The 57,671-nt window shown below is 45.9% G+C and carries 52 protein-coding genes and 2 pseudogenes (1 of these 54 running past the window's edge); 29 read left to right on the forward strand and 25 right to left on the reverse strand.

Annotation, left to right across the window (positions count from 1 at the left end):
- Nucleotides 1–125, forward strand: a pseudogene (locus QUA54_RS00005) (IS5/IS1182 family transposase); the annotation flags it as partial.
- 82 nt (nt 126–207) lie between these two features.
- Here QUA54_RS00005 and QUA54_RS00010 read toward each other — a convergent pair.
- From QUA54_RS00010 to hflX, 12 genes are all read right to left on the reverse strand, one after another.
- Entirely contained in the window at nt 208–1,608 is a 1,401-nt protein-coding gene (locus tag QUA54_RS00010) for a tetratricopeptide repeat protein (RefSeq protein WP_333412290.1), read from the reverse strand.
- Between the two features lie 59 nt (nt 1,609–1,667).
- Entirely contained in the window at nt 1,668–2,522 is an 855-nt protein-coding gene (locus QUA54_RS00015; protein ID WP_333412579.1) for a tetratricopeptide repeat protein, read from the reverse strand.
- 87 nt (nt 2,523–2,609) lie between these two features.
- The gene (locus QUA54_RS00020) at nt 2,610–3,398 is read right to left on the reverse strand and encodes an SAM-dependent methyltransferase (RefSeq protein WP_333412292.1); all 789 of its coding nucleotides are present in this window, start codon (nt 3,396–3,398) and stop codon (nt 2,610–2,612) included.
- Nucleotides 3,399–3,538: 140 nt separating this feature from the next.
- Nucleotides 3,539–3,811 (reverse strand): AAA-like domain-containing protein, encoded by a 273-nt coding sequence (locus QUA54_RS00025; RefSeq protein ID WP_333412294.1) that lies wholly within the window; start codon nt 3,809–3,811, stop codon nt 3,539–3,541.
- A gap of 46 nt (nt 3,812–3,857) precedes the next feature.
- On the reverse strand, nt 3,858–6,362 hold the full coding sequence (locus tag QUA54_RS00030) for a glycosyltransferase family 2 protein (RefSeq protein ID WP_333412296.1): 2,505 nt from the start codon (nt 6,360–6,362) through the stop codon (nt 3,858–3,860).
- A gap of 592 nt (nt 6,363–6,954) precedes the next feature.
- Nucleotides 6,955–7,536: a hypothetical protein gene (locus tag QUA54_RS00035; RefSeq protein WP_333412298.1), complete on the reverse strand. Its 582-nt coding sequence runs from the start codon at nt 7,534–7,536 to the stop codon at nt 6,955–6,957.
- 167 nt (nt 7,537–7,703) lie between these two features.
- Nucleotides 7,704–9,539, reverse strand: coding sequence for a CHAT domain-containing protein (locus QUA54_RS00040; RefSeq protein WP_333412300.1), 1,836 nt, complete (start codon nt 9,537–9,539; stop codon nt 7,704–7,706).
- A gap of 108 nt (nt 9,540–9,647) precedes the next feature.
- The gene (locus QUA54_RS00045) at nt 9,648–10,787 is read right to left on the reverse strand and encodes a Gfo/Idh/MocA family oxidoreductase (protein ID WP_333412302.1); all 1,140 of its coding nucleotides are present in this window, start codon (nt 10,785–10,787) and stop codon (nt 9,648–9,650) included.
- Nucleotides 10,788–10,950: 163 nt separating this feature from the next.
- Nucleotides 10,951–11,937, reverse strand: a complete 987-nt coding sequence (gene gshB, locus QUA54_RS00050) for a glutathione synthase (RefSeq protein ID WP_333412304.1) — start codon at nt 11,935–11,937, stop codon at nt 10,951–10,953.
- Between the two features lie 67 nt (nt 11,938–12,004).
- Nucleotides 12,005–12,268, reverse strand: a complete 264-nt coding sequence (gene grxC, locus QUA54_RS00055) for a glutaredoxin 3 (RefSeq protein WP_333412306.1) — start codon at nt 12,266–12,268, stop codon at nt 12,005–12,007.
- A gap of 194 nt (nt 12,269–12,462) precedes the next feature.
- The gene (locus tag QUA54_RS00060; protein WP_333412308.1) at nt 12,463–13,014 is read right to left on the reverse strand and encodes a hypothetical protein; all 552 of its coding nucleotides are present in this window, start codon (nt 13,012–13,014) and stop codon (nt 12,463–12,465) included.
- Nucleotides 13,015–13,492: 478 nt separating this feature from the next.
- Entirely contained in the window at nt 13,493–15,133 is a 1,641-nt protein-coding gene (gene hflX, locus QUA54_RS00065; protein WP_333412582.1) for a GTPase HflX, read from the reverse strand.
- A 534-nt stretch (nt 15,134–15,667) separates the two neighbouring features.
- On the opposite strand from hflX, the gene QUA54_RS00070 reads away from it, so the two are divergent.
- Nucleotides 15,668–15,880: a chlorophyll a/b-binding protein gene (locus QUA54_RS00070; protein WP_006634547.1), complete on the forward strand. Its 213-nt coding sequence runs from the start codon at nt 15,668–15,670 to the stop codon at nt 15,878–15,880.
- Between the two features lie 298 nt (nt 15,881–16,178).
- Nucleotides 16,179–16,457 carry a photosystem I reaction center subunit PsaK gene (locus QUA54_RS00075; protein ID WP_172184248.1) on the forward strand — a complete coding sequence of 93 codons (279 nt, stop codon included), beginning with the start codon at nt 16,179–16,181 and terminating at the stop codon, nt 16,455–16,457.
- 599 nt (nt 16,458–17,056) lie between these two features.
- Here the strand turns inward: QUA54_RS00075 and QUA54_RS00080 are convergent.
- The 5 genes and pseudogenes from QUA54_RS00080 to ycaC form a co-directional block, all read right to left on the reverse strand.
- Complete coding sequence (locus QUA54_RS00080; protein ID WP_333412310.1) at nt 17,057–17,941, reverse strand: NAD(P)H-binding protein; 885 nt, start codon at nt 17,939–17,941, stop codon at nt 17,057–17,059.
- A gap of 35 nt (nt 17,942–17,976) precedes the next feature.
- A complete protein-coding gene (locus QUA54_RS00085) occupies nt 17,977–18,492 on the reverse strand; it encodes a nuclear transport factor 2 family protein (protein ID WP_333412312.1) in 516 nt (171 codons plus the stop codon).
- Between the two features lie 511 nt (nt 18,493–19,003).
- Nucleotides 19,004–19,585 (reverse strand): antibiotic biosynthesis monooxygenase, encoded by a 582-nt coding sequence (locus QUA54_RS00090; RefSeq protein WP_333412314.1) that lies wholly within the window; start codon nt 19,583–19,585, stop codon nt 19,004–19,006.
- Between the two features lie 149 nt (nt 19,586–19,734).
- A pseudogene (locus QUA54_RS34360) lies at nt 19,735–19,896 on the reverse strand (NAD(P)H-dependent oxidoreductase); the annotation flags it as partial.
- A gap of 209 nt (nt 19,897–20,105) precedes the next feature.
- Nucleotides 20,106–20,750, reverse strand: coding sequence for an isochorismate family cysteine hydrolase YcaC (gene ycaC / locus QUA54_RS00095; protein WP_333412316.1), 645 nt, complete (start codon nt 20,748–20,750; stop codon nt 20,106–20,108).
- Nucleotides 20,751–21,061: 311 nt separating this feature from the next.
- Here ycaC and QUA54_RS00100 point away from each other — a divergent pair, with 311 nt between their 5' ends.
- From QUA54_RS00100 to QUA54_RS00110, 3 genes are all read left to right on the forward strand, one after another.
- Nucleotides 21,062–21,274, forward strand: a complete 213-nt coding sequence (locus QUA54_RS00100) for a DUF2281 domain-containing protein (protein ID WP_333412318.1) — start codon at nt 21,062–21,064, stop codon at nt 21,272–21,274.
- 188 nt (nt 21,275–21,462) lie between these two features.
- Nucleotides 21,463–22,707, forward strand: a complete 1,245-nt coding sequence (locus tag QUA54_RS00105; protein ID WP_333412319.1) for an ATP-binding protein — start codon at nt 21,463–21,465, stop codon at nt 22,705–22,707.
- A gap of 27 nt (nt 22,708–22,734) precedes the next feature.
- The gene (locus QUA54_RS00110; RefSeq protein WP_333412321.1) at nt 22,735–23,088 is read left to right on the forward strand and encodes a hypothetical protein; all 354 of its coding nucleotides are present in this window, start codon (nt 22,735–22,737) and stop codon (nt 23,086–23,088) included.
- A 16-nt stretch (nt 23,089–23,104) separates the two neighbouring features.
- On the opposite strand, the gene QUA54_RS00115 is transcribed toward QUA54_RS00110, so the two are convergent.
- Together QUA54_RS00115 and QUA54_RS00120 are read right to left on the reverse strand one after the other, a co-directional pair.
- Nucleotides 23,105–23,704, reverse strand: coding sequence for a class I SAM-dependent methyltransferase (locus QUA54_RS00115; RefSeq protein WP_333412323.1), 600 nt, complete (start codon nt 23,702–23,704; stop codon nt 23,105–23,107).
- Between the two features lie 183 nt (nt 23,705–23,887).
- The gene (locus QUA54_RS00120; protein ID WP_333412325.1) at nt 23,888–24,565 is read right to left on the reverse strand and encodes a DUF2834 domain-containing protein; all 678 of its coding nucleotides are present in this window, start codon (nt 24,563–24,565) and stop codon (nt 23,888–23,890) included.
- A 252-nt stretch (nt 24,566–24,817) separates the two neighbouring features.
- On the opposite strand from QUA54_RS00120, the gene QUA54_RS00125 reads away from it, so the two are divergent.
- Genes QUA54_RS00125 through QUA54_RS00135 form a run of 3 tightly spaced genes read left to right on the forward strand, consistent with a single transcriptional unit; the run spans nt 24,818 to nt 27,122 of the window.
- The gene (locus QUA54_RS00125) at nt 24,818–25,981 is read left to right on the forward strand and encodes a baeRF3 domain-containing protein (RefSeq protein WP_333412327.1); all 1,164 of its coding nucleotides are present in this window, start codon (nt 24,818–24,820) and stop codon (nt 25,979–25,981) included.
- An 18-nt stretch (nt 25,982–25,999) separates the two neighbouring features.
- Nucleotides 26,000–26,692: an SRPBCC family protein gene (locus tag QUA54_RS00130; RefSeq protein WP_333412329.1), complete on the forward strand. Its 693-nt coding sequence runs from the start codon at nt 26,000–26,002 to the stop codon at nt 26,690–26,692.
- Nucleotides 26,693–26,747: 55 nt separating this feature from the next.
- The gene (locus QUA54_RS00135; RefSeq protein WP_333412331.1) at nt 26,748–27,122 is read left to right on the forward strand and encodes a signal peptidase I; all 375 of its coding nucleotides are present in this window, start codon (nt 26,748–26,750) and stop codon (nt 27,120–27,122) included.
- On the opposite strand, the gene galK is transcribed toward QUA54_RS00135, so the two are convergent.
- On the reverse strand, nt 27,112–28,191 hold the full coding sequence (galK, locus tag QUA54_RS00140; RefSeq protein WP_333412333.1) for a galactokinase: 1,080 nt from the start codon (nt 28,189–28,191) through the stop codon (nt 27,112–27,114). The genes QUA54_RS00135 and galK overlap by 11 nt on opposite strands.
- A gap of 270 nt (nt 28,192–28,461) precedes the next feature.
- Between galK and rsmA the strand changes: the two genes are divergently transcribed.
- A complete protein-coding gene (gene rsmA, locus QUA54_RS00145; RefSeq protein ID WP_333193329.1) occupies nt 28,462–29,283 on the forward strand; it encodes a 16S rRNA (adenine(1518)-N(6)/adenine(1519)-N(6))-dimethyltransferase RsmA in 822 nt (273 codons plus the stop codon).
- Between the two features lie 79 nt (nt 29,284–29,362).
- Here the strand turns inward: rsmA and QUA54_RS00150 are convergent, their stop codons facing one another.
- Nucleotides 29,363–30,889 carry an ATP-binding protein gene (locus QUA54_RS00150; RefSeq protein ID WP_333412335.1) on the reverse strand — a complete coding sequence of 509 codons (1,527 nt, stop codon included), beginning with the start codon at nt 30,887–30,889 and terminating at the stop codon, nt 29,363–29,365.
- 90 nt (nt 30,890–30,979) lie between these two features.
- Between QUA54_RS00150 and ispE the strand changes: the two genes are divergently transcribed.
- From ispE to QUA54_RS00170, 4 genes are all read left to right on the forward strand, one after another.
- Complete coding sequence (ispE, locus tag QUA54_RS00155; protein WP_333412336.1) at nt 30,980–31,957, forward strand: 4-(cytidine 5'-diphospho)-2-C-methyl-D-erythritol kinase; 978 nt, start codon at nt 30,980–30,982, stop codon at nt 31,955–31,957.
- A 182-nt stretch (nt 31,958–32,139) separates the two neighbouring features.
- A complete protein-coding gene (locus tag QUA54_RS00160) occupies nt 32,140–32,487 on the forward strand; it encodes a DUF3082 domain-containing protein (RefSeq protein WP_333412337.1) in 348 nt (115 codons plus the stop codon).
- A 75-nt stretch (nt 32,488–32,562) separates the two neighbouring features.
- Nucleotides 32,563–33,189 carry a DUF488 domain-containing protein gene (locus QUA54_RS00165; protein WP_333412584.1) on the forward strand — a complete coding sequence of 209 codons (627 nt, stop codon included), beginning with the start codon at nt 32,563–32,565 and terminating at the stop codon, nt 33,187–33,189.
- Nucleotides 33,190–33,472: 283 nt separating this feature from the next.
- Nucleotides 33,473–34,228 carry a hypothetical protein gene (locus QUA54_RS00170; protein WP_333412338.1) on the forward strand — a complete coding sequence of 252 codons (756 nt, stop codon included), beginning with the start codon at nt 33,473–33,475 and terminating at the stop codon, nt 34,226–34,228.
- Nucleotides 34,229–34,390: 162 nt separating this feature from the next.
- On the opposite strand, the gene QUA54_RS00175 is transcribed toward QUA54_RS00170, so the two are convergent.
- Entirely contained in the window at nt 34,391–34,531 is a 141-nt protein-coding gene (locus QUA54_RS00175) for a hypothetical protein (RefSeq protein WP_333412340.1), read from the reverse strand.
- 92 nt (nt 34,532–34,623) lie between these two features.
- Between QUA54_RS00175 and metH the strand changes: the two genes are divergently transcribed.
- Complete coding sequence (gene metH, locus QUA54_RS00180) at nt 34,624–38,175, forward strand: methionine synthase (RefSeq protein ID WP_333412341.1); 3,552 nt, start codon at nt 34,624–34,626, stop codon at nt 38,173–38,175.
- A gap of 196 nt (nt 38,176–38,371) precedes the next feature.
- On the opposite strand, the gene QUA54_RS00185 is transcribed toward metH, so the two are convergent.
- A complete protein-coding gene (locus QUA54_RS00185; RefSeq protein ID WP_333193308.1) occupies nt 38,372–38,995 on the reverse strand; it encodes a hypothetical protein in 624 nt (207 codons plus the stop codon).
- 243 nt (nt 38,996–39,238) lie between these two features.
- A complete protein-coding gene (locus QUA54_RS00190) occupies nt 39,239–39,565 on the reverse strand; it encodes a YbjQ family protein (protein WP_172184303.1) in 327 nt (108 codons plus the stop codon).
- 150 nt (nt 39,566–39,715) lie between these two features.
- Here QUA54_RS00190 and QUA54_RS00195 point away from each other — a divergent pair, with 150 nt between their 5' ends.
- The 8 genes from QUA54_RS00195 (at nt 39,716) to QUA54_RS00230 (ending at nt 48,003) form a co-directional block, all read left to right on the forward strand.
- Nucleotides 39,716–40,816: a tetratricopeptide repeat protein gene (locus QUA54_RS00195; protein ID WP_333412343.1), complete on the forward strand. Its 1,101-nt coding sequence runs from the start codon at nt 39,716–39,718 to the stop codon at nt 40,814–40,816.
- A gap of 457 nt (nt 40,817–41,273) precedes the next feature.
- Nucleotides 41,274–42,971, forward strand: a complete 1,698-nt coding sequence (gene crtO, locus QUA54_RS00200; protein WP_333412345.1) for a beta-carotene ketolase CrtO — start codon at nt 41,274–41,276, stop codon at nt 42,969–42,971.
- Between the two features lie 112 nt (nt 42,972–43,083).
- On the forward strand, nt 43,084–43,296 hold the full coding sequence (locus tag QUA54_RS00205) for a hypothetical protein (RefSeq protein WP_333412346.1): 213 nt from the start codon (nt 43,084–43,086) through the stop codon (nt 43,294–43,296).
- Nucleotides 43,297–43,460: 164 nt separating this feature from the next.
- Nucleotides 43,461–44,561 carry a saccharopine dehydrogenase NADP-binding domain-containing protein gene (locus QUA54_RS00210; RefSeq protein ID WP_333412348.1) on the forward strand — a complete coding sequence of 367 codons (1,101 nt, stop codon included), beginning with the start codon at nt 43,461–43,463 and terminating at the stop codon, nt 44,559–44,561.
- Between the two features lie 402 nt (nt 44,562–44,963).
- Entirely contained in the window at nt 44,964–45,317 is a 354-nt protein-coding gene (locus QUA54_RS00215) for a hypothetical protein (RefSeq protein WP_172184314.1), read from the forward strand.
- A gap of 283 nt (nt 45,318–45,600) precedes the next feature.
- Nucleotides 45,601–46,122, forward strand: coding sequence for a hypothetical protein (locus tag QUA54_RS00220; RefSeq protein WP_333193290.1), 522 nt, complete (start codon nt 45,601–45,603; stop codon nt 46,120–46,122).
- Between the two features lie 214 nt (nt 46,123–46,336).
- Nucleotides 46,337–46,486, forward strand: coding sequence for a hypothetical protein (locus tag QUA54_RS00225; protein WP_333412351.1), 150 nt, complete (start codon nt 46,337–46,339; stop codon nt 46,484–46,486).
- A 191-nt stretch (nt 46,487–46,677) separates the two neighbouring features.
- Nucleotides 46,678–48,003 (forward strand): hypothetical protein, encoded by a 1,326-nt coding sequence (locus QUA54_RS00230; protein ID WP_333412586.1) that lies wholly within the window; start codon nt 46,678–46,680, stop codon nt 48,001–48,003.
- Between the two features lie 359 nt (nt 48,004–48,362).
- On the opposite strand, the gene QUA54_RS00235 is transcribed toward QUA54_RS00230, so the two are convergent.
- Nucleotides 48,363–48,683, reverse strand: a complete 321-nt coding sequence (locus QUA54_RS00235; RefSeq protein WP_333412352.1) for a hypothetical protein — start codon at nt 48,681–48,683, stop codon at nt 48,363–48,365.
- A gap of 112 nt (nt 48,684–48,795) precedes the next feature.
- On the opposite strand from QUA54_RS00235, the gene QUA54_RS00240 reads away from it, so the two are divergent.
- The 6 genes from QUA54_RS00240 to QUA54_RS00265 all read left to right on the forward strand — a co-directional run.
- Entirely contained in the window at nt 48,796–49,689 is an 894-nt protein-coding gene (locus QUA54_RS00240) for an ion channel (protein ID WP_333412355.1), read from the forward strand.
- A 59-nt stretch (nt 49,690–49,748) separates the two neighbouring features.
- Nucleotides 49,749–50,096 carry a DUF433 domain-containing protein gene (locus tag QUA54_RS00245; protein ID WP_333412357.1) on the forward strand — a complete coding sequence of 116 codons (348 nt, stop codon included), beginning with the start codon at nt 49,749–49,751 and terminating at the stop codon, nt 50,094–50,096.
- 193 nt (nt 50,097–50,289) lie between these two features.
- Nucleotides 50,290–51,465, forward strand: coding sequence for an exonuclease SbcCD subunit D (locus QUA54_RS00250; protein ID WP_333412359.1), 1,176 nt, complete (start codon nt 50,290–50,292; stop codon nt 51,463–51,465).
- A gap of 184 nt (nt 51,466–51,649) precedes the next feature.
- Nucleotides 51,650–54,691: an SMC family ATPase gene (locus QUA54_RS00255; protein ID WP_333412360.1), complete on the forward strand. Its 3,042-nt coding sequence runs from the start codon at nt 51,650–51,652 to the stop codon at nt 54,689–54,691.
- A gap of 85 nt (nt 54,692–54,776) precedes the next feature.
- Nucleotides 54,777–55,949, forward strand: coding sequence for a pyridoxal phosphate-dependent aminotransferase (locus tag QUA54_RS00260; protein ID WP_333412362.1), 1,173 nt, complete (start codon nt 54,777–54,779; stop codon nt 55,947–55,949).
- A 16-nt stretch (nt 55,950–55,965) separates the two neighbouring features.
- Nucleotides 55,966–57,671, forward strand: the 5' portion of a protein-coding gene (locus tag QUA54_RS00265; protein WP_333412364.1) for an aminopeptidase P family protein. The gene runs 184 nt beyond the window's last position; only the first 1,706 of its 1,890 coding nucleotides appear in the window; its start codon is at nt 55,966–55,968; its stop codon lies off the right edge, out of view.

A 57,671-nucleotide genomic window follows, 5' to 3' on the forward strand; every position in this document is an offset into this window, starting at 1 on the left:
AAATTTTTAAAATATTGTCGAGTCGTTATCGGAATCGCCGTCGCCGTTATGGTCTGCGTTGTAATTTGTTGTCAGCACTTTACAATTATGAGTTAGCTTTCAGGTCTAAAATTCAAAACCTTTAATTATAACATAGATTTTTTTTGCAAGAGGTCTACTAATCGTCATTGATTTTTTCAGTTGATTTTCTGGCAATTAAGGGTTTCATTAATTGGGTTCAGAAAAATTTAACACTATTCCATCATCGTGCAACTCTTTAAATATCTCTGTTGTCTCTTTATCTGAAAACACAGGAGTTTGATAAAGCCTTTCTGTAACGTAGTAAGGATTGATGAGAAGTGCAAGCTCTAGATAAGCCGTTTCTGTACCAATATTACTTTTGTTTCCCAGAAGATGGCTTACTTCACAAAGAAAGAAAAGAATATAACTGCACATCTCTTTCAGATCAAAGTTTTTCCATAGCCATAATTGAGGCTCTTTTTCAACACCTGATGTAGGGTCATTTATCACCTCTTCCAAAATAAGCTCCTTTAATTTATTTCCCTTCTCAGCTTTCTTATTTATCGATTCAAACTGCTCTATACTAACTGACGGTTCTGGAACATTAATTAGATATCGCAATATCTTTTTACATTTTTGGCAAAACTCCACTTCTGTATCTTCAAAAAATTGCTCTAATTTTATTTGAATATTTTTAATGTCATCTGGTTTTAATGAGCCCCCGTCTTCCTTCTTTTGGTTAGCCTCAATTATGGTGAGAATTAGCTTAGCCATCAAGTCACCTGGACTAAGTATCAAAGCTTGTTGGAGAAAAGTTATCGCTCTAACGTAATGTCTTTTTTTGTCATCGCCTGATTGATTCTTGGTCAAATAAAAAGACAGGAAAGCGTGTTCGTAAAGATTTACCCTGCCACTTTTTAAGAATGGAACGGGAGAAGAAGACTGTTGCATAATCTCCATACTCGGAGCTATTACAGCTTCAACTTCCAAATCCCAGAATGAATTTTCGTAGTCTTTAGCCAATCTGTAAACTGTCGCTCGCATACCCCATGCCCAAGCGTATGTAGGCATGAGTTCAATCGCTCTGTTAAGGCATTTCAAAGCCTTTTCTACTTGTAGTTTTATAATTTCTATTCCTGATAATTTTTCTGTGCTTGATGGCGGAAATATCAACTCTTCAAGGAATTGGCTGATACCGTTAGTTATATTCAGGCGATAGGTTGCTCCCAAGTGAGCTAATGCCCAGGCATAGTTACTGTCTTCTGGTGGTTTAGAGTTAAGCGCTTTTTGGAAACAATCTATAGCTAAATCAACATATTTTTGCCTTTCCTTACTTTCCGTAATTGCTCGAAGACGATAGGTTTCACCTAGCTGTGCATGAGCCCAGAAATACCTATCGTTTTTGTGAATCGCTTGATTTAAATAATGTTCTGCTTTCCCATAATCCATTAAATGGTAATAGCTTGCTCCTAAGTGAGCATTAACCCAAGCATTGTCAGGATACATTTGGAGTTGTTCAAAAATCTCGATCGCCTTTTCGTAAGCCCCTGACAAGCGAAGAGTTTCTGCTTGTTGGGCCATCATCAGGTCTTCGATATCCATCTGCATAAAATCCTCCTGAAATGTTACTTGATGTTGAATTACTTGAAATTTGTTTTCTCAAACACTTAACTAGCGAGCAATGCCAGAGTTTTCGGGTCATCCCGCCAATCCAACCAAGCTGGATCGTGACCGACTAACTCAATGGCTTCATCATTGATAGGAATAGCTTCTCGCAGATATTGCCATGCTTGTTCGCAGTTCCCTGCCAAAATTGCTAAGCCGCAGAGTCGGTACAGAATATCTCCCCGATCGCCCGTTTCCCATTGAGCAAGCAATGCTGTCCGCGATCGCTCGATTTCGCTTGCTGCTTTGTCCACTCCTTGCCAACGCGCCTTAGATACGGCAATGCAGTACAAAGCTGTAGTGTCATCAGCAACCTGTTGCAACCTCTGTTCGCAACAGGCGATCGCCTCAGAATATTGGCCGTCATAGCAAAGAATCAACCCTTTCTCAATTTGCCAATTTTTCACAAATATGGTTTTGTCTAGGGCGATCACTCGATCGAAGTCAATCAAGGATTGCTTGTAGCACTTCATCAACTCATAAACGCGGCAGCGATAGGCAAGCGCCCAAACGTAATCCGGCTGACGCTCAATTGCTCGATCCAAGTCACCCAACGCCTTTGTGTAATAGGCTTCCCCCAGAAAGCGGTAGGTTACGCCTCGGTGCGCGATGGCCCAATTATAATCAGGGTTCAGTTCAATGGCGCGGTTGAAATCTGCGAATGCCTCCTGATAGCGTTTCATCAAATAATAGGTTTCGCCCCGGTGTGCGATCGCCCAAGCATTGTTAGGTTCCAACTCGATCGATCGGTTGAAATCGTCTAAAGCTGCTTCAAAATGTCCCGTCAGCCGATGGTTTTCACCACGATGAGCCAGAGCCTTAGCATCGTCAGGGTTTTGTTCTATATAAAGCGACATTACCACATTTTTTCTCCTCTAACACATACACTTTTTATCTGCTGGACAAAAAGTGTAGTTTTTACTACATTCTCTTGGCAAAATACCTTAAGTTTCCTTAACAAAAGACATACCCAACCGCGCCATCATTTCACTGTCTACAGGTGCAGGCGCTTGAGGCGGAACATAAAGTGTCGAAACTAGAGTAACACGAGTTTCAGCCAGTTTGGACAGAGGAATATGCTGGATAACTGGCTCGCAAACCGGGTAATAAACCGCTGCTTCGTAAACCATTACTTCGTGGTCAGAACCATAGTATGTTTCTAACACTTCAGCTAACACAGTTAGACCGCGCAGTTGACTCCCTTCTTGATAAAAACCCAGATTGCCGATCGTCGCAATCTGCCACAAAATTAAAGCACTGGTCGGGTCAAATTTACGCCCCCGAATCAGAAAATCTGTCGCTTCAAAACTTTGACATCCATTGCGTCCTGGGTCAAGACCCAAGTCAGCAAATAAGCAATCTTCCGCTGAAATTCCTGGTAACATTTGCGCCCTAAAACCTTCACGGCGCGCCTGTTTAATCGCTTCATGAGTGGGGTAAGCAAAGACACCGGGATGACCGTAAAAAACTGCACAGACATTCAACCCCTGACGAACTTCAGCCAAAATGCGATCGACCATCTCCCGGTATGTCTCTCTGCGCCGCTGATTGTTGGTATTGTATGGCAAGGCTTCTGCGGTGGGATTGAGTGTCTGTAGCCATTTAGCAGTAACAGGATCTGCTACGGCGAACAGAACTTTGTCAGCTTGCTCGATCCACGCCTTCGCTGCTAAGGTCAGATGACCAACTAATTGAATTCCCGTCCCGACAACAGTTAAAGATCCCGTTTTCAAATGTAACTTCCTCCAAGCGATCGCAAAATGTGTTTCAGTTATGGTAGTAACGCAAATTGCTAGTTATATAATTAAAGCTGCTAAGAGGTAAAAAGTCGATCGTCAAATTGGGATAGGCAAAACAAGCGATCGATATCGTCTCAAACTAACACTAAAAGTTTGGTTCTTGAGAGTAGCAAATACTGCTCGAAGTACATCTTGCAGCTAACCTGACTGCCAAATAACTCATCCCCATATTCTGCTATTTTATTGCCCAGTTGCAAACCCAAACCGACGTTGGCGCAGAACCACCGCAAGAATTTTTCCAAATCTTGAAAACTTTTTATATTTGCTAACTGAAAATGTATAAATATTTTTGCAAGATTACTTAAAAGATATGAGGTAAGGTCATCTAAAAATCCATCAACCTTCATCTGCTGATATCTGCCGTGAAAAATTCCCAACGAGGAGAAATTTGCTCTAAAGTTGCGAAACTCCGATCGGCCTCACTGACCTATTCCTCTCAAAAACAGCCCTCGGTTTCAAAGCAATTCTCAGCAACAGCCACAGCGATCGCCATTCTCCGGGAGTTTCCTGCCGCTTCCACTGGCCCGGGCGACAGTACAGCATTTCGATCAAACAGCGGTGCTGGCTAATATTCAGGCGATCGAACGCAATTCGCACAGTGGGAAATTCCGCAAAATTGCACTCTTTTCCATCCCGAAAACTCGACTCTAACTGAGATTTATCCCTCACCAGCTCAATCTTAGCCACAGGAATAAAACAGTTCTCTTCCATAATTTCCAGAGTCGCCGAATCGCAATCAATCAAACCTTTGGCCAAACGACGCTCAGTGCCGAACTCAACAACAGACGGCGCTAGCGATCTCCTTGCTTTGACTGCCGCACTGCAAGGGAGCGCGTTTATTTTACCCTGCAATAAACTTGTCTGAACGGAATATTTTGGTAAAATCTCTGCTGGCGTCAAACTCTCTTTACTACCCTTACCTTTCACCGCAAAGCTTGGCCACTGAGTCAGAGCAACTTCAGCGCCACTTTCCGAAATTACAGTGGTTATACCCCAAAAACTTTTACCGCCAATATTCAATTGTACAACCCTGCGTAAATTGAACCATTCGTAAATGTCCGGCTTAGGAATATCCACCAAAATTAGTAATGCAATCCCGATCATCAGCAGGTTGTAAGCGCTCCAAATCCATCCCAAACTCATTCCTTTTGACAAACAATGTGCACTTTCTAATATTGACTGTAAGCTGCACACATTTTTAACTAAATTAACGTTTAAATTGTGCCACAAACTGAAGGCTGTAGCTGCGAACAAGACAATCAAAGGCCATCCCAAATTCCAGTTAAAACTAAAGCGATCGCTCGCAATTCCTTTCGGCGTCACCTGAAACCCTTTCCCAAAGGGATTCAGCATGGAACTCACCACCGTCACCGCTAAAGGAATACACTGGACGAACGAATAAATATCGGAAAGCAAAGCCGATCCCGATCTGCGGTTCAGCCAAGAAAACACAGTAAGTTGTACCAAATAGTAAGGCAGGAAAAAGTACAGCAATTCCCGCGCACTTGCCCGCAAAGGAATTATGCCGAAAAACGAATAAGCTAAAGGTATCAACAGATATAAAACCCTGGTTAAACTGGTAAACCAGTGCAGCAATCCTTCCAAATGAGACAGCCTTTGTACGAATCTGAGACCGCGAATTGTTAAAGGGTTGGAATCAATAAAAAATGCCTGAAGCGTACCTCTAGCCCAGCGTAGCCTTTGATTTAGATGAGCCTCTATATTTTCAGCCGCCAAACCAGCACTCAATTTTTCATCTAAATAAACTAAGCGATATCCGGTTGCTGATAGCCGAATTCCGGTAAAATAATCTTCGCAGATTGAATCTGTGACCAAGCCTCCCGCTGCTTCCAAAGCACTCCGCCTAACTACAAAAGATGTACCGCAACAAACCACGCTGTCGGCGCTGTCTTTGATGATTTCTATTTGTCTGTAAAATATTTCTTCTTCCGGCGCGAGCACATTTTCTAAACCTAAATTGCGGGAGATGGGGTCGTGGTTGTAAAAGCTTTGCGGTGTTTGAACGAGGGCGATTTCTGGATTTTGAAAAAATCCCACTGTTCGAGTTAAAAAGTTTTTAGTGGGAATAAAATCTGCATCGAAAACTACAATTAGTTCTCCATTAGTTAGGGCTGTGGCATGATTGATGTTTCCAGCTTTAGCGTGAATATTATCGGGTCTGGTTATATACTCGCATCCCAGTTCTTTTGCCAGCAATTTGATTTCAGGGCGCTTGGTATCGTCGAGCAAATATACTTTTTTGTTGGCGTAATCTAAAGCTTGACAGCCGATTACAGTGCGCCGTAAAATAAACGCCGGTTCGTTGTAAGTTGGGATAAAAATATCTACTGCCGGGGCGAAGTTTCCAGCTTCAACTGCAACTGCCATGCGATCGGCTTCTCGACGCCGGTCTTTCATTCTCAGCATTAAATACAGTTGAATACTGGTGTTAAAAACCATTACCATTTCTAGGAAAAACAGCCCCAAACTAAAGATACCGTTGAGGGGATCGGTTAAATTTAGAGTAGCGAGCGATCGCCACAAAACGTAGCGAATGGTTAAAGCTAGAACTATTGCAACTACCACAGCGCGCGACCATTTCTGCGGTTGAGGCGAAATTTTAATTGCAGCTAAAGCGGCCGAGACCAGCACAAAAGTCGGCACTAACAAATACATCTTGCTCGTAGCAGGCACTTGCAGCAACACAGGCGGGTTTTGCTGCCAAGTGTTGATTGTGGCAAAAATACCGCTGACTGTACCTTCATTGGCAAACCAGGCTGCGGCGATCGCACCTGCGAAAGCAAGAGCTCCCAACACGACTAGCGTTGCCGCCGGCACCCGCGAAATTCGCCAAAAGCGGGGTTTCAAGTCTTGAAGGTCAAATCTTGAATTTGTCATAAAATATATTTAAAATTCCCGATTGTACCTGCAACAGTCAGGGTTTCCTGCTGTCCACTTTTTAATCCTGTTAAAAATTCCGAGACACCCCAGTGATTATATTTACATTTTTTAACATTGCGATCCTTGTATGATAGTTGATTTTGCTTGCTAGTGGCAAACCGATCGGCGGGTTCAATCCGGGCAAAGTATAACAGATATTGAAGGAAGTTCGGCAACGGATTCGCTTTCTTCGGAGGTAACGGATGTCAGGAAGAAGTCCGAGAGAAAAAGCAAGAAGGCTTTAAAAAAGCGCTCTAGGATACAAGTCAGAAGCAATCGAACGCGCTGTGGCTATAACAGCAACATATCCTTGATATTATGTGCGATCGAACAACCGCAATAAAATTCGTTTGTAGTGAGGACAGAGAATCCTCATAAAACTACTAGGAGTGTCAACGTGTATACAAATCAAATAGGATTGCTATCAAAGTATAGCAATCCATATAGTTTAACAATTAGACTAATTTGACATCTAACTAAAGGTAGATAAATTTTATATTAATTTAAAAAATTACCGCGCTCCCAGCACAAAAACCCAGTCATCAAACAATTAATCAGAAACTGCTAATTCCGAGATTGCATAGCGGGCGACAGCCAAACTAACTCTCGCCTGTTCTATTTCCGACAATTGGGCCCAAGGTCTTTTAGTCGCCACGACCAATTCCACCCCTTCCGAATCAACATCTCGCATGGCATAAGCCAAAGGACGCGCCAACACCTGCAAATCTTCCTCATCCCACTGAGGCAAAATATCTAACACGCACTCTACCATTTGGTCAGCTAAAGATTGATACTTAACAGTTGCGTTTTGTACGCTTTGAGCGATGCTGGCCAGAAAAGCTTGAGGAACGCGAGTAAATTTTTCGCGCAAAGACTTTTGGAGAGCAGTCGTCAGCCAAACTTGTTCTAATTGCGAAAATAAAACTTGCGACTTCAGGGCAATATCGCTGTCGCTGAAGGAATCAGACAGCGCAAATTCCTGCTCTACGGCACTCAAATAAGATTCTGATTCAAGCTGTGCAGGATTCCAGGGATAAGCAACATCAGCCTGAACTATTGTGGCGAGAAGTTCCATCTGGGCTTGAGTTTGTGAGTCGCGAAAATATTCAGAATCAGGAGATTGGGTAGCCATGATGTAATACCTCAGGGGGAAAAGGAAAATTATAGAAGGGGGACTGTGCCAAGAGCTAGTTGCGAGCTATCAGTGGTAAGTAACTCTTTTAAATTCAGACTGGAGATTCAACGCCCAGAACTTTGCTGTGCCGCTCGCCCCTCGCCTTCATTAGCTACACCCGCATCTTAATTCGTTCCGCAATCAGTCTCACTGTAGCCCGAAGTTTTTGGAACCTCAATAGTGAACTCAAAAATCTGACCTTGAGAACTGCCAAATTTTAGCTGAGTGCCGCTGCGCAGCAGCAATTCTTGGTGGTGAACTCTCTGCCATCCCTCAGGCCCCAAAACAAGAGTCCCGTAGCGAGAAAAATCCCGCAGGAAGTAGCTAGGTTCTTCCCGGCTATCTCCGATACTGTTTCTGCAGAAAATCTCGGCGTGTTTTTGAGAAACCCACTGTTCTCGAATCACTACGTCGTTTTCTTCCCAGCGTCCGACTCGAACCATACCCGCGCGAATCGGCCAAACCTGATTGGTCGATTCGGTGGATTTGGCATTTGGTCGATCGCGCCCCCGCAAATAAGCACAAGACGGCAACCGTCCCAGCCAAGTAGAAGAATTTAAAGGCAATTCAGTTTTTAGGTCATCAACCAGCTCAGTTAGCTGACCGTCAAACTCAGGGTGCATATACAGCACAGGCAGCGTCCAAGCCGGTTGATTGAACTTGTAGAGTGTCAGTAACTGCTGTCTGGCGACGGCCACTGCCCGATCGACCGACATCCGCCCGGCCAAAGCTTGGGCAAAAGTTTGGATAAAACTCAGGGCTTCGCGATCGGCGATCGAGTCCCGCATCCCCAACACCGCAGGCACCCCGTGATGGATCAGTACCTCAGCCAAACTGCTGCGGGCGATCGCCTGTTGCTGGCCGTTAGTTGAGTGCAGCATCTCCACCGCCGGCTGAGCTCCCCAGCAGGCATTAAACACCGCCAGAGTCACGCGGCACCGAACTAAAACCTGAGCCAGTTCAGTACCGTTAATCGCCGTTTCCGGCCCCAAAAACAGCAAGCCGCCATCGGGGCCCGGTATCCCGTGGCCGGCGTAAAACAGAATATTGTAAGCTTGCGTTTCCAGCCGAGAAATGAGTTCCGCCGGAGTAGGTTCGATCAGAGTATCGACACGAGTCGGAACGCTGATATCAGAATATTTGCCGCTGTCGTCGGTTTGAAAAGCACTTTCCAGAACACCAGCTAGGGCGAGTGCTTCTTCTCCCAACTGCAAATGACCGTTATTGCTGGAAAATTGAGAATTAGCACCGCGGCTGGGTTCTGCTTGTCCCAAAACTAGCAAAATGTTGAGCGACTCCGCAGGCTGCAGGGGTGGCAAAGGTTCAACATTGCTGGTAGTGCGGCTGAACAGCAGTTGCTGCGACAGAGAAATTGCCGGTTGACCGGCTTGAGGCTGCATAATTTCCCAAGGCAAAGCAATTAAATACGGTTCGCGCAAATCTACGCGCACTCGCAGGGGTAGATTTTGCCCGATCGCGATACCTTTACTTTCCTGGAGACTACCTTGAATCGGCCCTTCAAACAGCCACTGCCAAAGATTAATCCCCAAATGCTGCATCAGGCGACTGCTGTAGCTGGCCGGTGGCGGCGGCGGATTCTGCTCCCCCCTGTCGCCCCACCCCGCTTGACCGAGGTGGAGCGGCACAGAGGGCGCCGGTGGAGGTAGCTGTAGGGAGTGAGGGGTTCGTTGTTCAGTTTGTGCCAGTATATTCTGGCTGTTTTCCGGCGAGAATATACTGGCATCTGGATTTAGGGGCAATTCGTGAATTGTCCCGGAGGGCGAAAACATTTCCTGCCAAGCTTTCCATGATTGGGATAGGGTATCGGGCCACATACAGTCGTGGTGAACGTACCCGCTGGGATAAGGAGCTTGTAGAACCCAAGTGGCAAAATGGTTTGCCCCAGCGGTTCTCAGGCGAGCGATCGCTATACTGAGGCAAGGACTTTCAGGGCGCGCCATTCACAACTACCGACTCTGCATATAGGGTTGGATTGAGTTTCTCTATTAGTAGTTTATCGGGTTTGGGGTGTGATGGAGTGCGCGAGATTGCTTTGGGAGTTATTACTTTTACTTAGTGCCCAAAAATTTATCTAAATTCGGTACATCTACCCAAGTTCCCGTAGCATTCGACTCCTGGGTCAAATCCATCAACAACTGCGAGTAAACCCCTTCTCTGAGAGACGGTATCAACGATTTACCCGCATCTATTGCTTCTACCCACCTATCTACTACTCGAATAAACGGTGCAATTCTCCCGTCTGGATAAACTTGAGGAAACTCCAATCTTTGAGGAATTTTGATTTCAGCTAAAGGTTCTCCACCTTGGGAACCCCACAACCGAAATCCGTGGACGTAATCTTGCTGGTTGTCGCTTCCCAACACCAACGTACCCTTACTCCCGTATATTTCCACCCAGTGTCCCCGCCCTTGATAAGTAACAGAACTCAAACAAACCTGACAAGGCGTTCCCCCGGCTACTTCCAACATCAACGTGCAAGAATCATCTGCATCAACTAATTTTAAATTTCCCGAATCATTCGGATCGGGCCGCGCCGAAATGCCTGTAATCAAGTGCCCAGAAAGCTTCTGCGGCGGGCCGAACAGCCAGCTAATATAATCAAAAACGTGAGAACCCGTCGCGCCCAAAACTCCGCCGCCACGCTCTTTTTGCGCGTACCAATTCCAGGGGCGAGTCGCATCAGCACGGCTCGACACCAGCCAATCAACCTTAATTAAACGCTTTTCTCCCACATACCCTGCTGCCAATAGTTCTGCTAGCATTTGCCATGCGGGGATAAATCGAAACTCAAAGTCCATTGTGGCAATTGCTCTGGCACCACCCTTGTTTAAATCAGTTTGAGATTCGCTGTTTGCCAATCGGTAAAGTTCCCTGGCTTCATTGGCTGTCAGGGCTGTGGGTTTTTCTAATAATAAATGCTTGCCTGCTTCTAAGAAGGTTTTTGCCATTTCATAATGCAAAAATGGCGGCGTGGAAATGCTGGCACCCGCTACTTCTGGGATGGCTACTATATCGGCGATCGAGTCGCAAGCGTAGGGGATATTGTGGCTAGAGGCGATCGCCTTTGCTTTGTCTAAATTCCGGTGGTAAACAGCCACAACCTCTGTCCGGTGATGTGCCTGGAATCCGGGAAGGTGTACTTTTTGACCGAAACCTGTACCGACTACTGCAACGCCAATTTTTGACATGATTTAATAATTGGGAATTGGGAATTGGGAATTGGGAATTGGGAATTGGGAATTGGGAATTGGTAGCCAATAACATATAACTAACGACTGCAACATCTGCCTGAAGGTCGATAATTAATCCGTGTATTCGTGTCCTCATCTTTGTCGTACTTGGCTTCTTCCCTCATCCTTCTTCCTTCTTCCTTCTTCCTTCTTCCTTCTCCACCCATTCAATTACTTGTTTGCCCAAACTAACGCCGTCAAACAAGTCAATTTCTCTGATCCCTGTAGGGCTGGTGACATTAACTTCTGTGAGATAACCGCCAATGATATCAATCCCGACAAAGTACAGTCCGTCCCGTTGCAGCACGGGTTCTAACTGAGTGCAAATTTGCAGTTCGCGATCGGTAATTTCTGTTTTTGCGACTCGGCCGCCGACGGCCATGTTGCCGCGAAATTCATTGCCAGTGGGAATACGATTGATAGCACCGATGGGCTTGCCATCCAACAGTATAATCCGCTTGTCTCCCTCTTTTGCTTCCGGCAGATAAGTCTGAACCATCACTGGAATTTGCCCTTGTTGAGTGCTAATTTCGACCAGGGAGTTGAGATTGCGATCGCCCGCTTCCAAAAACAAAATCCCCTCGCCAGCTTTGCCGCCCAAGGGCTTAAGAACTGCCGCTCCTTTTTTTTCAACAAATTGCCGAATTACCTGCTTGTTTTGAGAAACAATTGTCTCGGGGATCGCTCCCTCAAATTGCAAAGCATACATTTTTTCATTCGCCGCCCGCAATCCTTTGGGACTGTTAACTACCAAAGTTTTAGCAGGATCGATGCCGTCTAGAAGGTAAGTAGCGTAGAGGTAAGGAATGTTGACTGGGGGGTCTGTCCGCATAAATACTGCGTCCATTGCTTCGAGAGGCTGCAAAGTAGGCTGTTCCACCTCGTACCAAGCCTCAGCAGCCTCCCAGCGTCCATCTACGACTTTTACAGGGGTGAGTGCTACCCGACTGAGCATTGCCCAGGTTTTGCCGCCGATGACGCTTAGTTCATTGGCTTGAGTCGCCCAGACTTCGTGACCCAACTCTTGAGCTGCCTCCATCAGCGCTACGCTGGTATCGTGTCCTGGAATTAGTCGCGCGAGGGGATCGATGATGAATGCAAATTTCATTGTCAATTAAAATTAAGAATTGGTCGCAGGAAAATTTGGGCTGACTGAAAATTCGACAGGGAATGCCTTATTTTGCTGCTAGCAGCGGGTCTAGCTGGCCTAGAGCATCAAGTTTGTGCATTTCGTCGCACCCACCTATGTGTTGGTCGTTAATGAATATTTGTGGCAGGGTGCGGCCTCCGTTGGCTCGATCGCTCATTTGATCTCGTGCTGCTTCATCTCCGTCGATCGCGTACTCTGTAAAATCCACCCCTTTTCGCTTCAGCAGTGCTTTTGCACGAATGCAAAACGGGCAGGTTCTCCAAGTGTAAATTTCTATTTTAGGGGTCATCGGACGAGCAAATAATAACTATATTTTTTAATTGTAATCTTAACCAATCTTATTTTAATTTTTAAATAGTTGCAGCAAGCAAGCTGTAAAGTTATTATTTATACAATTTCTTTAATTTTAGCCTAAAAATAAAAAAAACACCCACGCTTGAAAAAACGGAGAGAGTTTGAAAACAAGCAGCAGGTTGGGCCTGCCTACCGTTGCTGACCAACCTGCTTGTTTCGTCTTCTGCCGGAACAGATGATTCCTGCGCCTGTCACCATGAGTCCTACCACCATACCGGGTTCAGGGATAGTAGCTCTTGGCGGCTTGGACGTGGAGGTGGTGTATATGTTTCCCAAGTCCCCCGCGGCGGGCGCCGTTAGTGGTGGTTCGGTTTCGGGTACTTCCTGTACCGGGTCTGCTGGTGGTGATTCAACTACCTGCTCTTGCGGTACCGGGTCTGGTATGACTGCTGGTGGTGATGATTCAACTACCTGCTCTTGCTGTACCGGCTCCGGTATGACTGCTGGTGATGGTGATTCAACTACCTGCTCTTGCTGCACCGGGTCTCGCAGGGATGCTGCTGATGATGAGGTTGTTGCTGATTGCTCGCTGCTTGCCTCGGCTTTGGCGCACTCACTTGAAAAGTTTCCGGGCCCGCACACATCTACTGCTGAAGCCGGAGGGGCAGCAGCTAGATAGTAAAACGCTGTTGCCATTGTGGCAGAGAGTCCAAGTCCTAGTTTTGCCAGTGGCGTAAACATAACTATTTAGTTAAACAGTGGTAAAATCTGAAAATAGAAATAGTCCTAGAGATTAGCGCTGCACGACGGGCAAGGATTTTACAGTTCTTACAATAAATGGATGTTTTCTTTCGCGAGCGCCTGTAAAAGATAGTATAGCGCTTGAGGTGACCGCCCAAACACTTTAAGAATATTATTCTCTTTCACCTTGACCTCGCGTACCGTGGTTTGCACCAGGAAGTGGTTTGCACAGAGTGAAGCAACATCTTTTTGCAACCTCTCAACCAACAGCCGTTACAGCCATTAACAAAGAGTGTTTTTACCTTGACCGCCTCCTGAAATTAATTATTTAACCGAGCGCAAACGAGAGCTGCTGTATTGTACTTTGCAATGCACAATCTGGCTACTCTTCTATAATCTCACGGTTCGACGATATCTGTCCTCAGTATATGTACGTGTATTCCTGACTGTCAACCAGTTAAAAGGAATATTTAAGTATTTACCGAGGGTAGAGGGCGTATTGAATGAGCTGAGCTAGTCGATCGCGGAGACTTTCCATCCCGAGACCTTTGGCGGCAGAAATAAATACGGCTTGAGGAAACTCTTCTCGGGCGAGGGCGAGAGTATCTCCATCTACAGCATCGATTTTGTTAAAAACTACAAGGGCTGGCCCGGGAGTTACGGGCATATCTGTCAAAATATTCATGACCGATCGAATTTGGCTCTGCCACGCGGGATGCGAAAGATCTACCAGGTGCAGCAAAGCATCGGCGTCAGTGACTTCTTCGAGGGTAGCTCGAAAAGCGTCGATCAAGGCGGGGGGCAGTTCCCGAATAAAGCCCACTGTATCTGTGAGGACGATCGACAGCGGTTCCCGAGTGACAGTGCCAGGAATGGTCAACCGTCGCGTTGTGGGGTCGAGAGTGGCAAATAACTGGTCGGCGGCATAAACCTCGGAATTGGTGAGCAGGTTGAGCAGAGTCGATTTACCGGCGTTGGTGTAGCCGACGATCGCCACTGAGGGTACTTCGTGGTGGTGCCGGTTCTGCCGCAGCCGGAAGCGGTGGGCCAGCAGTTGATTTACTTCTTGCTGCAATCGAGAAATGCGTTTGGCGATCGTCCGCCGTTCGGTTTCTAGTTTGGTTTCCCCGGGGCCTCTGGTACCGATGCCGCCGCCCTGTCTCGACATTGCCTGACCGCGACCTCTGAGCCGGGGCAGGGCGTACTCTAGCTGAGCGAGTTCGACTTGCAATTTACCCTCGCTCGATCGAGCTCTTTGGGCAAAGATGTCGAGAATTACCTCTGTTCGATCGACTACGCGAATACCTATCTGAGTTTCCAAGTTCCGTATTTGTGCGGGGGCCAGGTCGCGATCGAATACCACGAGGTTAGCGCTAATCGTCTGAGCGGTGAGGGAAATTTCCTGAACTTTGCCTTCGCCGACGACTGTCTGCGGATGGGGGCGCGATCTTTTTTGGCGCACTGTTTGCAGCACCTGACCCCCGGCGCTTTCAACCAGCCGCGTGATTTCTGCGAGTCCGTCCTCAAAATCCAACTGAGTCATGTGCTGAGTCATTACACCTACCAACAGCACTTTGTCTTGGTCTGCATCGACCTGCTTAGCGACAAACTCTGCTTCAAACTCTGCTTCTAGTCCTTCCACCAAATCCAGAAAGTCTTGGTCGGCGAGTTCGTCCAAATTTAGCGGTTCTGATATTTTCCAGGGAAAGTTTTGAGTTTTGATTGGTGACTTTTGAATTGAAGGCTCTTCTATTTCATCAGTTGAATCTGGTTCTAACTGAGCGCTCAAAACAGAGAACTCAAAATTTGGCTGGTCTCCCTGGGGTATCAAGTGAGCGAGATAAGTTTCTTGGATGTACCCAGTCGCACCGCCGCCGCGGCGCTGAAATCCTCCGCCGGTCAGTGTCAGCCAAACTAGAGCGTCGAGGCGCTGAATTGCCATTGCGGTGAGGGCTGCTTCGCTTGGGGTTTCAGGCTTCAGGTGGGTGGCGATGCAGCGAATGCCGCTGAGGCGACCTCCCCCGTAGCGGGGCAATTCTAAGGGTGCAATCTGCGTTTGGCGGGGTGTACCGACGCCGACGCGAATTACTTGTCCGCGGCGGTTGATGTAGGTGCAGATTGGTTTGTCTATTTCCGTGCTGATGGCGGCGACGCGCTGGGCGAATTCTGCAGTGGTGATGCGATCGCCCGGTAGTCGCTGGTGGTAAAGCTTTTCTAGTTGCTTGAGCTGGCTGGACTTTAAACCTTGAAGATTGCCGTAGATGGTTTCGATAACTGTTTCTCCCGATCGATCTGTTTATCTCCTATTTTAATTAACTCAGAGGCGATCGTGTTCGGGTTTTAAGTTGAAATTTACTAAATTTTCTTGCCCCTAGCAGGGCGCGGATTCAGTATTGTCGAGTCACCAGCACCGTTGTTTGTCGCTACGGGGCGATCGGGCATTTCACTGCTGCCTTCTAAACTTGCGGTTGTATTCAGTATCTACAGATACAGGAGCTCGCTGAAAAAATTCTCGCAACAAAAGTTAACACTTTTTTTCTTGTTTCAAAATCCTCCTTTAGACTTGTGTGTAGCTTGAGCCTACAGGCAGATAGCCAAGCAGAAATTAGGTCGCTACCATGAGAAGCGAAACATTGTTAAGGAATGTAAAAACATGGAAACTCGTCCTACTAACTTGCCTCCTACGGCTAATGCTTACAACGGCAAAGATCGGAATGCCTTTCTGTTTGGCTTCAACCCGCAAGCAGAACTTTGGAACGGTCGCTTAGCGATGATCGGTTTCTTAGCTTATTTGCTTTGGGACGCCGCTGGATATAGCGTTCTGCGCGACATACTTCACTTTCTGCCTACCTACATTGCTCACTAATGAGTAGCTGTATTTCCTGTCTGGCAGCGTGAGTAAATGCCGCCATTGCCAGACAGGCTAAAAGTTACAAATGGCAGCGAGTATGGTTTGGTCCCTTTGTATCTTTCGTTACTTTTGAATGGCATTAAAAGACTTCTTGATGTGATTCGATGATTACGGGTGGGGGCGCTGTCGCTGGCGCGGTGAATATTAACACCAACAAATATTTATTGCGTAAAGGCGATCGCCCCTTCTGTATTTTTGGTAAGAAATCTCATCAAGCATTTCTGATAGTTTATGAAAAATAGGAGCATCAACGATGATTAACTCAAATTTACTGGCAGTAGTAGAATCCGCTCTGACTGACACAGCATCAGGAACTTGGCAAAAGCCTCTGGTGATGTTTGTCTGCAATATCTTAGCATTGCTAGTTCTCAGCCGCAGAATTTGGTATCCCCACGTCGGGCCGAAAATGCCTTTGCCCTTTCCCTCTCTGTTTAACAATGTTAGCGTACCGGCATTTTTGGCTTGCATGAGCGCCGGTCATTTGCTGGGAGTATTCGCGATTTTGGCGCTGAGTATCGACAAGGCTATCTAGTAGCAATTGCGCGGCTGTTTTGGCGATTTCTTGCTGCAATTAATTGGTTAAACGGCTGACAAAAAATGGCAGGGGTAAGTGAAAAGCACTCACCCCTAATTTTAATTTTATCTAGGGACTGACGCAGAAATCGGTTTTTGTACCATGCACTTACAACTAACGAGGCTTAAATAAATTTCAAGCCCAAACTAGCTTGCTCGACAGCAAATACCTCACCGCTGGCTTATAGCGCACCCACAAATCTATAAGATATAGCTGTTGTTAAAGCTTCTAAGACCTCCGTAAAAGTAGTTAAAAACTGTGATCCCTTAGCAAGGACGCAATTCACCCTTCAACTGATACCAAATTACCAAACGGTAGACCCAAACTACTAATATTTAATGCCATAAAGACGGCTCATTCCTCAGACTAGATACTAGGCATAATCCTAACCATTTCTGAGAATCACGATAGAACAATTCTACTCAATTACCTTGGAAGTAGGTTGTTGGTCAAAAGTGATGACTTTTCTACTACAAATAAATCAGCTTTTGAGATAGCGGGAGTACCAAATCAGCAACGCCTTATTCTGAAATCAACACAAAATACATGAGTATTCATCAGGTCAATTTTGGCAGTAGTTTGTATGCAGCAAACTGCTCAAATGTTGTTGGAGTGATGCTCTCAGGGGTTCGTGCTGTGGCATAAATTCCGTCAGGGTTGCTCAGGGCACGCAGCAGGTCTCCTAACTCTTGTTGTACCTTTGGTGTCGCCCCCGCTAGTGCAAGCTGGTGCTGTATCGATTCGATCGTGATCTGGACATAGTTGATTGGGTAATCGAGCATCCGTGAAAGAAGAGCCGTTATTTCCACGGGCGTTAAATTTTGGGGTCCCATGAGATTACGAGTCCATTGACCAGCCCATGTCTCATCCAGTAAATACTTTGCTGCTTCATCGCCGATATCGTCTGTGCTAATCCAGGGAATATCGTGGTCACTGGCATAAGCAAAAGAGACGGTGCGATGTTGTCGAATGAATTCAATTTGATCCAGCAAAAAATTCTCCATGAAATAGCCAGGACGCAGATGCAAGACGTTAGCTGCAGTCTGGTTAAAAATCGATTCCACATCTCCACCAAATGAGACTGTACCCAGATTTGGTTCTGCACCTGCACCGATGCTGGAAATATTGACGACTCGCTGGATGCCGTTTTCACGCACGGCGTTTGCGCCAGCCATTGCCGTCTGCTTGTACCAGTTTCGTAAGCTGGGTGCAAACAGGTTAGGGGGTGTTAGCCAAAACAACGCATCCACATTTTGTGTTGCCTCAATCAATCCTTCGGTATCATCACTACTGATGGGCTTTACAGTGGCACCTTGAGCTACTAAATCAGCTAACTTTTCTGGATGTCTTGCTAGCAGAATAGCTTCGCCTCCAGCCTGGATAACTTTTTCGGCGGTGCGTCGTCCAATGTTGCCAGATGCGGCTGCAATTACAATTTTCATCTCTTCGCTCTCCTTCTCTTAATCTCTGTGTTGCATTACTCGGCATTGAATGATTGGCGCAAAGTTTGTGTGCCGCCCCATGCCTCAAGGGCAGGAATAGGATTCCAGTATTCGCGGTAGTGGATAATCTTGCCTTCCTGGGTTTCTAGGCGCATCACATAATCTTGCTGATAGTGCCTGCCTGTGGCGACAATCAAGGCTTCTCCATGCACTTCTGCAAATAGAACATTCGGATTTGACGTTTGATATTCGCGAATATTCGTAAATATCAAATTTTGCATCTGGGCTGGCACATCTTTCATGTAGTTGTAGATTGCAGCTTTGCCTTCCAATCGTTCTGGTGAACCGACTGCAGACGCATAGGGAAATTCAACGATCGCATCTTCGGCAAACAGGTCTACCCAGGCAGGGATATCCTTGCAAATCAGTGCGAGATGAGCCGCAAAAACCTCAGAAATTGCTTTAGGTTGCAGTTGTTCCATGCCTTTTTCCTCGCGATTAATAATTACTGTTCTAATATTATGCTGTCTCAGAAATGATCGCCCTTGCATTTTCACTCACTTCTCTTTCCCTCGATCGTATTCAAAAGTTTATCAAACTCTGTCATTGAGCGCGCTAATTCCTCATCTACAAGTCGGGTGGCAATCTCATTGAAAGAAATTTATGTTTGCGGTCAACTTACTAAAATCTGTTCACCCTCTTGAAAATTGTCAATCAAACTGGTGGAAAATAGTGATACCTCTCTGTACATTTCGATAGTCAATGGAGATAGCACGATCGCCGTTCCGGGGAATGCCATAAATTGAATATAGCGCCATGCGGCTTGAGGATGAAGATTGGTGCAATCCCACAGGAGTAGGAGTGGATTAGCCTTGTGGGCATTGCGGGTTTGAATATGATGCTGACATGAATGCGGCTCTTAATATTGCTGCTTTGGGGGTGTCTGTAAGCCATCCCCAAAGTCCGGGGATGAGTTGTCAACTACAGGGACAATTGTCTCTCTTTCCGATCGCTCAAATCAGAGGCTAAAGCTCCGTGCCTTTAGGTCGGAGTAAGCTTATTTTAGGGAATGGGATATAGCCATTTGCGAAATAATTGTGTTAAGCGCGGCATGACCAAATAGGTGAGCAGGATAACAGTCAGACCAGAGATCATCAGAGATGTGAGCAAGGCAGGAAGACCTGATAGTAGCGGTACCAGCAAACGATTGAGAATAGAAATGGTAAAAAACACTCCCAACCATGTAACTAACGCCATTTTGTAGCGAGGGGGTGGAGCCTTCATCGATTGATTGGGCAGCGTAAACCAGGTTTCCAATCCGGTCAGAGTTTGAATATCTTCTGGGTTTTCAATCAAAGGCTGCAATCGCTCAATCCACTCTCGCCGAACATCAGATTCGAGCCAGGCCTTGAGATTGTCGTAGCAATCGAACTTGAGTATGACCACGTACTCAGGATGAGCGTGATGCTGGGGTCGAATAGTGCTCACACCCAGATGTCCCTTGAATTTTCGTGCATCTGCGGCGATGCCATGAAACCATGCTTCGTAACCTTGCTCGCGCCCCGGTTTCACGACATGAGAGATCACAGCGGTGACTAGATAGTTTTCTTCACTGGTATTGCTCGCCAACGGTTCTTCAAACATAAAATTTAGAGAATTAACTGAGAGAAAAGTTTTATTCAGAAAAACGACCCTAGAGACACCAAATTGCTCGGCAATTTTCGGCAGCACGTCTTGAAACAGAAGGGAGATTAACGAATGCGATCGCGCAGTTTTGGCATGAGAGGAAATGACTAGCCAGATGCAGCAGCTTGTAAGGCAGTTTGGGCATGGGCGATAGCCTGCGTTTGAGCCTCCTCTCCACCCATGAGATTATCAGCATGGATGACTTCAATATCAGTGATGCCCATAAACCAAAAAATGAGCCGCAGATAGGGTTCTTGGAACTCGTAGGCAGAGTAAGGCGTATCTTTTAATTAGGCTGAAATGGTGAAATAGTTCGGCCCAGACAAAGACTTGCAATCATTGACAAGAGCTATTAAAAACACCCTCTAAGTGACTTACACCCAAGTAGTTGCCACCGCTACGTTCCACGTAAAATTGATAACCTAACGATGACAATATTAACTCAGTTAAACACGAGGTAAATAAAGTAGGCGCTTTCTCACTTCTTATTGGGAGATCCAGTATTTGCCGTTGCTGCATAGCTGGTCATCAGGTTTTTGTAGTCAGGAATAAACCCTGCTAACAGACTACCCAGTCCTTCAATATCGTTGCGCCAGTCACGGTGCAATTCACACACAACGCTAAACCAATTGACCAACTGAACTCCAGCACGAGACATTCGATCCCAAGCTGCATAGCGACAGGCTTCATCGAAGGTTCCAGAGGCATCGGTGACAACAAAAACCTCATAACCTGCCTCTAATGCCGAAAGCGCACAAAAAGTAACACATACATCAGTGACAATTCCGGCAATAATCAATTGCTTCTTGCCTGTTGCTTCTACTGCTTTAACAAAGTCCTCGTTGTCCCAAGCGTTGATTTGTCCGGGACGCGGAATAAAGGGAGCATCTGGAAACTTCTCCTTCAGTTCAGGGATGATGACTCCATTGGGGCCTTGCTCAAAGCTAGTTGTCAAAATTGTAGGCAGGTTGAAAAATTTGGCTGCACTTGCCAGCGCCAGCACATTATTTTTGAAGTCGGCTGCACCAATATCACGCACAAGTGAGAACAGTCCAGTTTGATGATCGACCAGCAGAACAGCAGCATTATTCTTGTCTAGACGGTTGTATTTGAATGTAGACATGAGGTATTTCTCCTATTGGGGTTATGGGTGAATGAGGTATTGCAGAATGGAGTCAAGAATCAGAAAGCCTTGAGTTGTAACAATTAAATGTGCTTCCTTATTAAAAGCGAAACGTCTATTTCCTCTAAATGGCTTATGGCGTAACCTGTTGCGGCATGAACTCAGTTTGCAAAATATTACCAAATTTTACCACTCAAGATCCGCAAGTTAAGGGCTGAGTTAGGACTATGTTGTAGCGGGGCAAGACAGGCTCTTGTTTCATATAATTGAGTTTGCATCCCTTCAGGTGTATACTCTATCTGGAACTCTGTATGGCTATCGCCGAGCAGATTTACGAACTCGTCACATCTTTTCCTCAAGACCAAGCCAGAGAGATTCTCACTTTTGCTGCATCTATTCGAGCTAAATATCTAAATGGCAATCAACCCAGCAGTAAAGTCGCTCCACTGCCTTGGGCAGAACTGGTTTATTCCTTAGCTGCAAGTTGGGGAGGGCTTTCCTACCTTGGAGGACATTCGTGCTAATTCGGGGCAAGACATCCTACAATAGAGGCTTTAGATGTAAGTTTTGGATACCCCCATCTTGTTGGGCTGCTTGAATTATCGGTGAGGATAGTAGTAGTTCGCAGTTTGTGTGTTGGTATTAGGTGCTACGTTTCCTCAATAGCATTTGTTAAGTGCTACTTTGAGGTTGTTAATATCTCTTAATGCTGATGAAGATTAACCTTGAAACTTTTGACCTCACACAGCTCCCAAGAGTAGAAGACGATCGTTTTGAATTCAAATCAAGTAGCACTCCACCCAAGGAACTCAAGAAGAAACTAAGCTGTGCAGTATCAGGCTTTGCCAATGCTGGAGGTGGATGTTTCGTTGTTGGTGTTGATGATCGTAATGGCAATGCTGACAATGGCTACTCCTTAAAGATTGAGGGACAAGATTTACGTGACTGGGTTGATCAGATTGTCAATCAAGTGGTACCAGTTCCTAAATACGACATCAAACTAATATCAGACCCGATGGGACGGGGTGTTATTCAGCCAGATTCAGCCGTTTTGCTCGTTGCCATTCATGAAAGTTATGCTGGACCACACATGGCTCCAGATCAACGCTATTACATTCGAGCAGGTGCTCATACAGTTCCAGCCAAACATTTCATTATTGATGCAATTTGGGCTAAAAGATATTTCTTTAAACCGCGATTGACGCATTTATTTAGGCGCAAACCAGAGCAAGAGCAAACTATCCAACTTGGAATTATTGCACTTACAGACGGTCCAGCAGTTAATGTTAAGATTAACATTTCACCTCTGCCCCAGATGATACAGTTGGGCAGTCTGTTTCCTATCCATATCCCCGTTATCGATCGCATTAATCCATTCTTTTTTGATGTATCAATTTATTACCCAAATAAAGAGCTTTGGGAGAAAGACCTGTATCTTGAAGTAGAGTATTACGATCTAGCCGGAAACTCTTATGTTTATAAAACCAAAATTGAAGTTTCTGGGTCTGTTTCAGCAATTACCAGTGCAAAGGATCACCCTGCAAAAATGGTAAAAGCACTTGAATCAATCAACGAAGTTCTTTTGAAACTCACTATTCCCCGCGAAAATGCAGCTAAACCCAGCTTTGTGTTATCTAAACCAAGCTTTGTGTTATCTAAACCATCGGAAAGTATCTTTACAGATATCGAGAATCTGATTCCTGAACTTTTAGCAGAGATGAAAAAAGATTTACGGGAGTATCCAGTTGCCCGTGAGTTCATTATTACGCCCAAAGGTGCAGTTGACAACGAAGACGAAAACAACTTCATTCTTCAGTATTTTTTTGAAGATCATGATTGGCTGAGGAGTAAACTAAGAATTTTAGAAAATCATGCACTAATTTATGAAATCACTTACAACAATACACTTCGTTTCGTGATTTCTGAGGAATTGGCTACTTACTTAACGAACTGTTAACCGGAGTGGTCTATTCATTTCCTCCCCTTGCCAGCAGCCCAATACTGCGTTGGTACGGACGGAATCAAGGTTTTTGGTGAGGGTTCGAGGCTACTTGCCTCCGCACAACTTCACGGATCTACTTCTTCAAAGGTCAATGACAAGTTGCTCAAAATTTTGCCAATGTCTCCCCCCAAGGAATGGACTTGCACTCGCGAAGCGCTGCTGCCAAGCGCCGATCCCAGATTGGTATTGATGATTATGCTAATGCCCCTAACGCTTTCAATGTCGCTTTTTGAGCGTTCGTCAATCCCGCCCGGCCTTGAATATTCATGCCTTCATACAGCCGATCGCCCATCAACGTCCGGTTACAGCGCCCAGTTGCGGCATCCCACACTTTAATGGTGCGAATGATAGGTTAGGTCTTTTGGGCAATGATATAAACATGATTTTGAGGATACTGGTCGTATTCCAGATGGCGGCAGGTGCAATGATGCTCAACCAGAATTTGCAGGAAAGTATCTACACCCAAAGTGCTGTAATCAAAGTCTTGACCTTGAAATGCTCCCGAAACTTCGCTGCTTGTATGTCCGCCGCCACAAGTGAACAGGATCACTCCATTGGGTTCAAGCGCATCGCATAGCTTTTGTATCACAGGCGCTTGCTTGTTGATTGGCAGATGAAACGTGCTGTCCCACGCTGCAATCAGGCTGTAAAGTTTCGGCGGCAGCCAATCACAAATGTCTTCCCGGTAAAACGTGATTTCTGGATGTAGCCGCTTGGCTAAATCGATCATTTCGCTAGAAATATCAAGTCCCTCAGGCTGAAATCCATGCTTGGATAAACTGTTAATAAAACGTCCGCTGCTTCCACACCCGACATCAAGTGCTGCGTGCTGGTTAAAAGTAAATTTTATCGCCCGTTCTAATTGGGCAATCCCGTAGGTTGAATCTTGATGCTCAGTTTGCCACCATTGGGCAATTCGGTCGTAGCGGGCCGATGTATCATTTGGCTCCATAGAGTGACCTCATAAGTGTCGAGCGAGATTTTCAGGACAATTAAAATCTTTCTCCACGCTACGCACAGACTACACCAAGGCCCTTAACGCTTTCGTTGGAGAGGCAGGCATGAGCAGACGAGAAGGAAATAAACTTTACTCCTATATCATTAAATCTTGAAGACTACCAAATTTTTCAATGTTTCAATTTCGGGCTGTTAGTGGGAAAGCGGGGATTTCTGTTGCAGATTCTGGCAGAGGGGGGCGCAGACAAAGATAAACTAGCGGCCCTAACAGCGGAACTAGAGACACTGCCAAAAAAATGCGATCGTCCGAGAGTCTGCGGCGTGCCATGTCGTCTCCCAAAAGTGAGGGAAATATTACAGCCATCAAGCAACAATCCCAAGTTATTAAATGCACAAAAGGAATTGACTGCCACTGCCTGACATAATCTCCCCAATCTCCATTTAACCAAGCCCAAGCTAACAGCCAGATAGTAGTTAGTAAAAGTACAATGCCTGTCCAGCGGGAGTCTGATATTTTGAGCAACATATCTTTGCGGCCGGAAAATTGTGGCTGGGGCTGGCGGAGGAGTAAGTAGGGAATTAAGCCGATGATGCCGGCGCCGTTGGAAGCGAGGAAAGCAGGCCAAGCGGATATATTTTGGGTTTTCTCGTCAATAAATAGGAGGCAAGCGTAGACCATCGGCCAGACTCCCATGAGAGCGAATATGGTGACAAGGTAGGGGTTAATTCCTTCTAGCTGCAACTTGAGCATTTTTTCCATAACTGTTAACGTTCCGGGCCGATCGAGAGGAGCTAGCAGCAAGGTGTAGGCAGTAAATGTTGCCCACAGCAACCACAGAAACATTTTTGTTTTCATCAGATATAACGAGTAGTAGAAGCCGACTAAAGTAAATTATGGTAAAGTAGCCGCCGAGTTACCGCCGTCTATCTTAGGTGATAAGCAGTTCGATTGAAACAGCGGCTGCAAACCCCGTTTTAGTTCGGGAATGAAAGGCTCTACAGCAGGGGAGCATTACTTTAGGCAGACGCAGGAGCCGCGCCTGGGGAGATACATTTTAAAGAATCGGTTGTTTTCATTACATAACCCCTTAGCAAAGGAGTTTCAGCGGTGAACTTAATATCTGTAGAGGAACTCAAAGCGCTGGTACAACAATCTGCTGGATTGTGCGTTTCAATTTATATGCCAGTCGCTCAAGGAACAGAAATTCAACAAAACCCGATTCGGTTCAAAAATTTAATCAGAGAGGCTGAAGACAAAATAGTAGAGTACGGATTTGACAAAAAAGAAGCTGGGGAATTGCTAGAGCCAGTCCGAGCAGAAATTGACCGGGAAAACTTTTGGGAAAATCAAAGCAACCTGCTGGCGATTTTTGTCGGTTCGGGATTTTTCCGCTACTATAGCTGTCCGGTGGATTTTGAGGAATTAGTGGTTGTGAGCGACAATTTTCACGTCAAACCGCTGATGCCTTTGCTGACAGGAAATAATTTATTTTATGTTTTAGCTCTCAGTCAGAAGGAAGTGAGGCTGATTGAGTGTACGGCTTACAGTGCTAGGGAAGTTGAAGTTGAAAACTTGCCGCAAAGTCTTGAGGAGGCTCTGCAATATGACCCGACTGCTAAAGATGGTCAGTTTCGGATTGCTACTGCCAAAGGAGGCACTAATAATTCTGCTCAGCAGCCGGGAAGTTTTCACGGCCAAGGAAGTCCGGATCGAGATGAGCCGCAGCAGGAAATATTGCAGTATTTCCACATAATCGATGCCGCGCTGCACGAATATTTGCGGAATAAAAAAGCTCCTTTAGTGTTAGCTGGAGTTGAGTATTTGTTCCCGCTTTACCGAGAAGCAAATACCTACGCGCATTTAGTTGAAGAAGGAATTACAGGCAATCCGAAACTTCTCAAGCCGGAAGAGTTGCGGGCCGAAGCTTTACCGCTGGTGGAACCTTTGTTTTTGCAGGCTCAGTCAGAGGCGATCGCACAATACCGCGATCTGACAGGAAGCGATAAAATTTCTGCCGATCTGAAAGAAGCTGTTTCTGCTGCTTATTTTGGACGGGTAGATCGACTGTTTGTTGCTCTTGGCGTTCAGCAGTGGGGTACTTTTAATCCCGATACGAACGCGGTGCAAATCCACCCCGAGGCAGAATTGGGCGACGAAGATTTATTGAATGCGGCAGCAATTCAAACTATTCTCAACGGCGGAACTGTTTACGCGGTGCCGCCGGAAAAAGTGCCGGACGAGGCGCCTTTAGCTGCTATTTTTCGCTATTAATTTACCAGGTTTAAACCAATGGAATCTACTTCAATGACAAATTCTGACAAACAAAACCAAAGTAGCAGCGGCGATACCGAACGCTGGGCATCTTTAATAGGTGGCGGGGCGCTGGTGCTTTTTGGTTTGTCGCAGCGTTCTTTGAGAGGTGCTTTGCTGGCGGTTGCGGGCGGCGGTTTAGCTGCGCGCGGTCTGGGAGTTGTGGAGGGTTTGCAGTCGGCTGCCGATCCCAATCAAAGTATTAAAGTTGAAAAGACGGTGACGATCGACAAACCGGCGGATGAATTGTACCGTTTATGGCGCAATTTTGAAAATTTACCTCGGTTTATGAAGCATCTCAAACACGTTACGGTCATCGATGAAAAACGTTCTCACTGGATTGCTAGCGCGCCGATCGGCAACAGTGTGGAATGGGATGCAGAGATTGTCCGCGAAGAAGAAAATCGCTTAATTGCTTGGGCGTCTGTGGAAGGAGCTGATGTTGACAATTCTGGCTTTGTGCGCTTTCAACCGGCACCAGCGGGACGCGGTACTGAGGTAAAAGTTGTCATCGAATACAACCCTCCGGGCGGTGCAATTGGTGCTGGTGCTGCTAAACTATTTGGCGAAGCTCCCGAACAGCAAATTGCCAATGATTTGCGCCGCTTTAAGCAGTTGATGGAAGCTGGGGAAATAGCGACTACGGAAGGTCAACCTTCGGGCCGCAAGTAATCAGTTAGATGGTGTCCCCCGATCTAAGCATCTTTGTTGTTTACCGGATTAGCTGATGTCATCTCAAGTGGTTTTCGGAAATGCGGGCGCTGAAGGTGCAAGTCGGGGCGGTTGGTTTGCGGGTCACTTTATGACGCCGGGCGATGACCCGCGATCGACTTCTGTTTTAGAGGTAAAATGGGGCGCTCACCCCGCCGGAGATTCGAGGACTCAGTGGGCGGTAAATGCGGCAGCCACCACGCTTTCTATCCTGGTAAAAGGGCGGTTTCGCCTGCAATTTCCAGAGCAAGAAATCTTGCTGTCTCGCGAAGGAGATTATGCTCTCTGGCTGCCGGGAGTGCCTCATTATTGGTCTGCCGAGGAGGATTCGGTAATCGTGACTGTGCGGTGGCCTTCCCTACCGGGAGATAGTTCTGGAGTTAAGAATTAACTGTAATTTCGGGAACCAAAACGCGGCCGCTATAACCCGCGCGCTGGTAGCGATCGATCGCCTCTGATGCAATAACACCCGCTTTGCCGCTCTCCACCAGCGCTACGCAAGCACCGCCAAAACCTCCGCCCGTCAGCCTTGCGCCGAAGACTCCGGGAATTGACTGCAAGATTGCCGCCAGCGTGTCTACTGCCGGCACAGAAACTTCGTAGTCGTCGCGCTGGCTGGCGTGGGAAGCATTCATTAACTCGCCAAAACGCTCTGCTGGTAAAGATTTTACAGCTTCGAGCACGCGGTTGTTTTCGGTAACGACGTGCCGCGATCGCCTTCTGAGGGGTTCCGGCAATACTTCGACAGCTTGGGGGTCGGCGATATCCCTAAGAGCTTTAACTCCCAATATGCGCGCGGATTCCTCACACTCGGCGCGCCGCTGGTTGTAGCCGCTTCCTGCTGCCAGTTCGTGGCTTTCGCCACTGTCAATTATTAAAATTTCTGTGTTTGTGGGAAAAGGTATCGGGCGGCATTCGAGACTGCGGGTGTCGATCAGTAGCATGGTGTTGGTGTCTGCTAAACTCGATGCCATTTGATCCATGATCCCGCAGTTCAAGCCGGCATACCGGATTTCGACTTGCTGTCCGATTTGAGCTAGCCGCACGTCGTCTAGGGGGAGGTTCAGCAGCGCGCGCAGTCCTCTGAGGGTTGCTATTTCTAAAGCGGCGCTGCTGGACAAACCGGCTCCGATCGGCACAGTCGACGTAATGTAGAGATTTATTGGCGGTATTTTGTATCCTTCTTTTTCTACAAGTCTCAGGCAGCCACAGATATAACTGACGAATTTTTGCGGTATGGTATCGTCGTCTGAAAAATTTATGAGTTCGTCATATTCTGCTGAATAAACATGGTGGCGATCGTCGCTGCTGAAGCCGATTTGTACTGTTGTGCGCTGGGGAATCGCAGTTGGAAGTACAAATCCATCGTTGTAATCTGTGTGTTCGCCCAGCAGGTTTACTCTGCCGGGGGCGCTGGCTGTGGTTTTGGGTAATGTACCAAATACTCGTTGGAATTTCATTTTTGGGGAATTGGTTATTGGTTATTGGTTATTTGTTATTGGTTATTTGTTATTTGGAAAAACAGCTATCCGTGTATCCGTGACTTCCGTGTCGTGCTGTTGGGGATTGGGGATAAACAAATTTATTTTTTATCGTTTGTCCTTATTATAGTGCCCAAGTTTTTTGGTTAATTCAACCCCTGTTAACAAAAATAAACATCACCGTAGGTTGGGAAAAGATATTGAGCTGTGATAGAATGACAGGCTAAGATTTCTCCAACAATTCAAAAAATGCGATCGACCAGACCCCGGAAACAGTTTGCTCAACATTGGCTCAAAAGCGAGAAAGCCTTAGATAAGATTGTAAAAGCAGCTTCTTTGGATGGCGATCGCGTCCTGGAAATTGGGCCGGGCACGGGGATTTTGACTCGGCGCTTGCTGCCGGCGGCTGAGTCTGTTGTTGCTGTGGAGATCGATCGAGATTTGTGTCTCAAGCTAGCCAAACAACTCGGCAAAACCGACAATTTTTTACTGCTGCAAGGCGACATCCTGGAAATGGACTTAGAAGCTGAACTAACGGCCTTTCCCAAATTCCAAAATCCCAATAAAGTTGTTGCCAATATTCCTTATAATATTACCGGCCCGATCCTGCAAAAACTGCTGGGAACGATATCTGTTCCTGCTGCTAAACCCTTCGATTCTATCGTGCTGTTAGTGCAGAAAGAAGTCGCCCAAAGGCTTTACGCTAAACCGGGTTCTACAGCTTTTGGCGCGCTGTCAGTGCGGGTGCAGTATTTAGCAGAATGCGAGTTAATTTGCGATGTACCGTCTAAAGACTTTTTCCCCCCGCCAAAAGTCGATTCTGCCGTGGTGCGGCTGCTTCCCAGACAGATAGAAACTGCGGCGGTTAATCCGCGTTATTTGGAGAATTTAGTTAAATTGGGATTTGGTAGCAAGCGCAAGATGCTGCGAAATAATTTGAAAGGGGCTGTGGATTTAGATAAACTCGTTCAATTGTTAGAAGAGTTACAGATAAATCCTCAATCTCGGGCTGAAGATTTAAGCGTGGCGCAATGGGTAAATTTGAGTAATAATATGATGTGCGAGGTTTGAAGTTCAGGATTTTGTGAGAAACCCGACTTCTTAAAGTCCTGCGGGTATCTGGGTATTCTGTTTTTTGAGATGGGCTTACTTATTTCAGCCTCATGGGAATTTTAATAATAAATTCCGCACCTTGCCCCGGTGCAGAAATACACTGCAATTCGCCTTTATGTCTTGCTGTGATAATTTGATAGCTGATCGATAAACCCAATCCTATACCTTTGCCTACTGGTTTAGTGGTAAAAAATGGATTAAATAACTGGTTCCTCACGGATTCTGTTATTTCTGACCCGTTATTGCTAATTCGGATTTCTACCACTTGACTCTCTAGAATTTGAGTAGAAATTTTGATCGCGCGGGGATTAGCTTCACTGGTTGCAATCGACGCGCTGTGGCTGTCCTCTTCTAAAGCATCAATGGCATTAGCCAGGATATTCATAAACACTTGATTTAGCTGTCCGGGATAGCACTCTATTTGGGGTAAATTGCCATATTCTTTGAGAACTTGAATGCTCACAAAACCCGGATTAGCATTCAACCTGCTTTGCAAAATCATCAGTGTGCTGTCAATTCCTTCGTGAATGTCGGCTAATTTCATTTCTGCTTCATCATGGCGAGAAAAAATTCGCAGCGACTTGACAATACCGAGAATGCGCTCAGCACCTTTTTTTATAGAAATTAATATTTTGTGCAGGTCAGATTTGATAAAATCTAAATCTACAGACTTGAGTTTTTCTTTAACTACGGGTAGGGGATTGGGATAATGCTCATGATAGATATTGACCACTTCTAGCAAACTATCGGCATACTCGCGAGCGGGAGTAACATTCCCGTAAATAAAGTTAATCGGATTGTTGATTTCATGAGCAACCCCAGCGACCAATTGCCCTAAACATGACATTTTTTCGCTCTGAATGAGGTTGGATTGAGCCTGCTTCAATTCAGACAATGCTTGTTCGAGCTGTTGAGTTTGACATTTTAACTCTGCGGTGCGTTCCTCAACTCGAATTTCTAATTCTTCTTTAGCTTTTTGTAGTGCAGCTTCTGCTAATTGGCGCTCCACAATTTCAGCTCCTAGGAGTCGGTTGGCGAATTCTAAATGTTGAGTTTGAGACTTTAACTCTGCGGTGCGTTCCTCAACTCGAATTTCTAATTCTTCTTTAGCTTTTTGTAGTGCACATTCTGCTAATTGGCGCTCCACAATTTCCGCTTCTAGGAGTCGGTTGGCGGATTCTAACTGGGCGGGACTGGGAAGTGCTAGGGCTTGAGGGATTAAGTCTACCAAAAGTATGGCTGTAGCAAATGAAATCATGGCAGTAATTGCTTTCATTGTTCCTGACATCCAATAGGTAGGATGCCAAAGCGTCCAAACTTCAAATATGTGAGTGATCCCGCAGGCGACGATAAAGGCTCCAAACATCGCAAAGATCCAATCAAAGGGTAAATCTTCGCGTTTGGAAATAAAATAAACCAATGTAATCGGGATGGAAAAATACGCCAGTGCAATGATCGAATCTGAGGTAAGGTGAAGCCAGACTAACGGGGTCTGCCAGAGATAGCAGTGACCGTGAGGAATAAATGACCCGGAACTAAAAAAAGTTTTCCACATTTCCTGCATAATATTTCCTTTGAGTTGTGAGAAAATGGACTCGGACTGGTGTCAATTAATTTCAACCAGGGGTTTATTTCACCTGCGGCTTAATCACCTATGCGTTCATATTCTCTGTTAGCTTCAGCAAAAATCAATCTATATCTGGAAATCATAGGCGATCGCCCCGACGGATATCACGAATTGGCGATGGTACTTCAAAGCATAGATTTAGCCGATCGAATTGACTTGCGCGCGATCGGTACGGACACGATTCGCGTGCGCTGCGATCACCCACAAGTCCCTCCTGATAAGAATAACCTGGCCTACCGGGCGGCGGATTTGTTGGCGAAGCAATTCCCCGATGCTTTGGCAAAATACGGCGGAGTCGAGATTGCCATTCACAAGCAGATTCCGGTGGCCGCGGGGCTCGCCGGCGGTTCTGCAAATGCGGCCGCGGTTTTAGTCGGGATGGATTTGCTGTGGCAATTGGGACTTACTCACTCGGAGTTGCAAGAGTTGGGGGGAACTTTGGGTTCGGATGTGCCTTTTTGCATTGCTGGAGGTACGGCTTTGGCAACTGGTCGCGGGGATAAACTGTCGCCTCTGCCTGATTTGGCGGGCTTTTCTGTGGTGTTGGCAAAGTACCGCAATCTCAGTATTTCTACTGCATGGTCGTATCAAACTTATCGCCAGCAGTTCAGTAGTTCCTATTGTGCAGCGGAAGATTTGGAGTGCCGCCGGGAACGGCTGCATTCGGGCCCGATGGTGGGGGCGATCGCCCAAAAAGATCGATCGAAAATTGGTCAATTGCTGCACAACGATTTAGAAAAAGTTGCTTTGCCCGTGTACCCGCAGGTGTTGCAGTTGCGGGAGGCTTTTGAGTCGGCGGGGGTTGTGGGCACGATGATGTCGGGTTCCGGGCCGACGGTGTTTGCGCTGGCGGAGTCTCCAGAGCAGGCTCAGCAAATTTTAGAACGGGTTAAAAGTGCGATCGCTTCTCCAGATTTGGATTTTTGGGTAGCAAAGTTTAGCAATACTGGAATTCAGATTTTTTCGGAGGGAAACGAGAGGAAACCGCCGATTTCGAGGGCGTAACTCGAAGAGGGTGCGATCGCAATCTGAGTTAAATGCGTCTAACAGGCGATTGTCAAGATGAATCTAACTTTGCGCAGAGTCTATTGAGATCGAATAACTGATAAAATGCCATGAAACACGGATTTTAATTTTGGTGAATTAACCAGAAATCTAAAATCTAAAATCTAAAATCTAAAATCGCAATGGCTGATTTAACTAATCCTAATTCTAGTTCTCAACCTCCAAGTTCTACTGAGGATGCTTTGCCGCCCAAGTCGCCGACGGTATTGCGGTGCCTGACTGGTTCGCTGATGGCTGGCAGCATTGCGGTACCTTTGTACGCGCTAACTATGTCGATCGCTCAAAGTTTTGCAAGTAAGCCAGTTCATTCCGACAATATTACTGCGATTAAAATTTCGGTAGCCGTGCGAACTTTGGTAGTAGGAATGGCTGCTTTGGGCACTGGCGTTTTTGCTATGGCGGCGGTGGGTTTGATGCTGCTGGCCGGGCAAATTTTGATTCAAAATTTGGTAAAAAAACCCACAGGTTGAAGTCTACAGGTTAAAAAAATCGGGCTACACAAACTCTCGTCCGCAAGGCAAAGAGTGAATAGTAAGATCGAAGCAATGGAATTATTTACGATCGGACACTCCAATCTGAGTATTGAAGCGTTTGTTTTGCTGCTGCAACAACACGGAATTACGGCGGTTGCGGACGTGCGATCGCATCCGTTCAGCCGTTATTTACCTCATTTTAATAAATCCGAAATTAAAGCTTCTCTGTCAAGTGTCGGCATTCAATATGTTTTTTTAGGCAAAGAGTTGGGCGCGAGGCCGGAGGATTTAAGCTGTTACGATTCTAGCGGTAAAGCGTTATACGATCGCATAGCAGCAACTTCTCTATTTGCCGCAGGAATTCAGCGCTTGCTCAAAAGCGCAGCCAATTATAAAATCAGTTTAATTTGTGCGGAAAAAGACCCGATTACTTGTCATCGGACTATTTTAGTTTGCCACAAAGTCAGAGAATTTAATTTAGAAATTAATCACATTCTGTCAGATGGAACTTTAGAATCGCACCAGCATTTAGAAGAAAGACTTTTGAGCAAGTTTAACAAAGAACCAACAAAAGCTGAGCCTATTCAGCTCAGCTTTTTTAAATTAGAACCTGATGTTAAAACTAAAAAAGTTGATTTAGAAACAGCTTATTATCGTCACGGATTGGAAATCGCTTATGTCAGAAAAACAAACTATTAATTGATTTATCAAATATGTCGCCGTTGGCGAATTTTGCTAAGCCAAAATATTTAAATTTATGCCCGCAAAACCTAATTTTGTAGGGACGCAATGCGCCCATTACTGCTAGAAGTAGCGCGTCAAACGATTTTTCGCATAAGTCCTGAACAACTCTTGACATCGCATACATTTATAAACTAAGGTACAGCCCTCCATGCCCAACCTATTTTTATAAATTTTGTTCGATTTTAAAGTAGTTCGTGGTATAATTCTGCGGGACTGTAGCAGGAAGGGGTGCTTTTTGATGAAAGCAGAATTTTATTTTGACTGTCACAAATATATTTGCAGTTTAGTTCAAGTAGATTTTGTCAAAGAATTAAAAATAAAAAATCATCAAGGTTTTGTTTTGGCTGTTAAGCAAGGACAAAAGATTGGGCTTTTGGGAAAAAGTCGCCATAATGCTAAACAAGTTGATGTATCTAAGCCGCATTTTTATAATGTAATTAAAGCAGCAATGAGCGCTTTGGAATTAGAAACTAAAAATGAGGTGATATTAGAGAGAAATCGAACTCTTGCTGATGCGGAAGAAATGATTCAGCAGCAAAACCGAGAAATTCGCGTTCTTAACGAACAGCTTAGAATGCTTGCGACTAAGATTGAGGAATTGTCAAGGGAAAAGCAGCAGTTATCAATGCAGCTAGTAGAAAAGGAAATCAGAGAAACTGAAATCAGTCAAGAAATTGATAACTTTCCTGCTACCGAGGAAGATTTACCGGCAGAAATTGAGCATCGGATTGGAGAAGCTGAAATTAATGAAAAAATTGAAGAATTGTCGGTTCAAGCTTCTGGGTTAGCCGTGCAGTTAATCGCAAATAAACAGAATTCGGAGGATATTGAGGAAGAGGAAGAAATCAGCGGGGGCGAGGTTGAAATTTTTGATTTAGAAATTATAGAAGAAGTAGAAGAAACTATCAAAAAAGTAGAAGTTCAAGGAGGCGAAAGTGAAATTAAGCGACTGCCTAAAAGACCTTCCAACAGAAAAATGAGAAAGAAATCTTAATGCTTTAGTTATATAGCAATCCTCGCATCATTTGTGAATTTCTTACGGGCTTCCAGCGGGTTCGGGGAGGGTTGGGGTGGGGTAAAATTTTACGAGTCCTTTAGGATTGCTATATAACTCGTTTAATTGTGGCGATCGCATTTGCGCAAAATAGGTCAGCAGTTAAGCGAAAAAATCCCTCGCAACTCGCCAGTTTTCCCCCCGCAGCCTGCCCACAACAGAATTTTGACAATTATCCAGGGCGATCAGTAAAATTACAGGTACGAGCAAACTATTGTCAGCAGCATTAAATCCTTCAGTCATTAGTCGTTTGCCAACAGTCACATAATTGTTGACAATATTGCACAATAGATAAAATTGTAAATATATAGCACCTGCGTTTTTTTTGACCGCTTATGAATAGCAAATTCCTCGATCGACTCCACCACCCCTCACGCCCCGTCATCGTCTTCGACGGCGCGATGGGAACCAACCTGCAAGTCCAAAACCTCACCGCAGAAGACTTCGGCGGCAAAGAATACGAAGGCTGCAACGAATATCTCGTCCACACCAAACCGGAAGCTGTCGCCAACGTGCACCGGGGATTCCTCGAAGCAGGGGCCGATGTCATCGAAACAGACACCTTTGGCGCTGCTTCCATCGTACTCGCCGAATACGATTTAGCAGACAAAGCATATTATCTCAACAAAACTGCCGCCGAACTCGCCAAGGGTATCGCCGCCGAATTTTCCACCCCAGAAAAGCCTCGATTTGTCGCAGGATCGATCGGGCCAGGCACCAAATTGCCCACATTAGGACACATCGATTTCGACACACTCACCGCTGCTTTTGCGGAACAAGCAGAAGGACTATATGACGGCGGCGTTGACTTATTTATTGTCGAAACTTGTCAAGATGTGCTGCAAATTAAATCAGCATTAAATGCCATTGAAGAAGTATTTAAGAAAAAAGGTGCGCGGATTCCGTTAATGGTATCAGTCACAATGGAAGCCACCGGCACAATGTTAGTCGGTTCCGATATCAGCGCCGCCCTAGCCATTTTGCAGCCCTATCCCATAGATATCTTAGGCCTCAACTGCGCCACCGGGCCCGATCGCATGGCCGAACACGTCAAATACCTTTCCGAACATTCGCCCTTCGTCGTTTCCTGCGTTCCCAACGCTGGTTTACCCGAAAACATCGGCGGCCACGCGCACTACAAACTCACGCCAATAGAATTAAAAATGGCCTTGATGCGCTTTGTCGAAGACTTAGGCGTGCAAGTCATCGGCGGCTGCTGCGGCACCCGCTACGATCACATCCGCGAACTATCAGAAATTGGCAAAACTCTTAAACCCAAAATCCGCGAATTTACTTGGGAACCTTCCGCCGCTTCAATTTACACCGCCCAACCCTACGAACAAGAGAATTCCTTCTTAATTGTCGGCGAAAGACTCAACGCCAGCGGTTCCAAAAAATGCCGCGATTTGCTAAACGCCGAAGACTGGGACGGTTTAGTAGCAATGGCCAGGGAACAAGTGCGAGAAGGCGCGCACATTCTCGATGTCAACGTGGATTATGTCGGCCGCGACGGCGTGCGAGACATGAAAGAATTAGTCTCCCGCGTTGTGACTAATGCCACTCTCCCTTTAATGCTGGATTCCACCGAATGGGAAAAGATGGAAGCAGGCTTAAAAGTTGCGGGCGGCAAATGTTTGCTGAATTCAACTAACTACGAAGACGGAGAACCGCGTTTTTATCAAGTTTTGGAGTTGGCGAAAAAATACGGCGCGGGCATAGTTATCGGGACAATTGACGAAGACGGGATGGCCAGAACTGCTGACCAAAAATTTGCGATCGCCCAGCGCGCATATAACGCCGCTGTCGCCTACGGAATTCCCGCCGAGGAAATCTTTTTTGACACCCTAGCTTTGCCCATTTCCACCGGGATTGAAGAAGACAGAAAAAACGGCAAAGCTACCATCGAATCCATCCGCCGCATTCGCCAAGAATTGCCAGGATGTCACGTAATTTTAGGAGTTTCTAACATCTCCTTCGGCTTGAATCCGGCGGCGCGGCAAGTTTTGAATTCCATGTTTTTGCACGAAGCAATGCAAGCCGGGATGGACTCAGCAATTGTCAGCCCTAATAAGATTTTGCCGATCGCCAAAATCGACCCCAAACACCAAGAAATCTGCCGTAAACTGATTTATGACGAACGGGAGTTTGACGGCGATATTTGCGTTTACGACCCCTTGGGCGACCTGACAACGGTGTTTGCGGGCAAAACCACCAAGCGCGATCGGACAGAAGACGCAAACCTCCCGGTAGAAGAACGCCTGAAGCAGCACATCATCGACGGCGAACGCATTGGACTAGATATCCAACTCGCCAAAGCATTAGAAACCTATCCGCCCCTCCACATTATCAATACCTTCTTGCTAGACGGCATGAAAGTAGTCGGAGAATTGTTCGGTTCGGGACAAATGCAATTGCCATTTGTATTGCAGTCAGCAGAAACCATGAAAGCGGCAGTTGCCTATTTAGAACCGCACATGGAAAAGTCCGAATCCGGGGACAATGCCAAAGGAACATTCATCATCGCTACTGTCAAAGGCGACGTTCACGATATCGGCAAAAACTTAGTTGATATTATCTTATCAAACAACGGCTACCGAGTGATTAACTTGGGAATTAAACAGCCTGTTGACAATATCATCGAAGCCTACGAAAAGCACAAAGCCGACTGTATAGCGATGAGTGGCTTGCTGGTAAAATCCACCGCATTCATGAAAGAAAATCTGGAAGTATTCAACCAGAAAGGAATCACTGTACCCGTAATTTTGGGCGGCGCGGCTTTGACTCCCAAGTTTGTGCATGAAGACTGCCAAAACACCTACAAAGGTAAAGTTGTTTACGGCAAAGATGCGTTTTCGGACTTGCATTTTATGGACAAACTCATGCCAGCAAAATCTGCTGGTAAGTGGGAAGATTTGCAAGGATTTTTAGATGAAATAGGGCATGAGAATGGGGCGGTTAAAGAAGCTAAAGCTTCGCCAGAAACTTCTGTAGAAGATGCGAATAAAGCAGACACTCCTGTGGTGATAGATACCAAGCGATCCGAAGCAGTTTCAGCAGATATCGATCGCCCGACTCCTCCTTTCTGGGGAACAAAACTGTTGCAGGGAGAAGACATCCCCTTTGAGGAGATTTTCTGGCACTTAGATTTGCAAGCCTTAGTTGCCGGTCAGTGGCAGTTCCGCAAGCCAAAAGACCAATCGCGGGAAGAATACGATGCTTTCTTAGCTGAGACAGTTTATCCGATATTGGAAGAGTGGAAGCACAAAATTCTCACCGAAAAGTTACTGCATCCGCAAGCAATTTACGGGTATTTTCCCTGTCAAGCTGAAGGCAATTCTTTGCATTTGTACGATCCGCAAATTATGAATGGCGGGCAAGATGTATCGACACCCGCTGCAACATTCACATTTCCCCGGCAAAAATCGGCGCGCAGGCTGTGCATTGCGGACTTCTTCGCGCCCAAAGAATCGGGTAAAATCGATGTATTTCCGATGCAAGTAGCGACAGTGGGAGAAGTTGCTACAGAGTACGCGCAAAAGCTATTTGCTAACAATCAATATACCGACTATCTCTACTTTCACGGGTTAGCGGTGCAGACGGCGGAAGCAATCGCAGAATGGACTCACGCGCGAATTCGGCGGGAATTGGGATTTGGTAGCGAAGAACCGGACAACATTCGCGATATGCTAGCGCAAAGATATCGCGGTTCGCGGTACAGTTTTGGCTATCCCGCTTGTCCGAACATGGCGGATCAGTACAAGCAACTGGAATTGTTAAAGTGCGATCGCATCAACCTCTACATGGATGAAAGCGAACAACTTTATCCCGAACAATCAACAACCGCAATTATCACCTATCACCCAGCAGCCAAATACTTCACCGCTTAATTTCTACTGTGCGTCGCCCGCACATTCCTCGGTGAAACATTTTACTCATTACCAGGCTCTGCCTCCACTTAAAAACCTGGAGGCTCTGCCTCCAGAAATGCGTTTTCTGGTAGAATCTGGGAACGAGAAACCCACAAAAAAGCACCTTAAAAAAAGTGCTTTCATGAATATAAACTTTTCATGTCCGATCGAACTTTTACGAGTGATGCCGGGGAGTGCGCGCGCCCGCAGATGCTCCTACCATCGAAGCAACTAAACCCAATAGCGAGCCGAACAAAAACGACCAACCAGCTTTTGCAGCATTACCAGCAATATTGCGAGCATCCTGAGCAGATACGTTAGGTGCTCGGTTCGGCAAATCCACCCCGCCCTGCTGCGCTTGATTAATCGCTTCTCCCGCATTCGCAGCTATTACGCCAAAAGTACCGGCCACGCCATTTGCTAACAGCCAAGAGCCAATTGTTAGCGTAGTAGCCCACAAAATTGCTCCATTTAAAAGCGCTGTGTTGCGATTCATCGGGCCGCAAGCGCGAGCAGTTACCCAACCGCCAACAGCCAAGCTAATTAACAAACTAATAATTGACCAAATTCCGACCCCGGTACCTACGTCTCCTGAAATAGTGCGCGGAGCTCCTGAATTAGCAATATTGCTCAACCCGATCGCAGCGCCCAATGCACTTAAAACTAATTGCGTGCCGATCGCAATTACCAAACCTGAAAAAATCGGACCCCACCGCACTCGATCGTGGTATTCCATGACTGAATTCACCACCACAGGCTCGGTACCAACGTTATCTACAGGTCTATTTACATATGACATAGGTTTTTCTTTCCTCTGAGAGTTGCTTTAATTTTTAACAATCTTTCACCTAAGCATTGATCGTGGCTGAGATTGATAAAAACTATATCTGCCTGGGGAAATAACCAGTATCTATGTCTGAAGAAAGAAACAAAAAAGTCATCAGCCCTCAGCCAGCCACTAATGACAGATGACAGATGACTGATGACCGATAACTATTTTATCCAGTTAGAAAAGTTCGTGGACGTATACAGGAAAGACAGCTTAACGCAATCTTACAGCCGTTCCAACGGCAGTAATCAGCAGCAAAGCTCCGCTCGAGTCTACATTAATCGTGCCGGTGTCAACTTCCACGCCGATTACGGCATTAGCGCCCAGGCGCTGAGCCCGTTTTTCGAGTTCCGCGAGGGCATCTCGCTGTCCTTTGAGAAACACTTCCTCGTAACTGCCGGTGCGCCCGCCGATGATGTCGCGAATGCCCGCGAAGAAATCTCGCAGGGCGTTGGTGCCGTAAACCACCTCAGCAGTTACAATTCCCAGGTAAGATTGAATTTCTGCTCCTTGGATGATATCAGTTGTTGTTACAATCATCAGTTGGCCTCAATCACGAAAATTTTGAGTGGGTCTTGTTCTGTAGATTTACTACATCTCGCCACTCAAAAATTCCTGGTAAACCATAAGTTGTCAGCTTGGCAAGCTGGCAGCAATTCGCTCTTTAATTCCACACACTCTTTGAAACAAATGGCCGTGCACAAACAAAGTCTCTTGGTATTCAGTACGCTTTTGGTAGCGGGACTCGCTGTTGCAGCGCCGCAGATAGCACTCTCAGCAGAAACGTCAGTTGAAGTCAACCCTCAAAAAAATTCAAATTTAGATGCTCTGCTGCGACAAGGGCGCGAGTTGGTAGATTTAGGAGACTACAGTAAGGCGATCGCCATTTATCAGGAAGCGGCACGTTTAGATAGGGAAAACCCCCGCATTTTTTCTGGTATTGGCTATTTAGAAGCGCGTCAGGGCAACTATCAAGCCTCAGTGGAATTTTACCAACAAGCGATCAGTCTCGAACCGAACAATGCTGACTTCCAATACGCCTTAGGATATGCTATGGCGAATTTGCAAAACTATCCCGCAGCAGCCGCTGCTTACCGCCGCGCCGCTGTGCTCGATCGCAAAAATGTCAATGCCCGGATCGGTCTGGGAGTGGTACTCTTTCAGCAAAAAGATTACAGCGGTTCTTTTAAAGCATACCAAGAGGCGATCGCCCTCGATCCGAAAAGTTGGCAAGCTTATTCTTCTATGGGTTTAGTATTGATGCAGCAGGGAAATTTTGCCAGTGCAGTTACCGTGCTCCTAGAAGCAGCCGAACTCGCTCCCAAACAGCCCAGCGTCCAGTTAAAATTAGGTACTGCTTTGCTGCGGAGTGGTCACGCTTCCGAAGGACTAGCAGCTTTTGAAGAAGCTGCCAAATTGGAGCCCCGGAATCCTGAAGTGCAGTTAGAAATTGGCGAACTTCTCAAGGCTCAAAACGACTTCGACGGAGCACTGATAGCTTATCAGCGGGCTATTGCGGTGCGACCTAATTTAGTGGCAGCACACGCAGGAATCGGGGAAATTCAACTGGAAAAACAAGATTTTTTAGGAGCGATTAACACTTTTCGCCGAGTGATTCAGCTCGATCCAGACCGGGCAGAAGCTTATTACAATATGGGTACGGCACTCAAAGCGCGCGATCGCAAATCCGAAGCAATTGAAGCTTTTCAACAAGCCCTCGACACATACCGCCAGCAAGGCAACAATGATGGTGCAGAAAAAGCTGAGACAGCATTGCGGGAACTAAAGTAATATTTCTCAATGTACTAATTGGTAATTGGTAATTACCAATTGGTAATTTGCTAGCAGTTTTGAGTGTTGAGCAAGTAATTTTCTTAAGGCTTCACTCCTTCCAATCGCAGCGTTGGGAGGAAGGAATCAATCTCAAAACTGTTTCTATTCCCTATTCCCTATTCCTTATATCCTCTTCCTTCTTCCTTCTTCCTTTCTTTCTTTGTTTTATTTTTTTATAATTCGCAGATAAACGCGGCTAAGTGCAGTATAATATTGGCGCGATTTGAGAATGGCGATCGCTCTATAAATTCAAGAGAAAATAAGCGGGATCGCACAGTAGCATTTGGTAAAAACTCCATCTTTTGTAAGATGCTAAAACAGCTTCCTGAAGGTGAATCTATTTCTATTGATAGAGACTGCCAAGTTGTTAACATTTGTAAAATAAGCAAAATATCTTATCCCCAGAGCTTCATCTATGCAAACGTATGACGTGATTATCATAGGAGCAGGTCACAACGGACTGGTCTGCGCCTCTTATCTCCTCAAAGCTGGATATACCGTCCTGTTGTTAGAAAAACGTTCAGTTCCCGGCGGCGCGGCAACTACTGAAGCTGCGATTCCCGAATTGCCGGATTTTAAATTCAATATGTGCGCGATCGACCACGAATTTATCCATTTAGGGCCAGTTGTAGAAGAATTAGAACTGGAAAAACACGGTTTAGAATATCTTTTCTGCGATCCAGTTGCCTTTTGTCCGCATCCCGACGGCAAATATTTCTTAGCGCACAAATCTGTAGAAAAAACTTGTGCAGAAATTGCCCGCTACAACGAGCGCGATGCTAAAAAATATGCAGAATATACAGACTTTTGGCAGCGGGCTTTAGGTGCAATGGTTCCGATGTTTAATGCGCCACCAAAATCCATCATAGATATTCTGGGCAACTACGATATTGCAAAGATCAAAGATTTATTGTCAGTCATCGGTTCCCCCGACAAAACGCTGGACTTTGTTCGCACCATGCTCACCAGCGCTGAAGACCTTCTCAACGAGTGGTTTGACGAGGAATTTATCAAAGCACCCCTAGCAAGATTCGCCGCAGAACTCGGCGCGCCTCCTTCGCAAAAAACTCTGGCTGTAGGCGCAATTATGCTGGCAATGAGGCACAATCCCGGCATGGCAAGACCGCGCGGAGGGACGGGTGCATTAGTGCAAGCGCTGCTTAGTGTAGTGAAAAAATACTCGGGTGTGGTACTTACCGACCAGCACGTCGAGAAAATATTAGTTGATGACGGTCGCGCTGTGGGAGTTCGTGTTGCCAACGGCACGGAATACCGCGCTACAAAAGGTGTCATTTCTAATATTGATGCGAAGCGCTTGTTTCTGCATTTAATGGATGATAGCGATGTCGATGCTGCTGACCCGAATTTGCGGGAAAGATTGGAGCGCAAAATTGTTAACAACAACGAGACTATTCTCAAAATAGACTTAGCTCTCAATGAAGCGCCTAGATTCGAGCGCTGGAATCATCGGGACGAATATTTAATCGGGTCGGTTTTAATTGCAGACTCGGTGAGACACGTTGAAATAGCTCACAGCGACCCTTCAATTGGCAGAATTCCCGACTCAGACCCATCCATGTATGTGGTGTTTCCGACGGTACTAGACCCGTCAATGGCTCCCCCCGGACATCATACGGCTTGGATTGAATTTTTTGCTCCTTACATGATCGAAAATGCTGAAGGAACTGGCCAGCACGGTACGGGTTGGACGGATGAGCTGAAAAACAAAGTTGCCGATCGCTGCATTGATAAATTAGCCGAATACGCGCCAAATATCAAAAATGCAATTATCGGCCGCCACGTGGAAAGTCCGGCGGAATTGGGAGAGCGTTTGGGCGCTTTGAAGGGAAATTATTATCACGTTGATATGACGCTAGATCAAATGATATTTTTCCGTCCTTTACCGGAGTTGGCGAATTACAAAACGCCGATCGACGGTTTGTTTCTCACAGGGGCGGGAACTCATCCGGGCGGATCGATTTCGGGTATGCCGGGACGCAATACCGCTCGCGTTTTCATGCACTCGCAGCAGCCTTTCGCGCAGACTTTAGCAGATGCGGCTAATACTCTGAAAGCGAAGGGTAAGTCGGTATTTCGGAGTAATGAGAAGTAAGATTTTTAGCAAGCGCAGATGAACGCAGATAAACGCAGATGAATCACATCTGCGTTTGTTTGTATTCATTTATCAGTCTGTGAGTGCGATAATTTTTTCTGGTTGATTCCCTGTGAAGGGAAAACGATTTGCGATCGCCCTCAATACCCTTTCTAAATTGGAGCATCTTTGGCGATCGGTGGCGGTGGTTCGCGTTCCCTCTCATCTGTTAAAATATTTTGGCATCCGAGATCACATTCCATTGATAAAATTCTCAATATTAGAAGAACAAGTTAACGCTGAAGGCATTTTTAAACTTAGCGCCGCAGCCAAACCTCTAATTTAGCAGAACAGGCAAGTCGCTGTTAAAAGTCGCTCCCCATCTGCGGATAAGGGCGATCGCCACCGATCCCCCAGCATCTCAGATTCTCGTAAATTCATACTTTATGCGGATGAAAGCGCTCGCCCAAAGTTGAGAGACTGAAACATGGCGTTACCCTTTTTTGAGCGATGGCAAACCAAGTTTTGATTGTCGGCGGGCGGGGACGAATTGGCAGTAGCGTTGCCCAAGACCTTGTTACCCATACCGATGCAGAAATTACTATTACCGGACGCAACCCTGAAGGCTCTATTACGCCGGGATTGCCACCAGATAGGGTGCACTATCAAGCTTTAGATTTAGCAGACAGTGCAGCCCTGCACCAAGCGGTTTCATCTTCTAACCTCGTCGTTCACTGTGCCGGGCCTTTTCACTACCGAGATGCTAGTGTACTGAAAACTTGCATAGAAGCAGGTGTTAATTATACTGATGTCAGCGACAGCCGCAGTTTTACTCGCAGAGCTTTAGAATTGCGCGAAACTGCTAAGAATGCTGGGATTACGGCTATTATTAATACGGGAATTTTTCCAGGTGTTTCTAACAGCATGGTGCGCCGAGATGTGGAACAATTAGATGAAGCAGAACACATCCATTTGAGTTATGTAGTCGGAGGTTCTGGCGGTGCTGGCGTTACCGTCATGAGAACTACTTTTTTAGGCTTGCAAACTCCTTTTGAGGTGTGGGCCGATCGCAAGTGGCAGCAAGTAAAACCCTACAGCGATCGCGAAACAATTGAATTTCCCACACCCTACGGCAAAACAGGCGTTTACTGGTTCGATATGCCGGAAGCAATCACTTTGCCCGAGACTTTCCCCGTTAAATCCGTTGTGACTAAATTTGGTACGTCTCCCGACCTTTACAATCACCTTACTTGGTTTGTTGCCAAGTATTGGCCGGCTAGCTGGCTCAAAAATAACGGAGTTATTGAATTTCTCTCCTACGTCAGTTACGGGATGACCAGTGTTACTAATAGTTTTAGTGGGGTTGGTGTCGCAGTGCGATCGCAAGTGAGCGGTCTCAAAAACGGTCAACCCGCTAAAGTTTGCTCGACAGCGATACACCCAAATGCTGCCGCCGCTACGGGCATCGGTACTGGTAGCATAGCTCAATTAATGTTAGAAGGAAAACTGGAAAAACCTGGCGTTTGGTCGGTAGAGCAAGCTCTTTCTACCGAATTATTTGAACAAGCAATGCAGAGCCGCAACCTGAAGATTAATCAAGAATCTTTGTAACTTTTGGCTTGAAATGCGTTGGGATGTTTGTCGAGTTGCGAATAACTGAAATGGCGTAGCAACCTCAATCAGGCTTTCATAATTACAGGCTTTTGGATCTGCGATCCCAGAAAGGTTATTTGTTGTGGAACGGGCAATCCTAGCCTGTGACTGAGCATGGTAGCTGATGTAAGGAATCTTCTATTTAGGAGCGGAGCGAACTAATCTATCTTTTGGTAGAAGTAAACTTAACGAGCAGGAGTTTAATATATTTCACAACACGGTAAATATCCCTTTTCGCTGTCTCAGGGCGCAGCACTTGCAACAAAAGTTGCCCCGATCGCTAAATTATGAAATGTGCGATCGCAGTGAAGGGGTGACAAACACCATAATTTTTGCGGAAAAATACCAGGAGAAGTTGATATGAAGCGGGTTTTAAAAGCTCTCGGACAAACATTGAGCCAAAGCATTTTGCTGGTCTGTACGCTGGCTTTCATTGGTCTGCTAGGTCTAGCGGTAGTACCCAGTCAGGCTGCTTACGCAGGTCAAGACAAGAGTCACGCGCCGCAAGAAGCTAAAATTACTGACCCCGCAGAAAGTTTCGAGGATCTCAATCCCCAAGCAGCTTACGATGAAATAGTCAAAACCTCTCAAAACCCTGCAAAGGCCGAGAAAGCTTACGACGAAAGCTTACAGGAGTACAAGGGAGAACACCCGCAAGAAAACATAGTTCAAAAAGCTGAAGGTTTGATCGAAAAAGTCACGGGCAAGGACTAAATCTACAGTTTTCTATCTCACCCAAGTGCCTGGTAAATACTGACCTTCGGTGAGTATACAATTGAGCCGAGCTCAGGACTCACTTGAAACTAATTATGTAAGGTGCGCAATGCGCACCTTACCGCGTTAGAGGAGCGTGTCAAACCACTTTTTGCGTTCAAAAGGGTTTTGTGGTTCCCCTGTTTATTTGAGCTAGCAGGTTCATCCTTAAGGCAGATGAATAGATATTAATTTAAAAGGTAAATTTAATAATAACTACAGTTACATAAAGGAAATAAATATCATGAGCGATGACAAAAAAACGGTACATGAACCTGATGCTAACCTCGACCCGCTTTCCGGGGAAAAAGGGGCTCATCCAGTAGGAACGGGTATTGGTGCGGCGAGTGCGGGTGCTGCGGGTGCTGCGATCGGCGGTGCGATCGGTGGGCCTGTAGGAGCAGTTGTGGGCGCTGTTGTGGGTGCGTTTGGCGGCGGTTTGGCCGGCAAAGGTGTGGCCGAGGCGATCGACCCCACGGTAGAAGAGGCTTACTGGCAAACCAACTACAGTTCCCGTCCTTACGTGGACACGGGCGCGACTTACGACGACTATCAGCCTGCATACCGTACCGGTTATGAGGGATACAGCCGCTATGCCGGTACTGGTAAGAGCTTCAACGAGAGCGAAAACGATTTGCAGCGCGACTACGAAACAAATCGCGGTAAGTCTAATGTGGCTTGGGAAAAAGCGAAGCACGCCACGCGCGACGCTTGGGATCGCGTGGAACGCGCTGTTCCTGGCGACATTGACAAAGACGGCCGCTAAGGGCTGACGCCAAGTATTTCTCAGTCTGGGACGCACACAAACTCCAGCTTTTCGGGTTTTTTACCCCTGGTGGGGAATGCAGCGAAGTGTTTTGATAAAAAAACCCGGTTGCTGCGTCTTGGACTGTTGTTGATACCTGGGACTATTTTTAACGCGAGTTTAGCTAAGTTTTTGGGGATTTTCAGCCCCTCTCTACATCGGGGAGGGTATTTTTATGCTCCGTGAAAATCGCATTTTTCAGCACGATTTTTATTTCACAGGAGTACGAGCCGCAGAGTACCAAGCGAGATATAGAGGCTTTGCTGTGCGGGACGATCGCACTCCTAAAAAACGCTTAGTACAAAATCGGGATGCTTCTGTTTGAGATGGGCATTTTTTTTTGACTGTTAGCCTTAAAATTAAACTAATTCAGGACTGAGGCATCGATCGCATATTTCTGTCATTGTTCGCGATGCACATTAGCCGCAGCCGGAGCGTGAAAGCGTTCGTGGCCTCAAATCCGATAATTGTTAATCTAAATCCTCTGATTCAAAATCGGTATAAATTGTGGATGAAATGCTGGAAAGAGCTTGGACACTCAAGCAAAATTTAATTGACTTTGTGCTGGATGCTGAGGGAGAGTTAGCGGTAGCTTTGGAAGCTTTTGCGGCTGCTCGATCGACCGGCGAGCGCTACGACATTGCTCAGCAAAATCAAGTGATTGACAGTTTTACAGTTGAAGGTAAAGTCGGGGAGAAAACGCCGATCGACCTATTTGTCGAAAGTCAGCCGGATTTAACCCAGAGCGATCGCAGCTTGCTAGAAAGTTGGCGCCACAGAAGCTTCACCGGCTTATTTGAAATCACTCAGCTTTCCCCTGACAGCTTTGAACTGATGAACTGGCTGACGGCGAAGCACTACGCTGTTAAGCCCAACAGCACTAATTTCCTGCAAGAAATGTCTCGCTTTAAGTTAGGAGAAATCTTGCGGGCTCGGATTGCTCCTCTCACCGATGACTGGTGGATACTCTCAGGCCCTCCGATACCGATGGGGAAATTGGGCAAGCCGAAGTTGGCGGTGGCGATCGGCAATTTCAAGCAAAATCACAAAAATAATTTGTACAGCGATGCGCCGGAATTGTTAGAGCAAGCTTGGCAGTCTGTAGAACAGTACCACGAAGATTTTACCGAATTTTTTGGCACCGATGAAGTGACGCAATCGGGATATCACCTGAATAAACAGTTGGCTGAATTTCAGGAATTAATGACTAAAAAACGCCTAGCTGATATCGGCGTCGATCAAAGTAAATCTCTGGCGGATATCGTTGAAGATGCCGGAGTCGATGCAGAAGAAATTAAAGCAGCAGCTATAGCAGCAGCCGGTGCAGATCCTTCTTCAGTTGAGGTCGCGATCGATGGCGATCCTCACTCAAAAATGGTAATCCCGAAAGTCGAATTGCCCGATCGCTTCAAGAAAGCCGAACAGGTGACAGCACTTTCTCATCCTCGCTGGGGACAAACCTTTTTGTCTACTTACGCTCAATTTACTGCAATGCTAGCAGCCGAAGACTTTTCAACCGTTCCCGGTTACGAAAAGCTAGTTCGCAACTATCTAGAAGATCCTGCAATTAATGCCTGGATTTTCCAGCGGTTAGCGAAAGTTAATCCAGCGAAATTAGAACAAATTTTGCAAACTGTATTGCAACGCCCAGACTTTCAGCTCGATCGCGATTTAGATGCCCTGCTGCAAGAGTTTAAAAAACCCTTAGAACCCGAACTCCCGGAAATTGCCAGCGTTCCCTTGCACCTGCACAACTTATTTCAGGAAGCTTTAGGCGAAGTTCACAAATCAAAGTCCAAACCGCAGGAGAAAAAGAAAAGCTCTAAAGGCTTTAAATCCTGAGCAATTAAGTTCGTGACATACTCCTACACGCTATGCTATCGCCTACAGTGCAGGCTGCTCACCAACTCCACCTCATGCTATGCGCTAACGCGCCCGCTTCGCCAACTGATACTCATTGAGATTTCCGCAACCAAAGGAAGGCAGGAACAGAATGACAATTTCAAGTACGAGTGCGATCGACCCTAGCCATTTTGGGCGCGTTAGTCTGCATCTCTAACATCATAAACAATTAAACAAGCTCACAGCTAACTGTGAGCTGATTGCCCGGTAATATAACTCAATTAGCTTTGCAGTCAGGACGTTAGTTTTTCTTCACCGCGATCGACAGAACTGAAGTCCTCACTACAAACGCCTTTTTTTTAATCTTCAACTTGTCGGACAGCCATGCGTTGCAGCGGCAGGCTGAGTATGCTAGAAGCGGTCAACAAGTAAGAAAGAACCGTAGTCAGCTTCAAACTGAGCAATAACCAGCTATCTTCTGGTAGGTGAAGTTTCAGCCCGAAAAAAGAGATGCAGTACACTATCCAGTAAGTAAAGCTCATCTTGATTAGGATTTCCTCGCTCAAAGTGCGCTCGTCCGTTGGCTGCGAGTTGCGATTATCACCCAGCAGGACTAGACCCGCAATAGAAGCCACAAAAGAAACCATAACGACACAGTCATGCCAGTTAAGCTCAACCATTTCTAAACTCCGCTTTTATCCGCATTTTTGGAATCAGACATCAGTCTAAAGGATAAGTTTTGCCGCTCAAAGCAATAGTTACAAATTGAAACAGCCGCAGTTACAAATCGCAATGAAAATTCACCGCAACCGCCAGCCACAAGCTCGTTTAGTCAGCCGCAAAGGACAATTCTCCTTAAATATTGTCAAGTTGGGAGTACCTCGCCTGCATTTTGCCGACCTCTACCACAGGCTGCTAATTCTTTCTTGGCCGCGATTTTTCATACTCATTTGTCTGTCCTATACACTCACGAATTCTTTATTTGCCTTAGCTTACTTGGCGGGAGGAGATTGCATTGCTAACGCGCGACCGGGTTCTTTCAAAGATGCCTTTTATTTCAGCGTGCAAACAATGGCGACGATCGGCTACGGCGCCATGTATCCGCGCAATGATTACGCTAATACTATAGTCGCGATCCAAGCGCTTTTTGCTTTGTGGGGAGTGGCAATGGTGACGGGACTGGCTTTTGCTAGATTTTCCCGACCAACAGCTAGAGTTATCTTCAGCCGCGTAGCTGTAATCGCTCCTTTCAACGGCGTTCCGACTCTGATGTACCGCACCGCAAATCAGCGTTTCAACCAGATTTTAGAAGCGCAGCAGCGAGCTACTTTGATCCGCGACGAGGTAACATCGGAAGGAGAATTTATGCGGCGTTTTTACGATTTGCAATTGATGCGGAGTCATTCTCCGATTTTTGCATTAACTTGGACGGTTATGCACCCAATTGACGAGAGCAGTCCTTTGTACCAACTTACTTCCAAAGACTTGATGGAACAGCAAGCGGAAATTGTAATTACGTTAACAGGAATTGACGAAACAGTTTCGCAAACTATTCACGCGCGACATTCTTTTGTGGCGTCAGAAATTCTGTGGAATATGCGGTTTGTAGATATTATTTTGAAATCGGCGACGGGAGGGCGGGTGGTTGATTATACTCGGTTTCACGATGTGAAGCCTGTTGAATGAAAGTTTTGATTTAGCCACCAGTGCTAGAATACCTGTATGGCAAAAAAAAGTTAATATTTATGAACTCAATAACTGCAAATACGACACTGAAAGAATTGCAACCGCAACTCTTAGCTTTAACTCCCGAAGAGAAGGCTCAAGCTATAGAATTACTAGCCCAAAGTTTAAGAAAATTTTGGTCGGGAATTCAAAAGACTCCCGGCGTGTGCGGCGGCGATGCTAGCATCAGACAAACGCGAATTCCTGTTTGGGTGCTGGTGAATGCTCGCCGTTTAGGTATTTCTGAAGTTGAACTCCTAGAAGACTATCCGACTCTGCGTGCCGCTGATTTGGCGAATGCTTGGGCTTATGCTGAGGCATATTCTGATGAGATTGAAACAGCAATTAGAGAACAGGAAGAGGCATAAACAGTGGCAGATATTTATACCGCGATCGCACAAAGCATTAAAACTGAGATATTTTACCATTTTAAATCAGGCTTTTATGAACGGGCAAGATGCCCGTTCTACAAAGAATAAATTTGTTGTGGAACGGGCATCTTGCCCGTTCTTGAAAATGATACAAAATCTCAGTTAACATAAATAAAATACTCCTCGTACTATGCGAATAATTCATACTGCTGACTGGCATTTAGGGCGACGTTTTCGAGGGATCGATCGCACTTCCGAAATTGCGATCGCCCTCGAACAAATTTTGAAGCAAGCAAAAGCCTTGGATGTCGATGCTGTGCTCGTTGCGGGCGACATTTTCGACGTGCCCAACCCTCCCGCTTACGCCGAACGCATTGCTTATAACTTTTTCTGCGAACTCCAAGCGGCAGGAATTCCCGCAATTGCGATCGCCGGTAATCACGATTCGGCATCCCGCATCGACAGCATCGCGCAATTGCTTTCCCTCGCCGGTGTTCGCGCTTTAGGTAAACCCAGGCGCTCGGCAGACGGCGGCACGATTACTCTCAATACAAAAAGCGGTAAACTTTGTGTGGGAGCAATGCCTTTTGCTTCCGAACAAAGACTGTTAGATGCTAATTCTCTCTGGCAGTCTGGCGATGCCGACCGCCGCAAAGATTACCGCGAAATAGTAGCATATTTACTCGAAGATTTAACCAGGGATTTTAGAGACAATACTGTCAATATTCTGATGGGACACATGAGCATTGACGGCGCTCGATTGGCCAAATCCGAAGTCGCTTATTACACGCGAGAAAAATACCTGCTGTCATCGCAAACTCTGCCGCCGGAAGCTCAGTATATTGCCCTGGGGCACATCCACATTCACCAGCGGATTTCTGAGACTTCTCCGGCTTATTATTCGGGTTCTTTGATTCAGTTAGATTTTGGAGAAGCGGAACAGGAAAAAGGATTTTGCTTGATAGAAGTTGAGCCGGGAAGTCAGGCAAAGGTGGAATTTAAGCCTGTGACTTGCCACAAGCCGTTAAAAGTGCTTAAATGTCATAACGACAATCTCGATGAAACTTTACAAGCTCATCAGTATCATCCGGGTTTCTTGAAAGTAATTGTCGAACTGGACAGTCCGCAAATCGGACTTGCCGATCGAGTGCGCCAAATCTGTTCTCAAGCGCTGTTAATTGAACCGCGCTATCCAGATGCAGCGCTAGAACCAACAGAAATAACTAATATCGATCCCAATAATTTCGATCCATCAGTAGAGTTTTGCAACTATTATCAAAACCGATTGGGAACGACACCGAAACCGGAAGTATTGGAGGAATTTCAGAATTTGTACAAGAAGTTTAAGGAAACAGTTAACAATTAAATACTCTTGTCTCCGCCTTATTTTAACAGGTTCCCAGGCTCGGTCTGGGAACCGATATCCAGAGGATCTGCCTCGCGCTTAAATAGGAAATTTGGAGGCAGATCCTCCGAATCTGTGTTACCAGGCAGAGCCTGGTAAAAAGTAATAGAAAGCCCAAATCCAAAATCTAAAATCTAAAATTAATATGCGTCCACTCGAACTTATTCTCGAAGGATTTACCAGCTTCCGCCAGGAACAGCGTTTAGATTTTTCTCAACTCGATTTGTTTGCAATTACTGGTGCTACAGGTGCGGGCAAATCTTCACTGCTAGATGCCATGACTTACGCTCTTTTTGGCACAACAACTCGCAGCGGCAAACAAGTTAGTGATTTGGCAAGTCAAGGCAGCGAAAATTTAAAAGTTCAGTTGCGTTTTTCTGTGGGTTCGGCACAGTATCGGGTGACCAGAAGGTGGCGTTTTCGTCCGAAATCTCCCGAAAATAAGGTGATTTTGGACAACTGGCAAAATGGTCAATGGGAAACTTTGGGGACGAGTATCGTTGCTGTTCAAAATACCATCGAACAGATTTTAGGCATGGATTTTGATACTTTTACGCGAGCAATTGTTCTGCCTCAAGGCAAGTTTGATGAGTTTATTAAAGGGGATACTTCAAAACGCCGGGAAATTTTGCGGCAGCTAGCGGGATTTGAGATTTTTGAGCAGATGCGCAAGGAAACAAATGAGCTTGCAAAGTTGCTGAAACAGGAACGGGAAATGGTGGAAAGGCAGCTAGCTGAGTTGAGTGCGCCGACGGCGGATGAGGTGGCTCAAAGACGATCGCAACTTTTGATTTTAGAGCAGCAGTTGCCTGAGTTCGATCGCGCTGTGATGAAAGCTCAGAAGGATCTAGATGAAGAGGAACAGCTATTTTCGCAAATTGCTCGCTGGCAAGAGCTGCAACAACAACTGGCTAAATTAAATGCTAATTCTGCTGAGATGCACATTTTAGCACAGCGTTTAGAAAGAGCGCAAGCTGCCAATCATTTACAAGGAGATTGGGCTTTAGTGCGATCGGCTCGCAGTCAGTATGAAACTGCCGAAAGTGCCTCGGTGGCAGCGCGAAAGCTGTTAATTAAAGCTCGTTCAGAGCTAGCAGTAGAGCAGCAGAAATTTGACGAGGCAAAAGCCAAAGAAAAGGCATTAGCGCCACAAATTAAGGCTCGCGAAGATGCTCTAGCTGCTGCGAAAGTATATGAAGAACAGCGCACTCAATTAGAAAAAGAAGTTGCGCTAGCCCAAAAAATTCAACAAGAAAAACTTCGCTTTTTTCAAGCAGCAGATAAAGAACTGCAAGCTGCTAACAATAAAATTCAAGGTGCGGGTTTTCGAGTGACTCAAACAGCCGCACAGCTCGAACAGTATTCGCTGGGAGGAAAGCGTTTAGAGCAATTGCAGCAAATTGCACCCTTATTAATGGAATTTCAGCTAGTTGCCAAGCAGGGAAAAGCTCAGGAGCAACAGTTGGATAAATCTATCGCAGAGAAGGAAAGGGCTCAACAGAATTATGTGGAGGTTGCCACTAATTTAGAAGCAGCCGAAATCAGGCTAAAAGAGTGCAGCCGCGAGTTAGAAACGGCGGAAACCGCTAATGCGGAAGCGGCACGTTTAGAGAGTGTTGCTGCTGTCAGAATGTCGCTGAATTCTGGCGATACTTGCCCGGTGTGCGGGGGGGTGCATCCTGAGAGCGATCGCCTGCCTCCTTTGCCTAATTCTAATATTGTCGATCTCACTGGTTTGCGGCAGAAATTTGCGGCGGCAAATCGGGCTTTTCAAGCTGCTCAAAGGTTGGAGGCTGAGGGAAAAAGCGCAGTTTCAGCCTGCCTGCAAAAAGAGTCGGAAATTGCTCAAATGTTGGAATTAACCGCGAATAGAGTTGCCGAATTGCAGCGGCAAATCGCTCAAATTCTAGAAACTCCTCAGTGGGAAAGCTTGGGGTTGCAGCAGGAACTCGCAATACTTAAAGAAAGCGATCGCAAATACCGCGAAACCGAGCAGCAGTTCCAAATGGCATCATTGGAATATGATAATTGTCAGCAAAGATTTAATTTTGCAGCGACGACTCAAGCAGCTAAACAGCAAGAATATCAAGATGCGATCGCCGAATCCGACCGCCGGCAGCAGCAGTTGCAAAGTTGTGTAAATGCGCTTTATCAAATTACCGAATATCAACCTTATCCTAATTTAGCAAAAGCCTTAGAAGAAGATAAGCAAAACTTGACTAATCTGCTGAAAGTTGCCGAAAAATCCTATCAAACTGCTCAAAATACGGTTATTCAAGCAGCAGAGAGAGAGCAACAAGCTGGAGAGGTTTTTGGACAAGCCCAAGCCCATAAACAGCAACTAAACCTGGATTGGTCAGAAAAATTAACAGCGGCTGATTTCACAGAAGAGACATTTTTAGCAGCGGTTGCGACTGTTCAGGAACAAGCGCAATGGGAAAATGCTATTCGTTCTCACCGCGAATCAAAAATTCAGTTAGAGACGCGGGCGAAAGATTTGAGCGAGGCGATCGCAGGCAGAACTACCGATGAGAATAATTTAGCACAAGTGCGATCGGCAAAACATACCGCCCAAGAAAACCTCAAACAAGCCAACAACAACCGCGCCGAACTATTAGCGTGGATTCAAGTAGCAGCTCAAAACCTCGAACAAGCCGAAAGACTGTCACAGCAAATCACAAATTTCACAGAACAAGAGCAAACTTATCACACCTTAGCGCAGAATCTCAAATCCAACGAATTTCAATCCTACATTTTAGAACATTTAGAAGCAGAATTAGTCGGCAGCGCCACATTAATTTTGCAAGAATTAACCGAAAATCGCTACAAACTAAAAAACCAAGACGGCGAATACTGGGTAGCAGATAATTGGAACGGCGGTGAAGCTAGACGAGTACGCACTCTTTCCGGCGGTGAAACCTTTGCCACTTCCTTATCAATGGCTTTAGCTTTGTCAGAAAAACTGTCTCAAGGAACTCACTTGGGCAGCTTGTTTCTTGATGAAGGATTTGGCACTTTAGATACCGAAACTCTCGAAAGCGTTACTCAAATTTTAGAATCTTTGCGGCAGCGAGAAAGGCTTATTGGAGTGATTACCCACGTTCGAGAATTGGGCGAAAGATTGCCCGCACAAGTTAAAGTGTTTAAGTCACCGCAAGGTTCTAAAATAGAATTACATAGATCCTGAAGTGGAGAGGCGCGTGCGTGAAATAGTAAACTTGCTTAAGGACGTACATTATCACTAAACCTGCCCCTACAATTACCTATAATATATGATAAAAAATCACGCGACTCGAATGCAATCGGTACAGTCGCCCATAATTCCAGTAGTTGGCGAACTGATTCGCCAAAATCCGGGAACGATATCTTTAGGACAAGGCGTAGTTTACTACAATCCGCCACAAGAATCATTTGATAAAATTCCAGAATTCTTCGCCAATCCCGACAATCACAAATACAAAGCTGTCGAAGGAATTCCACAATTACAGGATGCTATCGCAGCCAAACTAAAAACAGATAACGACATAGAAATTAATAGCAAAAACTGCATTGTCGTTACCGCCGGCAGCAACATGGGATTTACCAACGCCCTTCTCGCTATCACTTCGGCTGGGGACGAAGTTATTATCCAATCACCTTATTACTTCAACCACGAAATGGCGGCAATTATGGCAAATTGCCGACCAATGATAGTAGAAACCGACGCCAACTATCAACTTAATATCGATGCTATAAAAAAAGCAATTACCGACAAAACGCGAGCCATCGTCACGGTTTCACCAAATAATCCCACTGGTGTTGTTTATTCGGTCGAAGCACTCCGGGAAGTTAACGAAATTTGTCGCCAGCACAACATCTATCACATCAGCGATGAAGCTTACGAATATTTTACTTATAACGGCGTAAAACACTGTTCGCCCGCCGCTTTTCCCCACAGCAGCGAACATACAATTTCTCTATTTAGCCTATCCAAAGCCTACGGTTTTGCGAGTTGGCGGATCGGGTATATGGTAATCCCAGAACACTTGCTGGTTTCAGTGAGAAAGATTCAAGATACAATCTTAATTTGTCCGCCGGTAATTTCTCAGTATGCAGCCCTGGGAGCCTTGCAAATTGGTAGAGATTACTGCGATAATTATGTAAGGGCGATCGCATCTGTGCGGCAACTCGTATTAGACGAACTCAATACCATCCAAAACTTGTGTACAATTTCCCCAGCCTGCGGAGCATTTTACTTTTTCTTGAAAGTTGATACTGAACTCGATACAATGGAATTAGTCGAACAATTAATTCGCGAATATCACGTAGCAGTGCTTCCAGGTACAACCTTCGGCATGGATAGCGGCTGCTATTTGCGCGTTGCTTACGGTGCTTTGGAGAAAGCAACCGCCACCGCAGGTATTAGGAGATTGGTTAAAGGTTTGAAGACAATTTTAAACAAGTAAAATAGGAAATTTTAAAATGGTTGCCACTAACTTGAAAGCAAATACAAATATTCAAGATGCCTCCGCTGCAAAACTGGCAGACTTGCGCGATTTGATGGCAGATTACGACTTAGATTGCTATTTCATCCCAGCGGTTGACGAACACTTAAATTTATCAGTTCCAGCAGCCAAGCAGCGACGAGCTTGGATGTGCGGTTTTACGGGTTCCGCCGGGGATTTGTTGGTTGGCAAAGATTCCGCTTGGTTGTTTGTGGATTCCCGCTATTACGAACAAGCCGAATTGCAAGTAGATCCTGGAATTATTCAAATATCGAAACTCGGGTTAGAAGGAAATTTAACCTTAATTGAAACTTTAAAAAAACTGGCTGTAGAATCGGCAGAAAAATCAACTAAAATTCGCCTGGGCTTTGACCCATTTACCGTAGCGACAGAGCTATATCAAAATTGGCTGAAAAAATTTGCAACTGCGGAGATTGAACTCATACCAATCCCGGAGAATTTGACAGACAAAGTGCGATCGCAAAATCCTTGGAAAACAGCAGAGACGTTACCCGCAATTGATGCAGATCCCATATTTAGCTTACCTGTATCCCTGACAGGAGAAACCGCCGCCGAAAAATTAGCCAGAGTCAGAGAAGCGATGCAAAAAGCCAATATCGATGTGCTTCCGATTACCAACCTCAATCAAATAGCGTGGCTGTTCAATCTCCGAGGCTCGGATATTCCCCACATTCCCATTTTCATATCCTATGCCATTGTCACCACAGATTCAGCGTTTTTGTTTACAAATCCCGAACGAATTTCACCAGAAATCAAGCAAGAATTGCGAGCGGATGTAACTTTGCTTCCCTACGCAGACTATCCGCATACCTTAGAAAGTTGCGTAAATTTGCCAAATAAAATTCGGGTACTTTTAGATCCGAAACACAGCACAGCAGGCACTTATCAGTTAATCTTAAACCAGCAAGAAGCCCAGTTCTACAACATCGAAATAGTTTTTGAGAGTCATCCGGTGGAAGGGATGAAAGCTCGCAAAAATCCCGTAGAAATCGAGCAGATGAAATCAGCTAATTTCAAAGCAAGTCGAGCGAAAACTTTGACTTTAAAGTGGTTGACAGAACAGCTAGAAAATGGTAATTTATTGACCGAGTTTGATGTCAAAGAAAACATCGAAAAATTTTACCAAGAAGAAACAGATTTTCAGACTTTAACTTTTAGAACGATCGCCGGTGCGGGAGCCAATAGCTCGATCGTACATTACGGAACCCCCAGCCCAGAAATAACGTTAAAACCGGGGGAACTGCTGTTATTGGACTCAGGCGCGCAATATTTAGCAGGTACAACCGACGATACGAGAACAGTAAGTATCGGAGAACCGACGGCGCTACAAATAGAACACTACACCACAGTCTTAATCGCGCACATCAACTGTGCAATGCAGCAATTCCCCAAAGGCACAACGGGATCGCAATTAGATGCGATCGCCCGTGCGGTATTATGGCAAGAACAGCTAGACTACGGACATGGCACCGGGCACGGAGTCGGCGCCTTTTTAGCAGGTCACGAAGGGCCCAACGGCATCAGCAAATCTGTGCAGTATCCCCTGGAAGCCGGAATGGTAACTAGCATCGAACCGGGATATTACGAACCGGGATGGGGCGGAATTCGCATCGAAAATCTCTATGTTGTCAGGGAAATGCCATCCAAAAACGGTTTGGTTTG

It is taken from the genome of Microcoleus sp. MOSTC5 (genome assembly GCF_036701825.1).
GTDB lineage: Bacteria > Cyanobacteriota > Cyanobacteriia > Cyanobacteriales > Microcoleaceae > Microcoleus > Microcoleus asticus.

Bases quoted from the DNA above. Each gene is read 5' to 3' on its own strand.
- QUA54_RS00010 (WP_333412290.1), bottom strand. From the start codon at position 1,608: ATGCAGATGGATATCGAAGACCTGATGATGGCCCAACAAGCAGAAACT.
- QUA54_RS00015 (WP_333412579.1), bottom strand. From the start codon at position 2,522: ATGTCGCTTTATATAGAACAAAACCCTGACGATGCTAAGGCTCTGGCT.
- QUA54_RS00025 (WP_333412294.1), bottom strand. From the start codon at position 3,811: ATGAAGGTTGATGGATTTTTAGATGACCTTACCTCATATCTTTTAAGT.
- QUA54_RS00030 (WP_333412296.1), bottom strand. From the start codon at position 6,362: ATGACAAATTCAAGATTTGACCTTCAAGACTTGAAACCCCGCTTTTGG.
- QUA54_RS00035 (WP_333412298.1), bottom strand. From the start codon at position 7,536: ATGGCTACCCAATCTCCTGATTCTGAATATTTTCGCGACTCACAAACT.
- QUA54_RS00040 (WP_333412300.1), bottom strand. From the start codon at position 9,539: ATGGCGCGCCCTGAAAGTCCTTGCCTCAGTATAGCGATCGCTCGCCTG.
- QUA54_RS00045 (WP_333412302.1), bottom strand. From the start codon at position 10,787: ATGTCAAAAATTGGCGTTGCAGTAGTCGGTACAGGTTTCGGTCAAAAA.
- gshB (WP_333412304.1), bottom strand. From the start codon at position 11,937: ATGAAATTTGCATTCATCATCGATCCCCTCGCGCGACTAATTCCAGGA.
- grxC (WP_333412306.1), bottom strand. From the start codon at position 12,268: ATGACCCCTAAAATAGAAATTTACACTTGGAGAACCTGCCCGTTTTGC.
- QUA54_RS00060 (WP_333412308.1), bottom strand. From the start codon at position 13,014: ATGTTTACGCCACTGGCAAAACTAGGACTTGGACTCTCTGCCACAATG.
- QUA54_RS00070 (WP_006634547.1), top strand. From the start codon at position 15,668: ATGGAAACTCGTCCTACTAACTTGCCTCCTACGGCTAATGCTTACAAC.
- QUA54_RS00075 (WP_172184248.1), top strand. From the start codon at position 16,179: ATGATTAACTCAAATTTACTGGCAGTAGTAGAATCCGCTCTGACTGAC.
- QUA54_RS00080 (WP_333412310.1), bottom strand. From the start codon at position 17,941: ATGAAAATTGTAATTGCAGCCGCATCTGGCAACATTGGACGACGCACC.
- QUA54_RS00085 (WP_333412312.1), bottom strand. From the start codon at position 18,492: ATGCAAGGGCGATCATTTCTGAGACAGCATAATATTAGAACAGTAATT.
- QUA54_RS00090 (WP_333412314.1), bottom strand. From the start codon at position 19,585: ATGTTTGAAGAACCGTTGGCGAGCAATACCAGTGAAGAAAACTATCTA.
- ycaC (WP_333412316.1), bottom strand. From the start codon at position 20,750: ATGTCTACATTCAAATACAACCGTCTAGACAAGAATAATGCTGCTGTT.
- QUA54_RS00100 (WP_333412318.1), top strand. From the start codon at position 21,062: ATGGCTATCGCCGAGCAGATTTACGAACTCGTCACATCTTTTCCTCAA.
- QUA54_RS00105 (WP_333412319.1), top strand. From the start codon at position 21,463: ATGAAGATTAACCTTGAAACTTTTGACCTCACACAGCTCCCAAGAGTA.
- QUA54_RS00115 (WP_333412323.1), bottom strand. From the start codon at position 23,704: ATGGAGCCAAATGATACATCGGCCCGCTACGACCGAATTGCCCAATGG.
- QUA54_RS00120 (WP_333412325.1), bottom strand. From the start codon at position 24,565: ATGAAAACAAAAATGTTTCTGTGGTTGCTGTGGGCAACATTTACTGCC.
- QUA54_RS00130 (WP_333412329.1), top strand. From the start codon at position 26,000: ATGGAATCTACTTCAATGACAAATTCTGACAAACAAAACCAAAGTAGC.
- QUA54_RS00135 (WP_333412331.1), top strand. From the start codon at position 26,748: ATGTCATCTCAAGTGGTTTTCGGAAATGCGGGCGCTGAAGGTGCAAGT.
- galK (WP_333412333.1), bottom strand. From the start codon at position 28,191: ATGAAATTCCAACGAGTATTTGGTACATTACCCAAAACCACAGCCAGC.
- rsmA (WP_333193329.1), top strand. From the start codon at position 28,462: ATGCGATCGACCAGACCCCGGAAACAGTTTGCTCAACATTGGCTCAAA.
- QUA54_RS00150 (WP_333412335.1), bottom strand. From the start codon at position 30,889: ATGCAGGAAATGTGGAAAACTTTTTTTAGTTCCGGGTCATTTATTCCT.
- ispE (WP_333412336.1), top strand. From the start codon at position 30,980: ATGCGTTCATATTCTCTGTTAGCTTCAGCAAAAATCAATCTATATCTG.
- QUA54_RS00160 (WP_333412337.1), top strand. From the start codon at position 32,140: ATGGCTGATTTAACTAATCCTAATTCTAGTTCTCAACCTCCAAGTTCT.
- QUA54_RS00165 (WP_333412584.1), top strand. From the start codon at position 32,563: ATGGAATTATTTACGATCGGACACTCCAATCTGAGTATTGAAGCGTTT.
- QUA54_RS00170 (WP_333412338.1), top strand. From the start codon at position 33,473: ATGAAAGCAGAATTTTATTTTGACTGTCACAAATATATTTGCAGTTTA.
- QUA54_RS00175 (WP_333412340.1), bottom strand. From the start codon at position 34,531: ATGACTGAAGGATTTAATGCTGCTGACAATAGTTTGCTCGTACCTGTA.
- metH (WP_333412341.1), top strand. From the start codon at position 34,624: ATGAATAGCAAATTCCTCGATCGACTCCACCACCCCTCACGCCCCGTC.
- QUA54_RS00185 (WP_333193308.1), bottom strand. From the start codon at position 38,995: ATGTCATATGTAAATAGACCTGTAGATAACGTTGGTACCGAGCCTGTG.
- QUA54_RS00190 (WP_172184303.1), bottom strand. From the start codon at position 39,565: ATGATTGTAACAACAACTGATATCATCCAAGGAGCAGAAATTCAATCT.
- QUA54_RS00195 (WP_333412343.1), top strand. From the start codon at position 39,716: ATGGCCGTGCACAAACAAAGTCTCTTGGTATTCAGTACGCTTTTGGTA.
- crtO (WP_333412345.1), top strand. From the start codon at position 41,274: ATGCAAACGTATGACGTGATTATCATAGGAGCAGGTCACAACGGACTG.
- QUA54_RS00210 (WP_333412348.1), top strand. From the start codon at position 43,461: ATGGCAAACCAAGTTTTGATTGTCGGCGGGCGGGGACGAATTGGCAGT.
- QUA54_RS00215 (WP_172184314.1), top strand. From the start codon at position 44,964: ATGAAGCGGGTTTTAAAAGCTCTCGGACAAACATTGAGCCAAAGCATT.
- QUA54_RS00220 (WP_333193290.1), top strand. From the start codon at position 45,601: ATGAGCGATGACAAAAAAACGGTACATGAACCTGATGCTAACCTCGAC.
- QUA54_RS00225 (WP_333412351.1), top strand. From the start codon at position 46,337: ATGCTCCGTGAAAATCGCATTTTTCAGCACGATTTTTATTTCACAGGA.
- QUA54_RS00230 (WP_333412586.1), top strand. From the start codon at position 46,678: ATGCTGGAAAGAGCTTGGACACTCAAGCAAAATTTAATTGACTTTGTG.
- QUA54_RS00235 (WP_333412352.1), bottom strand. From the start codon at position 48,683: ATGGTTGAGCTTAACTGGCATGACTGTGTCGTTATGGTTTCTTTTGTG.
- QUA54_RS00240 (WP_333412355.1), top strand. From the start codon at position 48,796: ATGAAAATTCACCGCAACCGCCAGCCACAAGCTCGTTTAGTCAGCCGC.
- QUA54_RS00245 (WP_333412357.1), top strand. From the start codon at position 49,749: ATGAACTCAATAACTGCAAATACGACACTGAAAGAATTGCAACCGCAA.
- QUA54_RS00250 (WP_333412359.1), top strand. From the start codon at position 50,290: ATGCGAATAATTCATACTGCTGACTGGCATTTAGGGCGACGTTTTCGA.
- QUA54_RS00255 (WP_333412360.1), top strand. From the start codon at position 51,650: ATGCGTCCACTCGAACTTATTCTCGAAGGATTTACCAGCTTCCGCCAG.
- QUA54_RS00260 (WP_333412362.1), top strand. From the start codon at position 54,777: ATGATAAAAAATCACGCGACTCGAATGCAATCGGTACAGTCGCCCATA.